Annotated in this window: 57 protein-coding genes, 1 pseudogene and 1 riboswitch (1 of these 59 cut by a window edge); of the genes and pseudogenes, 34 read left to right on the forward strand and 24 right to left on the reverse strand. The window is 73.3% G+C overall.

The features are described 5' to 3' along the window. Positions 1 to 432, reverse strand: a pseudogene (locus NHG27_RS10515) (transposase); the annotation flags it as partial. Between the two features lie 482 nt (positions 433 to 914). On the opposite strand from NHG27_RS10515, the gene NHG27_RS10520 reads away from it, so the two are divergent. Beyond that, positions 915 to 2,867, forward strand: a complete 1,953-nt coding sequence (locus tag NHG27_RS10520) for an ATP-binding protein (protein WP_497016263.1) — start codon at positions 915 to 917, stop codon at positions 2,865 to 2,867. A 238-nt stretch (positions 2,868 to 3,105) separates the two neighbouring features. On the opposite strand, the gene NHG27_RS10525 is transcribed toward NHG27_RS10520, so the two are convergent. The 3 genes from NHG27_RS10525 to NHG27_RS10535 all read right to left on the reverse strand — a co-directional run bounded on the left by NHG27_RS10525 (position 3,106) and on the right by NHG27_RS10535 (position 6,953). Next, positions 3,106 to 3,777 (reverse strand): DUF6518 family protein, encoded by a 672-nt coding sequence (locus tag NHG27_RS10525; RefSeq protein ID WP_497016264.1) that lies wholly within the window; start codon positions 3,775 to 3,777, stop codon positions 3,106 to 3,108. Between the two features lie 281 nt (positions 3,778 to 4,058). After that, the gene (locus tag NHG27_RS10530; protein WP_497016265.1) at positions 4,059 to 4,898 is read right to left on the reverse strand and encodes a class I SAM-dependent methyltransferase; all 840 of its coding nucleotides are present in this window, start codon (positions 4,896 to 4,898) and stop codon (positions 4,059 to 4,061) included. A 270-nt stretch (positions 4,899 to 5,168) separates the two neighbouring features. Further along, positions 5,169 to 6,953, reverse strand: a complete 1,785-nt coding sequence (locus NHG27_RS10535; RefSeq protein WP_227748325.1) for a carbohydrate-binding protein — start codon at positions 6,951 to 6,953, stop codon at positions 5,169 to 5,171. A 164-nt stretch (positions 6,954 to 7,117) separates the two neighbouring features. On the opposite strand from NHG27_RS10535, the gene NHG27_RS10540 reads away from it, so the two are divergent. Next, a complete protein-coding gene (locus NHG27_RS10540) occupies positions 7,118 to 7,807 on the forward strand; it encodes a DUF305 domain-containing protein (protein WP_497016266.1) in 690 nt (229 codons plus the stop codon). A gap of 56 nt (positions 7,808 to 7,863) precedes the next feature. Here the strand turns inward: NHG27_RS10540 and NHG27_RS10545 are convergent, their stop codons facing one another. Next, on the reverse strand, positions 7,864 to 8,745 hold the full coding sequence (locus tag NHG27_RS10545; protein ID WP_193719464.1) for a universal stress protein: 882 nt from the start codon (positions 8,743 to 8,745) through the stop codon (positions 7,864 to 7,866). 312 nt (positions 8,746 to 9,057) lie between these two features. On the opposite strand from NHG27_RS10545, the gene glsA reads away from it, so the two are divergent. After that, entirely contained in the window at positions 9,058 to 10,068 is a 1,011-nt protein-coding gene (gene glsA, locus NHG27_RS10550) for a glutaminase A (RefSeq protein WP_193719463.1), read from the forward strand. Next, entirely contained in the window at positions 10,065 to 11,702 is a 1,638-nt protein-coding gene (locus NHG27_RS10555) for an MFS transporter (protein WP_227748324.1), read from the forward strand. The genes glsA and NHG27_RS10555 overlap by 4 nt, the downstream gene beginning before the upstream one ends. Positions 11,703 to 11,759: 57 nt before the next feature. Here NHG27_RS10555 and NHG27_RS10560 read toward each other — a convergent pair whose 3' ends face one another. Beyond that, positions 11,760 to 11,969, reverse strand: coding sequence for a helix-turn-helix domain-containing protein (locus NHG27_RS10560; protein WP_193719462.1), 210 nt, complete (start codon positions 11,967 to 11,969; stop codon positions 11,760 to 11,762). Next, on the reverse strand, positions 11,969 to 12,445 hold the full coding sequence (locus NHG27_RS10565) for a DUF2975 domain-containing protein (protein WP_497016267.1): 477 nt from the start codon (positions 12,443 to 12,445) through the stop codon (positions 11,969 to 11,971). The genes NHG27_RS10560 and NHG27_RS10565 overlap by 1 nt, the downstream gene beginning before the upstream one ends. A gap of 132 nt (positions 12,446 to 12,577) precedes the next feature. Between NHG27_RS10565 and NHG27_RS10570 the strand changes: the two genes are divergently transcribed. Then, entirely contained in the window at positions 12,578 to 13,636 is a 1,059-nt protein-coding gene (locus NHG27_RS10570) for a hypothetical protein (protein ID WP_497016268.1), read from the forward strand. A gap of 68 nt (positions 13,637 to 13,704) precedes the next feature. After that, positions 13,705 to 14,193: a nitroreductase family deazaflavin-dependent oxidoreductase gene (locus NHG27_RS10575; RefSeq protein WP_497016269.1), complete on the forward strand. Its 489-nt coding sequence runs from the start codon at positions 13,705 to 13,707 to the stop codon at positions 14,191 to 14,193. A gap of 47 nt (positions 14,194 to 14,240) precedes the next feature. On the opposite strand, the gene NHG27_RS10580 is transcribed toward NHG27_RS10575, so the two are convergent. From NHG27_RS10580 to NHG27_RS10590, 3 genes are all read right to left on the reverse strand, one after another. Next, entirely contained in the window at positions 14,241 to 14,912 is a 672-nt protein-coding gene (locus NHG27_RS10580; protein WP_497016270.1) for a M23 family metallopeptidase, read from the reverse strand. 56 nt (positions 14,913 to 14,968) lie between these two features. Beyond that, positions 14,969 to 15,811 (reverse strand): alpha/beta fold hydrolase, encoded by an 843-nt coding sequence (locus tag NHG27_RS10585; RefSeq protein ID WP_497016271.1) that lies wholly within the window; start codon positions 15,809 to 15,811, stop codon positions 14,969 to 14,971. 108 nt (positions 15,812 to 15,919) lie between these two features. Then, the gene (locus NHG27_RS10590) at positions 15,920 to 16,366 is read right to left on the reverse strand and encodes a DoxX family protein (protein ID WP_193719456.1); all 447 of its coding nucleotides are present in this window, start codon (positions 16,364 to 16,366) and stop codon (positions 15,920 to 15,922) included. 186 nt (positions 16,367 to 16,552) lie between these two features. Here NHG27_RS10590 and NHG27_RS10595 point away from each other — a divergent pair, with 186 nt between their 5' ends. Further along, positions 16,553 to 17,587: an alpha/beta hydrolase gene (locus tag NHG27_RS10595; RefSeq protein ID WP_497016272.1), complete on the forward strand. Its 1,035-nt coding sequence runs from the start codon at positions 16,553 to 16,555 to the stop codon at positions 17,585 to 17,587. A 28-nt stretch (positions 17,588 to 17,615) separates the two neighbouring features. On the opposite strand, the gene NHG27_RS10600 is transcribed toward NHG27_RS10595, so the two are convergent. Further along, entirely contained in the window at positions 17,616 to 18,023 is a 408-nt protein-coding gene (locus tag NHG27_RS10600) for a type II toxin-antitoxin system VapC family toxin (RefSeq protein WP_497016273.1), read from the reverse strand. Positions 18,024 to 18,182: 159 nt separating this feature from the next. Between NHG27_RS10600 and NHG27_RS10605 the strand changes: the two genes are divergently transcribed. After that, the gene (locus NHG27_RS10605) at positions 18,183 to 18,476 is read left to right on the forward strand and encodes a DUF1905 domain-containing protein (RefSeq protein WP_497016274.1); all 294 of its coding nucleotides are present in this window, start codon (positions 18,183 to 18,185) and stop codon (positions 18,474 to 18,476) included. Here NHG27_RS10605 and NHG27_RS10610 read toward each other — a convergent pair. The 3 genes from NHG27_RS10610 to NHG27_RS10620 all read right to left on the reverse strand — a co-directional run bounded on the left by NHG27_RS10610 (position 18,466) and on the right by NHG27_RS10620 (position 21,260). After that, complete coding sequence (locus NHG27_RS10610) at positions 18,466 to 20,205, reverse strand: SulP family inorganic anion transporter (RefSeq protein WP_497016275.1); 1,740 nt, start codon at positions 20,203 to 20,205, stop codon at positions 18,466 to 18,468. The two genes, NHG27_RS10605 and NHG27_RS10610, sit on opposite strands and share 11 nt — an antisense overlap. Beyond that, positions 20,202 to 20,588, reverse strand: a complete 387-nt coding sequence (locus NHG27_RS10615) for an ArsR/SmtB family transcription factor (protein WP_497016276.1) — start codon at positions 20,586 to 20,588, stop codon at positions 20,202 to 20,204. The genes NHG27_RS10610 and NHG27_RS10615 overlap by 4 nt, the downstream gene beginning before the upstream one ends. Positions 20,589 to 20,666: 78 nt before the next feature. Next, on the reverse strand, positions 20,667 to 21,260 hold the full coding sequence (locus tag NHG27_RS10620) for a hypothetical protein (protein ID WP_497016277.1): 594 nt from the start codon (positions 21,258 to 21,260) through the stop codon (positions 20,667 to 20,669). Positions 21,261 to 21,347: 87 nt separating this feature from the next. On the opposite strand from NHG27_RS10620, the gene NHG27_RS10625 reads away from it, so the two are divergent. Together NHG27_RS10625 and NHG27_RS10630 are read left to right on the forward strand one after the other, a co-directional pair. Then, positions 21,348 to 21,917 carry a GNAT family N-acetyltransferase gene (locus tag NHG27_RS10625; RefSeq protein ID WP_497016278.1) on the forward strand — a complete coding sequence of 190 codons (570 nt, stop codon included), beginning with the start codon at positions 21,348 to 21,350 and terminating at the stop codon, positions 21,915 to 21,917. A gap of 173 nt (positions 21,918 to 22,090) precedes the next feature. Then, complete coding sequence (locus NHG27_RS10630; RefSeq protein WP_497016279.1) at positions 22,091 to 22,621, forward strand: DoxX family membrane protein; 531 nt, start codon at positions 22,091 to 22,093, stop codon at positions 22,619 to 22,621. Positions 22,622 to 22,676: 55 nt separating this feature from the next. Here NHG27_RS10630 and NHG27_RS10635 read toward each other — a convergent pair whose 3' ends face one another. Next, a complete protein-coding gene (locus NHG27_RS10635; RefSeq protein WP_497016280.1) occupies positions 22,677 to 24,035 on the reverse strand; it encodes a ferredoxin reductase domain-containing protein in 1,359 nt (452 codons plus the stop codon). Between the two features lie 279 nt (positions 24,036 to 24,314). On the opposite strand from NHG27_RS10635, the gene NHG27_RS10640 reads away from it, so the two are divergent. The 5 genes from NHG27_RS10640 to NHG27_RS10660 all read left to right on the forward strand — a co-directional run bounded on the left by NHG27_RS10640 (position 24,315) and on the right by NHG27_RS10660 (position 27,991). After that, positions 24,315 to 24,929, forward strand: coding sequence for a DUF305 domain-containing protein (locus NHG27_RS10640; protein ID WP_497016281.1), 615 nt, complete (start codon positions 24,315 to 24,317; stop codon positions 24,927 to 24,929). Positions 24,930 to 25,057: 128 nt separating this feature from the next. Further along, complete coding sequence (locus NHG27_RS10645) at positions 25,058 to 25,348, forward strand: DUF4287 domain-containing protein (RefSeq protein ID WP_497016282.1); 291 nt, start codon at positions 25,058 to 25,060, stop codon at positions 25,346 to 25,348. A gap of 219 nt (positions 25,349 to 25,567) precedes the next feature. Further along, positions 25,568 to 25,734, forward strand: a riboswitch (cyclic di-AMP (ydaO/yuaA leader). 55 nt (positions 25,735 to 25,789) lie between these two features. Next, entirely contained in the window at positions 25,790 to 26,548 is a 759-nt protein-coding gene (locus tag NHG27_RS10650) for a C40 family peptidase (RefSeq protein ID WP_227748322.1), read from the forward strand. A gap of 104 nt (positions 26,549 to 26,652) precedes the next feature. Continuing rightward, positions 26,653 to 27,288: a nucleoside/nucleotide kinase family protein gene (locus tag NHG27_RS10655; RefSeq protein ID WP_497016283.1), complete on the forward strand. Its 636-nt coding sequence runs from the start codon at positions 26,653 to 26,655 to the stop codon at positions 27,286 to 27,288. A 187-nt stretch (positions 27,289 to 27,475) separates the two neighbouring features. Beyond that, a complete protein-coding gene (locus tag NHG27_RS10660) occupies positions 27,476 to 27,991 on the forward strand; it encodes a hemerythrin domain-containing protein (protein WP_497016284.1) in 516 nt (171 codons plus the stop codon). A gap of 34 nt (positions 27,992 to 28,025) precedes the next feature. Here NHG27_RS10660 and NHG27_RS10665 read toward each other — a convergent pair whose 3' ends face one another. Continuing rightward, a complete protein-coding gene (locus NHG27_RS10665; RefSeq protein WP_193719438.1) occupies positions 28,026 to 28,439 on the reverse strand; it encodes a winged helix-turn-helix transcriptional regulator in 414 nt (137 codons plus the stop codon). Positions 28,440 to 28,524: 85 nt separating this feature from the next. Here NHG27_RS10665 and NHG27_RS10670 point away from each other — a divergent pair, with 85 nt between their 5' ends. Further along, complete coding sequence (locus NHG27_RS10670; RefSeq protein WP_193719437.1) at positions 28,525 to 29,394, forward strand: NAD(P)H-binding protein; 870 nt, start codon at positions 28,525 to 28,527, stop codon at positions 29,392 to 29,394. 19 nt (positions 29,395 to 29,413) lie between these two features. Here the strand turns inward: NHG27_RS10670 and NHG27_RS10675 are convergent, their stop codons facing one another. Further along, positions 29,414 to 30,142 carry a DUF4097 family beta strand repeat-containing protein gene (locus NHG27_RS10675; RefSeq protein ID WP_497016285.1) on the reverse strand — a complete coding sequence of 243 codons (729 nt, stop codon included), beginning with the start codon at positions 30,140 to 30,142 and terminating at the stop codon, positions 29,414 to 29,416. Between the two features lie 368 nt (positions 30,143 to 30,510). On the opposite strand from NHG27_RS10675, the gene NHG27_RS10680 reads away from it, so the two are divergent. The 9 genes from NHG27_RS10680 to NHG27_RS10720 all read left to right on the forward strand — a co-directional run bounded on the left by NHG27_RS10680 (position 30,511) and on the right by NHG27_RS10720 (position 38,610). After that, positions 30,511 to 31,749, forward strand: coding sequence for an ROK family transcriptional regulator (locus NHG27_RS10680; RefSeq protein ID WP_497016286.1), 1,239 nt, complete (start codon positions 30,511 to 30,513; stop codon positions 31,747 to 31,749). Beyond that, positions 31,733 to 32,734, forward strand: coding sequence for a polysaccharide deacetylase family protein (locus tag NHG27_RS10685; RefSeq protein ID WP_497016287.1), 1,002 nt, complete (start codon positions 31,733 to 31,735; stop codon positions 32,732 to 32,734). The genes NHG27_RS10680 and NHG27_RS10685 overlap by 17 nt, the downstream gene beginning before the upstream one ends. Then, positions 32,731 to 34,134 carry an MFS transporter gene (locus NHG27_RS10690; protein ID WP_497016288.1) on the forward strand — a complete coding sequence of 468 codons (1,404 nt, stop codon included), beginning with the start codon at positions 32,731 to 32,733 and terminating at the stop codon, positions 34,132 to 34,134. The genes NHG27_RS10685 and NHG27_RS10690 overlap by 4 nt, the downstream gene beginning before the upstream one ends. A 138-nt stretch (positions 34,135 to 34,272) precedes the next feature. Then, positions 34,273 to 35,088 carry an MBL fold metallo-hydrolase gene (locus tag NHG27_RS10695; protein WP_497016289.1) on the forward strand — a complete coding sequence of 272 codons (816 nt, stop codon included), beginning with the start codon at positions 34,273 to 34,275 and terminating at the stop codon, positions 35,086 to 35,088. 53 nt (positions 35,089 to 35,141) lie between these two features. Then, a complete protein-coding gene (locus tag NHG27_RS10700; RefSeq protein ID WP_193719432.1) occupies positions 35,142 to 35,942 on the forward strand; it encodes a class I SAM-dependent methyltransferase in 801 nt (266 codons plus the stop codon). Between the two features lie 136 nt (positions 35,943 to 36,078). Further along, complete coding sequence (locus tag NHG27_RS10705; protein ID WP_497016290.1) at positions 36,079 to 36,717, forward strand: SRPBCC family protein; 639 nt, start codon at positions 36,079 to 36,081, stop codon at positions 36,715 to 36,717. A 110-nt stretch (positions 36,718 to 36,827) separates the two neighbouring features. Continuing rightward, positions 36,828 to 37,265: an alternative ribosome rescue aminoacyl-tRNA hydrolase ArfB gene (arfB, locus tag NHG27_RS10710; protein WP_497016291.1), complete on the forward strand. Its 438-nt coding sequence runs from the start codon at positions 36,828 to 36,830 to the stop codon at positions 37,263 to 37,265. 111 nt (positions 37,266 to 37,376) lie between these two features. Then, positions 37,377 to 38,327, forward strand: coding sequence for a quinone oxidoreductase family protein (locus NHG27_RS10715; RefSeq protein WP_193719429.1), 951 nt, complete (start codon positions 37,377 to 37,379; stop codon positions 38,325 to 38,327). 103 nt (positions 38,328 to 38,430) lie between these two features. After that, complete coding sequence (locus tag NHG27_RS10720; protein WP_193719428.1) at positions 38,431 to 38,610, forward strand: hypothetical protein; 180 nt, start codon at positions 38,431 to 38,433, stop codon at positions 38,608 to 38,610. Between the two features lie 105 nt (positions 38,611 to 38,715). Here the strand turns inward: NHG27_RS10720 and NHG27_RS10725 are convergent, their stop codons facing one another. Beyond that, positions 38,716 to 39,696, reverse strand: coding sequence for a pentapeptide repeat-containing protein (locus NHG27_RS10725; RefSeq protein WP_497016292.1), 981 nt, complete (start codon positions 39,694 to 39,696; stop codon positions 38,716 to 38,718). A gap of 401 nt (positions 39,697 to 40,097) precedes the next feature. Here NHG27_RS10725 and NHG27_RS10730 point away from each other — a divergent pair, with 401 nt between their 5' ends. Both NHG27_RS10730 and NHG27_RS10735 read left to right on the forward strand, forming a co-directional pair. Continuing rightward, a complete protein-coding gene (locus NHG27_RS10730) occupies positions 40,098 to 40,544 on the forward strand; it encodes a hypothetical protein (protein WP_193719426.1) in 447 nt (148 codons plus the stop codon). Between the two features lie 121 nt (positions 40,545 to 40,665). Then, entirely contained in the window at positions 40,666 to 41,463 is a 798-nt protein-coding gene (locus tag NHG27_RS10735) for an Lsr2 family DNA-binding protein (protein ID WP_497016293.1), read from the forward strand. A 64-nt stretch (positions 41,464 to 41,527) separates the two neighbouring features. On the opposite strand, the gene NHG27_RS10740 is transcribed toward NHG27_RS10735, so the two are convergent. The 3 genes from NHG27_RS10740 to NHG27_RS10750 all read right to left on the reverse strand — a co-directional run bounded on the left by NHG27_RS10740 (position 41,528) and on the right by NHG27_RS10750 (position 45,316). Next, entirely contained in the window at positions 41,528 to 43,135 is a 1,608-nt protein-coding gene (locus NHG27_RS10740) for a PP2C family protein-serine/threonine phosphatase (RefSeq protein ID WP_497016294.1), read from the reverse strand. Between the two features lie 73 nt (positions 43,136 to 43,208). Further along, positions 43,209 to 43,862 (reverse strand): response regulator transcription factor, encoded by a 654-nt coding sequence (locus tag NHG27_RS10745; protein WP_193719423.1) that lies wholly within the window; start codon positions 43,860 to 43,862, stop codon positions 43,209 to 43,211. Beyond that, on the reverse strand, positions 43,859 to 45,316 hold the full coding sequence (locus NHG27_RS10750; protein WP_497016295.1) for a sensor histidine kinase: 1,458 nt from the start codon (positions 45,314 to 45,316) through the stop codon (positions 43,859 to 43,861). The genes NHG27_RS10745 and NHG27_RS10750 overlap by 4 nt, the downstream gene beginning before the upstream one ends. Positions 45,317 to 45,461: 145 nt before the next feature. On the opposite strand from NHG27_RS10750, the gene NHG27_RS10755 reads away from it, so the two are divergent. Further along, the gene (locus NHG27_RS10755; RefSeq protein ID WP_497016296.1) at positions 45,462 to 46,505 is read left to right on the forward strand and encodes a CPBP family intramembrane glutamic endopeptidase; all 1,044 of its coding nucleotides are present in this window, start codon (positions 45,462 to 45,464) and stop codon (positions 46,503 to 46,505) included. Between the two features lie 141 nt (positions 46,506 to 46,646). Here the strand turns inward: NHG27_RS10755 and NHG27_RS10760 are convergent, their stop codons facing one another. Together NHG27_RS10760 and NHG27_RS10765 are read right to left on the reverse strand one after the other, a co-directional pair. Beyond that, positions 46,647 to 47,651, reverse strand: a complete 1,005-nt coding sequence (locus tag NHG27_RS10760) for an NADP-dependent oxidoreductase (RefSeq protein WP_193719420.1) — start codon at positions 47,649 to 47,651, stop codon at positions 46,647 to 46,649. A gap of 127 nt (positions 47,652 to 47,778) precedes the next feature. Continuing rightward, positions 47,779 to 48,165: a DUF1304 domain-containing protein gene (locus NHG27_RS10765; RefSeq protein WP_497016297.1), complete on the reverse strand. Its 387-nt coding sequence runs from the start codon at positions 48,163 to 48,165 to the stop codon at positions 47,779 to 47,781. A 135-nt stretch (positions 48,166 to 48,300) separates the two neighbouring features. Between NHG27_RS10765 and NHG27_RS10770 the strand changes: the two genes are divergently transcribed. Together NHG27_RS10770 and NHG27_RS10775 are read left to right on the forward strand one after the other, a co-directional pair. Next, entirely contained in the window at positions 48,301 to 48,912 is a 612-nt protein-coding gene (locus tag NHG27_RS10770; RefSeq protein ID WP_497016298.1) for a TetR/AcrR family transcriptional regulator, read from the forward strand. Between the two features lie 62 nt (positions 48,913 to 48,974). Further along, positions 48,975 to 50,822 carry a cation:proton antiporter gene (locus NHG27_RS10775; RefSeq protein WP_497016299.1) on the forward strand — a complete coding sequence of 616 codons (1,848 nt, stop codon included), beginning with the start codon at positions 48,975 to 48,977 and terminating at the stop codon, positions 50,820 to 50,822. A gap of 21 nt (positions 50,823 to 50,843) precedes the next feature. Here NHG27_RS10775 and NHG27_RS10780 read toward each other — a convergent pair whose 3' ends face one another. After that, positions 50,844 to 51,266, reverse strand: coding sequence for a hypothetical protein (locus tag NHG27_RS10780; RefSeq protein ID WP_497016300.1), 423 nt, complete (start codon positions 51,264 to 51,266; stop codon positions 50,844 to 50,846). Between the two features lie 143 nt (positions 51,267 to 51,409). Here NHG27_RS10780 and NHG27_RS10785 point away from each other — a divergent pair, with 143 nt between their 5' ends. From NHG27_RS10785 to NHG27_RS10800, 4 genes are all read left to right on the forward strand, one after another. After that, positions 51,410 to 52,060: a GntR family transcriptional regulator gene (locus tag NHG27_RS10785; protein WP_193719415.1), complete on the forward strand. Its 651-nt coding sequence runs from the start codon at positions 51,410 to 51,412 to the stop codon at positions 52,058 to 52,060. Positions 52,061 to 52,186: 126 nt separating this feature from the next. After that, entirely contained in the window at positions 52,187 to 53,383 is a 1,197-nt protein-coding gene (locus tag NHG27_RS10790; protein ID WP_497016301.1) for an MFS transporter, read from the forward strand. Positions 53,384 to 53,527: 144 nt separating this feature from the next. Continuing rightward, the gene (locus NHG27_RS10795) at positions 53,528 to 53,779 is read left to right on the forward strand and encodes a response regulator transcription factor (protein ID WP_193719413.1); all 252 of its coding nucleotides are present in this window, start codon (positions 53,528 to 53,530) and stop codon (positions 53,777 to 53,779) included. 95 nt (positions 53,780 to 53,874) lie between these two features. Further along, positions 53,875 to 53,884, forward strand: the start of a protein-coding gene (locus tag NHG27_RS10800; RefSeq protein WP_193719412.1) for a cupin domain-containing protein. It continues 359 nt past the right edge of the window; only the first 10 of its 369 coding nucleotides appear in the window; it begins with the start codon at positions 53,875 to 53,877; the stop codon falls past the right edge of the window.

Genomic DNA, 53,884 nt, shown 5'->3' on the forward strand with positions numbered 1-53,884 from the left:
TGGCCAGATACGCCTCCTCGAGATCGTGCCTGGTCACGGGTGCGGCGAGCCAGCGGTAGTAGGGCTGTCGGGCGAGCTTGAGGACCCGGCACGTCGCCGCGACGGGGACCCCGTCGGCGGCGAGCTCACGCACGAGCGGGTAGATCATTTTCCCGGCAGATGCGCCTGAGCGAAGTACGCCGCCGCGCGGCGCAGGATCTCGTTCTCCTGCTCGAGCACGCGGACACGCTTCTTGACCTCGCGCAGCTCGGCCGACTCCGAGGCCGTCACCCCGGGCCGGTTGCCTTCCTCGACCTCGGCAGCATGCATCCAGTTGCGCAGGCATGAGTCGCTGATGCCGAAGTCCTTGGCGATCTGAGACACCGGGGCATCACCACGGCGGGCGATCGCCACGACATCGTCGCGGAACTCTTTGGGATGGGGTCTTGGCACAGTGCACATCCTTCCAGCAGTGCCCTCCGGCACCACAAGTCAGGTGTCACCTATCCGTGCAGCAGACCCCCGACTTGCGGATACTTCTCTGAATACAAAGCCCACAGCGGTCGCCGCTTTGGCCAGAGACGCTGACTCTCGAATTGCCGTGTTGACTGGTGAATGCGCTAAGTTCACAAACGTCGCCGAGTTGCTCCCCGATCCTTCGGTCGGCAGTGGGTTGAACTCGCCTTCCGCGATCATTGAGCTTCTAGAGTTACTGGAGGCGGCGACCAGGACAGTCGCAGGTCCGAGCGAGAGTGCGGGTGCTGGCGATGTCTGAGGTTGGTGTCATCGGGCGGATCACGTCCGTGCAGAGCACGAGTCTACGCGTGTCGCTGGATATCGGGACCAAGGGATTCACCAAGGTGGGGCCCGATGGCCTGCACACTGTTGGGGTTGTCAACTCATACATTACGGTCCCAGCGGGTGCCCATAGAATCGTGGCCATCGTGACGGGGGTATATATCGGCCAGCGTGTAGACAAGGGCGATCGGCGTGCCCTGCTTAGCGAAGATGATCAAAGCGCTTATGAACTTGAAGCGGCGGTCGTTGGTAGGTTTGAAGGTGAGGCCTTCAAGTCTGGGCTCACCGGGTACCCGCCGCTTCACGCACCGGTTCGAGCCGCCACTCCGCGCGAAGTCAAGAGCATCTTCCTACCTCGGAACGCCGTCGCGCTGGAACTGGGAACCTCTGCCGTCGCGGCAGAGCAGGGGGTCTTCCTGGATGCGAACCTGCTACTCGGTCACCACTGTGCTGTGGTGGGATCGACGGGCTCTGGCAAGTCCTGCACCGTTATGGCCATTATCGACAGCCTCTTGGACCATCCAGTTTCCAACGGTCACATCGTCATCTTCGATATTAACGGTGAGTACGCGAAGTCGTTCGAAAAGGGCACTAGCCGTGGGAGAGCCACGCGAACTGTCGTGCTGGGGCCAAGATTGGGGGCGCGCGAAGGACTGTTCCTTCCCCACTGGTTCATGAACAACGAGGAAAATCTGGCGCTGCTGCGTGCCAGCGATGGCGTGCAGGCCCCCGTCCTGCAACGCGCCATCGCCGATGCGAGAGCGGCAGCCTCGTCGACCCAAGGGGACGTTTCCAGACTTCAGGTTGTCCAGTCCACCATAACCATCATTGAACAGCTCTACTCAGATCCGAAGAACTCGCAGCAGCCTGCACTACATCAACTTGGCTCGCTGCGAAGCGTGGTCGAAGAACAGTCGGGACGCGGAGGGCCCTGTTCGCAACAATGGGCCCTTATGCTCACGCTCATCGACGATGCGCAGGGAGTAGCGCGGATCAGTTCTGAAAAATGGTTGGTGCTTTCGCCGGTGCAGAAGGTTGCTCTCAACGATCTGTTCCAGGCGCTCCGAACACAGATCGCGGCCGCTTTCGGAGCCTTGGGAATGGGGAGCGTCGAGGCTGCGCCAGACTTCGACGCTCCCGTCTACTATTCGCTGCAACAGCTCTGCGACTTCTTCCTACCGAGCCGTGTGAAGATCGAAGCAAGCGGGGACAACAAGGTTGCGGGCTATATTGGCACGTTGCAGATGCGCCTGAGTCGCCTGCTCGCCGATGGACGTTATGACTTCATGACTCGGGTCGAGAATCACGCCGATCCCTTGGGTAGCTATCTGCGCCTTCTTATGGGTGCTGACCCAACGCGGGGCTCCTCGGACTCGAACTGGCCCGCTGAGGACTTGTACACGGAACAGAGGAGCGAGCACGATGTCGGGCCCTCGGTCACGATCTTCGACCTGAGCCTGGTTGCGAGCGATGTCCTGGAGAACGTCACCGCATTGCTTGGACGTGTCCTCTTCGACTTTGCCGTCCGTAGCGATCCGCGCGCCGAGCATCCCGTCCTTCTAGTACTTGAGGAGGCTCACCGTTTCATCCCCGCACGGCGCGACCCTAGTGGGTCGGGAAGTAAGTCGACCGCGGTATTCGAACGGATCGCCAAGGAGGGTAGGAAGTTCGGGCTCTCGCTGCTGTTGGCAAGTCAGCGCCCGAGCGAGCTAAGCGAGACGGTTGTGGCTCAATGCGGCACCGTTATCGCCCACCGTCTTACCCACGAGGCCGACCAGACCCTACTGAGGCACGCGACGGCACTGAGTTCACGCGCACTGCTGGATCAACTCCCCGGGCTGGCCCAGCAGCACGCGCTCGTTACCGGTGTAAGCACGGGTGTGCCCGCCGCGGTGCGAATCCGCGACGTTGTGGACGCACCGAAGAGCAACGATCCGAACTTCATGTCCACCTGGGCGGATTCTGACAAGCTCGCCGACCTGCCCGTTCACATCGATAGGGTTGTGGCTGGCTGGCAGGGGGCTGGGTCGCCGCCGAACGGCTTCGTTGGCGGAGATGACATGCCAGTACCAACTTCGGTACAAGACTGAGTCAGGTTCTCAGCTCTGCGCATGGAGCCCTACTGGCTTCGCCTGGGTGCGAGAAGCGGACTCCGGCGGACGTAGTCAGATGCCTTAGGTACGTCATGGGGCTGTGTGGCGCCTCCGGACTTGCCTATGCCGGCTCAAGGTCGCGCGACCTACTTTGCACGAAGGGCTCGACACGCCCGGGATCGTGCAAGGTAGGGCGGCGCGTCTGTGCAATCTGCGCCGCACGTCGACAGACGGCTCAGCCGAGCGCCCGGTAGGCGAGAAGGAACACCAGGGAGACGACGGCGGTGCCTGCCGCGGCGATGGTGATCTCCAGGGCTCCGCGGACGCGACGCGCCAGCGTGGTGGTGAGCAGGACGAGGGACACGAGCCCGATCGCGACCCAGTAGCTGGCGCCTGTCGTCCCGACGACGGTCGTGAGTCCGTACACCGACTCGCCGAGCCCGATCCCCGCGAGCAGCGCCGTGCCCAGGGCCGCACGCACGCCCGCCTCGCGCAGCCAGGCCGCTGCGACCCCGACGAACGGCCCGACGATCACGCCGACGACGCCGAACAGCGTGGGGTCGTAGAAGAGGCCGCGGAGGTCGGCGGCGACGGTGTAGCCGAGGACGAGCAGCACGAAGCTCGCGACGCCGAGCAGTGCGGCATGACGTGTCCGGGCCCGAGGGTCGCCTGCCGCCCAGACGACGAGGAGGGCCGTGAGCAGGGTCCAGCCGCTCGCGGAGTTCGCGAAGGGTGCTGCGGCGTCGGGCAGGAAGCCTTGGGCGAAGGACGTGAGTCCGCCGAGCAGGAGGCTCGCGGTGAGCACGACGGCGGCGCGCGACCAGGGCTGTCCGCCGGGCGCCGTGGTCAGGGCACGGCGGCGCGGTGCGGAGGACGAGCGGTCGTGGAGGGAGGTCGCGTCGGTCATGCCTCGACGCTAGGCGCGTGCTCGTCTCCGGGCGTCACCCCGTCGTGGGACGCGAGTGCAAGAGGGTCCTACCGTGGCAGGAGGAACGCCCGCCCCGCCGGTGTCCCCGTCCATCCGTCGAGGAGACGGCCACTGATCCGCACCCGGCCGCGGGTTCCGACGACGACGAGCCCACCCGGGCGGGCTCCCGTGCGGGTGCCGCGCTGCCGACGTGCCGCCGTCACGGGGGACCCTGCTCCTGGGAGGGCAGGGTCCCCGGCGCGACGCCTCCGGGGCGTGGCTCAGCGAGTGGCGTGGACGAGCCGGACGAGCCGCATCGGCGAGAGGTGCTGCTGGCGGTCGAAGAACCCCTCCGGTGTCGCCGCTGTCTCGTCGACGTCGGCCTCGACCTGCCACCCGTGCTCGGTGAGCCAGGTCCGGACGGTGCCGGGGGCGGGCGAGCACTGCCACGGCTCGCCCACGTGCCCGGCCATGGCGGCGACCGCCTGCGTGTACTCCTTCCCGGCGTCGTTACGCAGGTCCGCCGGGAGGTGGTGGTCGAAGACGAGCGACGACCCGTCGGCGAGCCCGGCGAGGGTGGCGATGAACCGGCGACACTCCTGCGGGGTGAGGTACATGCTCACGCCCAGCCAGACCACCGTCACCGGGCGTCGCAGGTCGACGCCGGTCGCCGCGAGGTCGGCGAGGTCGAACCCTTGCGCCAGGTCGGCCGCGACGCCGTGGGCGGCGTCGACGAGGCCTGCTTCCGCGAAGAGCCGAGCGCGCCATGCGAGGACACCGGGTCGGTCGACGAGCCACACCGACGCCCGGGCACCCGGTGGCAGGCGGTTGGCGAGGGTGTCCAGCCCTGCGCCGATCACGACGACCTGTTCCGTCCCGGCCTCGGAGACGACGGCTTCTGCGTAGCGGGACCTGGTGCAGGCGGACAGGCGGGCGGCAGCGAGGACGGCGGCCTGCGGCTGGGCCAGCTGGTAGTCGAGGGGGGACGGGCTCGTTGTTCGGCACAGCCGCTGGGCGACCTCGTCGGCCAGGAGATGGGGCTCGTCGTCGACGAGCGGGTGCGCCGCGCGCGCGGCGGCGGAGAACAGGGCGGTCTGACTGGGCGTCTCGTGTGCTTTCACCTCAACCAACTACCAGGTTCGGCGGCACAGGTCCAGGAAGCGCGCCGATCGCCCGTCGACCCGGCGACATGGGAACGTGCCCACGGAGCAGCGCGCGCCGGACGCGGACGAGCCGGGCAGCGTCGATCCGGTTCCCGCTCGTGCGCTGCGGGTCCGGACACGCTCTGCGTCGCCCGGCCACGAGCAGGCCCGACGGCGCCGCTCACCTCGCAGGTGAGCGACGCCGTCGGGCGGTGGCTCACCCGGGACGCAGCCCGGGTGCGACGCAGGTCAGCCCTGCGGCGCCCACGGTCCCCAGCGGTCGCCGGGGGCCTGGTTCCTCGTCCACCACTTGGCGGTGTACGTGGTGCCGTCGTGGATCACGGTGTCGCCCGAGGAGTAGACCCGGGTGGGCTTCCACGCCCCGACCCCCTTCGAGTCGACACCTGCGATCTCCTCCCACGGACCCCACGGGTCGCCGGGCGTCTGGCCCTTGGTCCACCACTGGGCCCGCCACACGGCGCCGCCGTACGTGACGGTCGTGCCACCTGCGTAGGCCGTCTTCTTGGACCACGCCGCGGGCTCGACGTACGTCGGCTGGGCCTGCGGGTTGAACTCGTCCGTCACGACCTGCTTCGCGGCGTTGGTCACCGGGTCGTCGAGCAGGAGGACGTCGAGGCCCTTCTGGATGTCGTTCGAGATGATCGCGCCGTTGTACCAGTAGGCCGACCACGAACCGCCGAGGATCAACCGGTCGGGCGACAGCGCCCCGCGGTCGAACCAGGCGATCTCGACCGGGTTGGCCGAGTCCGTGAAGTCCCACACCGAGATCCCGCCCTGGTACCAGGCCTGGACCATGATGTCGCGGCCCGGGACGGGGATGAGGGAGCCGTTGTGCGCGACGCAGTTCTCCGTCGCGGCCTGCTCGCGCGGGATCTTGTAGTAGCTCTTGAACACGAGCTGGCCGTCGACGATGTCGTAGATCGCGTCGGCGCCCTTCTCCGGTCCGACCGTCGCGTTGCAGGTCGGTGCGCCGCCGCCGCCGAGCTCGTCGGTGAAGACGACCTTGGTGCCCGCGTTGTTGAAGGTGGCCGAGTGCCAGAACGCGAAGTTCGTCGTGTCCCGGACGACCTCGGTGACCACGGGGTGGGCGCGGTCGGAGATGTCCATGAGGATGCCGTCGCCCATGCACGCGCCCGCCGCGAGGTCCTTCGACGGGTAGGTCGTGATGTCGTGGCAGCCCGACGTCGTGCTCGAGCCGTTGCCGCCGGGGTTGCCGCCGTCCGGGAAGAGGACGGGCGTCGAGACGACCGCGGCCGACGCCGGGTCGTCGAGGGGGACCTGGACGACGCTGATCAGGTCGTGCGGCGGCTGGCAGTCGGGGAACGCCGCGTTCGGCGAGTACGACGAGACGTAGACGAACAGGTCCTCGCCGTCCTTCGACGGTGCGAGCGAGTGCGTGTGCGAGCCGCACTGCGTCTCGACGGCCGACACGTACTGCGGCGACGTCGGGTCGGAGATGTCGAAGACCTTGACGCCCTCCCACGAGTCCTTGACGACCGCGCTCTGGCCGACGTTGTCGCACGAGGCGTTGCTGCGCGACGAGTCGGTGCTGAGGACCAGGAGGTCGCCGTAGACGGAGATGTCGTTCTGGGAGCCGGGGCACACGACCTGGGCGACCTGCTGCGGGTTGGTCGGGTCGGCGACGTCGTACACGGTGAACCCGCCGTAGTTGCCGGCGAACGCGTACCTGCCCTGGAACGCGAGGTCGCTGTTGTACTGGCCTTCAGGGGTGAAGGCGCCGTTCTTGGGGATGTTCGCGACGAGGGTCAGGTTGGGGCTGCCTGCGATCTGCCCGGGAGCCAGGACGTCGGTGGCCTGGGCGAGGGGAGCGAGGCGCTGGGCGGGGAGCGACGACGGGGCCTGCTCGACGAGCTCGGCCACCGCCTCGGGCGACCCGTCGGACGGTTCGGCGGACGCCGCCGACGCGACAGCGAGCGAGGAGACGGCCAGAGTGGCCGCCAGGGACGAGGCGAGCAGGATCCGGCTTCGTGGCCTGTGCGTTCTTCGATGCACGGGGGAAACACCTCCTTGGTAGGGTTCTGCGCATTCTGACCGGGAAATGTGATCTGCACCACTGCAACCGAGCGGTTCTGGCGAAGGTTTACACGGAGGGAACAGAGCGGGTGCAAAGTTTTCAGAGCGGAAACGCGGCGCGGTCAGCGGGTGCCCGTCAGGTCGTGCGGGTCGTGACCTGCGGGTTCGCCGTGGCCGGCCTCGTGCTGGGGGTCGCGGCGTGCACGGGCGACCCCGGTCCGACCGTCACGCCGTCGAGCGTCGTCGTCCAGCCCGGGCTGCCCGGGGAGGAGGCCGCGACCATCGCGCCCGACGATTACGGCGCGGCACCCGCGGAAGGCACCTGGAACCAGGCCGACGTCGGGTTCGTCACCGGGATGATCGAGCACCACCTGCAGGCGCTCGAGATCGCCGCGCTCGCCCCGGACCGGGCAGGGTCCGACGGCGTGCGCTCCTTCGCCGAGCGGGTCACCGCCGCTCAGGGGCCCGAGATCCACGCGCTCGCGTCCTGGCTGCAGGCGCGCGACGTCGTCGTGCCCGAGGGAGCCCAGGACGCCGGCGGCACCGGGCCGCGCGCGCCCGCAGGGACGGGGGCCGGGCACGGCGACCACGGCGACGGGGTCGTCGGGATGCTGACCGACGAGCAGATGGCGGCGCTCGCGGCCGCGAGCGGCCCGGAGTTCGACCGGCTCTTCCTCGAAGGCATGATCACGCACCACCAGGGCGCGCTCGACATGGTCGACGTCGTGCTCGTCGAGGGGCAGGACCTGTACGCGAACGAGATCGCGGCCGACACCGCGTCGGGTCAGGGGGGCGAGATCGACCGCATGCGAGACCTGCTCGACGGGCTCTGAGGTCGCGCCCGGCGCCGCCGGGTCGGCCCGGCGCCGCGGCTCGACCCGTGGTGCGACTAGTGCTCGTGCGTGACCAGGACGGGCCAGCGGGCGTGGCGCAGCAGGTGCTGGCTGACCGACCCGAGCATCGGACCGGTCAGCTCCCCGTGCCCCCGGGAGCCGACGACGACCAGGGACGCAGGGTCGGCGACGCGTGCGATCTCCTCGGCCGGCGGGCCCTCGACGACGTGGGTCCGCACCAGGAGGTCGTCGTCCTCGGCGCTCGCCGCCCGCGCGGCCTCGTCGGCGTTCTCCTGGGCCTGGGCGCGGAAGGCCTCGCGGAGCTCCTCCCGACCTGTCGTGAGGGGCGTGACGAGCAGGTCTGCGGGCACCGTGTAGGAGGCCACGACGTCCAGGGGGACCTGCCGTCGCACGGCCTCGCGCGCCGCCTCGACCACCGCGGTCCGGGAGTGCGGGGACCCGTCGACGCCGACGACCACCGGCCCGACCGTCGAGAACGGCGTCTCCGCGGGCACCACGACCACGGGAACGGGGGAGCGGGCCGCCAGGTGGATGCTGACCGAGCCCAGGAAGAGGGATCCGAAGGCCCCCAGGCCGCGGGACCCCACGACCACGAGCTCCGCCCGCTCGCCGGCCGCCTCGAGGAGGGAGGCCGCGGGCGGTCCCGTGCGCGCGGAGACCTCGACCTCGAGCTGCGCGTCGACCTCACGGGCCAGCTCGACGGCCACGCGCAGGATCTCGGCCATCTCGTCCTCCTCGTCGGCGATCGGGGGGAGGTAGAAGCCGCCCGCGAACACGACGTCGTAGGACGGGCGGAAGCGGGAGTGCACCACGAGCAGCCCGAGGCCGCGCAGCCGGGCCTCGTGCGCGGCCCAGACCAGCGCCGACCGGCTGCTGGTCGAGCCGTCGATCCCGACGACGACACGGTTCCGAGTCATGGGTGTACCCCCTGGTCAGCGATCACCACGGCCCCGCACGGTTCGACGCCGACGGCGGGCACCGGGGTGCGCGCCGCGTGGTCGTGAAGGGCTCCGACAGCCCTCAGTCTTTGCCCGCCGTGCCGCCTCGGCAACCGGGCAGCCGCCGCCCGGGGGCCACCGAGCCCGTCCGTGGCACGGAGATCGGCGCCGACGTCGAGCTGGTCCTCGCGGCGCCGAGGCCCCGGGACCGGTGACGGCTCGAGCTCTCGGCATGCACGCACCCGAGCCCGGTGGGAGCATCACGTCAGGCTCGAGCGACGGGGTGTGCACATGGATGTCCAGGACGTCGAACAGGTGGCGTCCACCGGGACGCTGCCCCGGTGGGACCGCGTCGAGCACCTCGTCGTCGACGCCCACGCGCGCTACCGCGACCTCGCGGCGGGCGCGGTCGCGGACTACATCCCGGTCCTGGCAGCAGCGGACCCCGCACTGTTCGGCGTGAGCGTCGCCGTGGTCGACGGCGAGATGCACGAGGCCGGCGACACCCAGGTCGAGTTCTCCGTCCAGTCGATCTCCAAGGCGTTCGTCTACGCGCTCGTGTGCGAGGCCTACGGGCACGACGCGGTGCGCGAACGGGTCGGGGTGAACAACACCGGGCTCCCGTTCAACTCCGTCATGGCCGTCGAGCTCAACGACGGGCACCCCATGAACCCCATGGTCAACGCCGGCGCGCTCGCGACGACCGCGATGATGCCCGGTGCGACGCCCGCCGAGCAGTGGGAGAACGTCCGTACCGGCCTCTCGCGCTTCGCCGGGCGGGCGCTCGAGCTCGACGGCGTCGTCTACCGGTCCGAGTCCGAGACGAACATCCGCAACCGGGCCATCGCCCGCCTGCTGCAGAGCTACGGACGGATCGAGACCGACCCGCTCGAGGTGGTCGACGTGTACACGCGCCAGTGCGCGCTGCGCGTGACGGCCCGCGACCTGGCGGTCATGGGCGCGACCCTCGCCGACGGCGGCGTCAACCCCGTGACCGGTGAACGCGTCGTCTCGGCGCAGGTGTGCCGCGACACCCTGGCCGTGCTCGCCTCGACCGGCCTGTACGAGCGCTCGGGCGAGTGGCTCTTCGAGATCGGGCTCCCGGCGAAGTCCGGCGTCGCGGGCGGCATCGTCGCGGTGGCCCCGGGCAAGGGCGGGATCGGCACGTTCTCCCCACCCCTGGACCCTGCCGGGAACAGCGTGCGCGGCCAGCGCGCGACGGCCTACCTGTCGCGGGCGCTCGGCCTCAACCTCTTCGCGTCGTCCGTGCACGTCCCCGAGAAGACGGAGCCCCACGCATGAGCCGAGCAACGCCCGACGAGGTCGTCGTCGCCGAGGAGCGGCGGTCCTGGGTCCCGATGGTGGGCCTGTTCCTGGCCCAGGTCCTCATGTCGTTCAACGTCGCGGCCCTGCCCGTGTCCCTGGGCGGGATGGTCGAGGAGTTCGGCGTGCCGCCGACCGTGGTCAGCTCGACCATCGTCGTGTACGGCCTCGCGGTCGCTGCGCTCGTGATGACGGGGGCCAAGCTCGGTCAGCGGATCGGGTGGGTCGTCGTCTTCCGCGTCGTGGTCGCGACGTTCGCCGCGTCGGCGCTCCTGATGATCCTCTCGCCCACCGTCGGCTGGGCCATCGCCGGGCAGGCCCTCGCGGGGGCCTCCGCCGCGATCATCGTGCCGGCGCTCGTCGCGCTCATCGCCGAGAACTACCACGGTGCTCAGCAGGCGACCGCGATCGGGTCGCTCGGCTCGGCCCGCGCCATCTCCGGCGTGAGCGCGTTCTTCATCGGGGGAGCGCTCGGGACCCTCGTCGGGTGGCGGCCCGTGTTCGGGATCGTGCTGCTCCTCGCCGTCGTCGTGTTCGTGTTCAGCTTCCGCCTGCGCTCGGACCGCGGCGACCCCGGCATCCGGATCGACCTCGTGGCCGCGGTGCTCATCGGTGCGGCGATCGTGCTCCTGACCCTGGGGTTCAACAACCTCAACGCCTGGGGCCTGCTCTACGCGACGCCCGACGCGCCCTTCTCGGTCGTCGGGGTGTCGCCCGCCCCGCTGTTCGTCGTCGCGGGCGTCGTGCTCGGGCAGACGTTCTTCTGGTGGACCCGACGCCGGGCCGCCACGGGAAAGGTCCCCCTGGTCGACCTGACGGTCCTGGGGTCGTCGAGCGAGCGGGCCGCGGTCTACGCGATGTTCATCGTCGTCGCGCTCGAGGCCGCCCTGAACTTCACCGTCCCGCTGTACATCCAGATCGTGCAGGGGCGGACACCGTTCGACACCGCGCTCGCGATGATGCCGTTCAACCTCACGGTGTTCGTCACCGCGACGCTCGTCGTGCGCTTCTACGGGCGGTTCAGCCCACGGGTGATCGGCGTGACCGGGTTCGTCCTGACGACGGGCGCCCTCGCGTGGCTCTCGCTCGTCGTGACCAACAACTGGGAGACGCTGCCCACGATCCTCGGGCTCTTCGTCTTCGGCGTCGGGCAGGGGGCCCTGGTGACGCTCGTCTTCAACGTGCTGGTCACGGCCGTCCCCAAGGCGCTCGCCGGGGACGTCGGGTCGATCCGCGGGACGACGCAGAACCTCGCGTCGGCGGTCGGGACCGCCGTGGTCGGGGCGCTGCTCGTGACGATCCTGGGCATCAGCGTGGCGCGCTCCGTCGTCGAGCACCCCGAGCTGCCGCCCTCGCTCGTCGCCCAGGTGGACCTCGACAACGTGAACTTCGTGAGCAACGACGAGCTGCGCGCCGTCCTGGAGGGAACCGACGCCACCGAGGCGCAGGTCGACGCCGCCGTCGCGCTCAACGAGCAGAGCCGCCTGGACACGCTGCGCATCGGGCTGCTGATCCTCGCCGCGGTCAGCGCGACCGCGATCCTGCCCGCGAGCCGGCTCCCGCGGTACCGGCCGGGCGAGATTCCCGACCCCGCGCCCGAGCCCGTCTCCTGAGGCGCCCCGGTGCGGAGGCCGCGAGAGCGGGAGGTCCCGGCGCCGTCGGGCCTGGTCCTAGTCCTCCGGCTCCCAGCGCAGGACGTCCCCCGGCTGGCAGTCGAGGACGCGGCAGATCGCGTCGAGGGTCGTGAAGCGGACGGCCTTGGCGCGGTTGTTCTTCAGGACCGCGACGTTCGCGGGCGAGATGCCGACCGCGTCCGCGAAGTCGCCCACGGACATCTTGCGCCGGGCGAGCATGACGTCGAGGTCGACGACGATGGGCATCAGATCACCTCCGCGAGCTCGCGGCGGTCGGCGATCGCGGCGTCGAGGAGCCCGCGCATCACGACCATCAGGAGGGCGAGCGCAGCGCCCCCCACGACGCACGCGCCCAGGGCGAGGAACATGCCCGGCCCGCCGGTCTCCTCGACCAGGATCAGGTGGACCCAGACGACCGCCGACAGGCCCGTCGCGGCCGCGGCGCACACCGTGATCGTGTCGACCCACCGGAGCGAGCCGTCGGCGAAGATCCGGTCGGCACCGACCATCGACAGCAGCCGCCACACCGCGACCAGCGCCGCCTGGACGCACACGAACCCGAGGATCGCGGCGACCGAGTAGGGGAGCACGAGATGCTCGACCTCGGGGTACAGGGTCGCCTGCTCGGTCGCGACCACGGGGACCAGGAGCTGGGCGAGCAGCGCCCCCAGGAACATGGTGATCAGGGTCAGGCGGAGCAGCATCGTCACCGTCGTGGTCATCTATCGATGATCGATGGGTTTAGATCGGAAGTCAAGAGATGCGGTCAATTGTGGAACAGGTGTTCCATAAAGGTGCCGGCTTCGGGATAGCATCCGCTGTCCGATCGTGCAGAAGACAGGTGGCCTTTCCAGATGGTGCGTCGACGGTGGTTCAGGACTCGCTGGAGAGCGCTCACCGCGATCGGGGCGTTCATCGCGACCGGCCTCGTCCTCAACGCCGTCTGGCCCCACGACATGACGGCCGTCGTCCAGGACGTCGACGAGGACGGCGTGATCGCCGTCGAGCTCGAGGGACGGACCGAGCACCTGCGCCTCGCCTTCGTCGATCTGGCGGGATCCGAGGAGCAGTGCCTGGGGGAGGAGGGCGTCGACGCGCTCGGCCGGCTCCTTCCGGCCGGGACGACCGTCACCCTCGTCCACGGGACCGCGCACGAGACCGACGGGTCCTACGTCACCGGCCTCCTGGTCGACGACGTGCTGGTCGACGCGCAGCTCGCCGGGACCGGGCTCGCCGCGCTCGCCGACGCGCCCGGCCGCCCGGAGCTGACGAAGGAGGTGTGGGCGGCGCACTCCCAGGCGTCGGTCTCCGAGCTCGGGTACTTCGACCCCACCGTCCCGTGCACCCCGGCTGCACTCGTCGCCTCCTACGAGGCGCAGGTCGAGGAGTTCGTCGACGAGTCGGCCGCGGCGGCCCTGAGCCAGGACGTCGACGTCCTGGACGAGGCGCTGGCCGCGCACGCCGCCGTGGCCGCCGCGCACGCGCACCTCGAACAGGTCCTCTGGCACGAGGCGGACGACTTTCCTGCGACCGTCCTGAGCGCGGTCGCGCGCGACGCTCTCCGTGGCCGGACCAACACCGGGGTCGCGGTCGCCAACACCGCACTGGCCGAGGCGGAGACCGCCCTGCGCGCGGCCGAGGCGGCGGCGGAGGCCGCTCGCCTGGCAGAGGTGGCCCGTCAGGCCGAGGTGGCCCGTCAGGCGGAGGTGGCCCGTCAGGCGGAGGTGGCCCGCCAGGCCGAGGTGGCGCGTCAGGCGGAGGCCGACCGTCTCGCCGCGGAGCAGCGGCGACGCAGCGCGAGCGCCCCGAAGAGCTCGTCGGGCGGGTCCTCGTCGGGCGGGTCGAGCGGCTACACGGGCTGTCGTGCCTATGCGCCCGGCGGGAAGACGTGGAAGCCGATCCCGTGCCCCTGAGCAGACGACGGTAGGCCCCGCCTCGTCTGCCGCGCGCACGCCACCGCCTCCCGGTCCATCCTGGGGGCATGCCCTCGCTGCTGCAGGTCGTCCGGTCGGTGGTCGCCCCGCTCACGCGTACGCGGGTGTTCCGCACGGTCGGCCCGGTGGTGCTGCCGCCGGTCGAGCGGTTCCTCGCGCGCGTGTCGGGCGGGCGGTGGCAGGTCAGCGCGATCCTCGTCCCGTCGCTCGTCCTGCACACGACGGGTGCGCGGTCGGGGGAGCCGCGCAGCACCTACCTCATGTACACGCCCGACGGTCACGGTCGGGCGATCGTCGCGGGCACGTCGTTCGCGCGCGACCGGCACCCCGCGTGGACGTACAACCTGCTCGCGCACCCGGACGCGTCGATCACGGTCCGCGGCCACGACATGCGCGTCCGGGCGACGCCCGTCGAGCCCGGTGACGAGCGCGAGGCCGCGTGGGACCTGATCCAGGCGCAGTGGCCGGGCTACCGCGCCTACGAGCGCGAGTCGGGGCGGGTCGTCCGGCTCTTCCGGCTCCAGCCGGTCGCGTGAGCGGAGCTTGAGGGGGAGTGCCTCGTCAGGACCTGTGCGGCCGGTCGTCACGCCAGCGGCCCGACGACGGAGCGCTCGTCCGGCAGCCCCGTGACCCGGTCGACGGGCTCCCCCCGCCCGCGGGGCCACTCGCGGAAGTCACGGAACGCGACCGGCACGCCACGGGCGAGCGAGAAGTCGGCGGAGTCCGTGACCTGCACGTGCACGTGCGGCTGGGTCGAGTTCCCGGAGTTGCCGCACTCCGCGACCGGCTGCCCGACGCTCACCGGGTCGCCCTCCCGGACCCGCAGCGACCCGCGCCGCAGGTGCACGAGGGACACGAAGGCTCCCGCGCCCGGCAGCGCGATGGTGACGTGGTTCCCGGCGACGGCGTGCACCCCCTCGCGCAGCCGGGCCGCTGCCCCCAGCGCGTAGGGCACGAGGGCCAGCTGGGAGCGGCGGGCCGCGTGGTCCTCCTCGCCGTCGTGCACCTGGACCACGACGCCGTCCGCAGGCGCGAGGATCGGGCGACCGAACGCGACGAAGCGCTCGGGAGGCTCGGCCGCGAGGACCGTGCGCCAGTCGCGGACCGCCGACGTACGGCCCCGCCGGTCGACCCCCACGAAGTCGATCGCGTACCGCTCTCCCAGGACGTCGACGCCGTGGCTCGGCACCCGACGGGCCGGGCTGTTCTGCACGAGCCACCGACCGCGGAACGGCAGCGCCAGGGTCACGGTCATGCGGCCTCCGTCCTCGTCGTCCCACCCCGGACGTGCTGCCCGACGACCCGACGACCCTATGACCCGAGGAACCCGAGCAGCGCCCGGTTCACGTCCTCCGCGTGCGTCCACAGCAGGCCGTGGGGAGCGCCGTCGACCTCGACGTACCGCGCCTCGGGGAACGCCTCGTGGAACGGGCGGCCGGTCGAGTCGATCGGCAGGATCCGGTCGGCCGTGCCGTGCAGGACCAGGGCGGGCTTGCCGCTCGCGCGCACGGCCCGGACGTCCTCGCGGAAGTCCTCGATCCAGGTCGGCACCACGGCGTAGGCCGCGACGGGCGCGGACCCGGCCGCGGTGTTCCAGCTCGCCGTGACGGCCTCCTGCGAGATGCGCGTCCCGAGGTTCTCGTCGAGGTTGTAGAAGTCGGCGAAGAACTGCGTGAACCACGCGAACCGGTCACCACGGGCCGTCTCCACGATGCCGTCGAAGACGTCCTGCGGGACGCCCGTCGGGTTGTCGTCGCGCTGCACGAGGAACGGTTCGAGCGACGCGAGGAACGCGAGCTTCGCGACGCGCTCGTGGCCGTGGTTCGCGACGTAGCGGGCGAGCTCGCCCGTGCCCATCGAGAACCCCACGAGGACGACGTCGCGCAGGTCGAGGGCCTCCAGGACGGCGTGCAGGTCGGCCGCGAACGTGTCGTAGTCGTACCCCGTCCCGACCTTGCTCGACCGGCCGAAGCCGCGGCGGTCGTAGGTGATGACGCGGTAGCCCGCGTCGAGCAGGACGCGCGTCTGGCGTTCCCACGAGTGCCCGTCGAGCGGGTAGCCGTGGATGAGCACGACGGGCTGCCCGGCGCCGTGGTCCTCGTAGTACAGCTCGACGGGCGTGGTGTTCTCGCTGCCGGAGGTGATGTGGCCCATGAGAGGTCCTCTCGTCCAAAGGGTGGCGGTCGACGGTTCACCGGCCATGCTCGTCCGGGTCGCGGCGGTCGGCATCCGGGGGCGCCGCCCGGGGGGGAGGGGGGCGCGTCAGCGACGCGCCGACCGCGCCCGCCGTAGCGCGCTGAAGGCGCCCGTCGACCACAGGGCCCATGCGACGAGCACGGGTTGGAAGAACAGCCGACCGAACCGTTTGGCGTCGGTGTCGAGCCCGAACCCGTCCTTGTGCTCGAGCCACTGGCCGATGTTGCCCGGGAAGATGACCACGAAGAAGGCGGCGGCGATCAGCCCCACCGCGACGCGGCGTCGGGACAGCACCACGAGCGACGAGCCGAGCGCGATCTCGACCGCCCCCGACGCGAGGACCGTGACGTCCTCGTCCACGGGGAACCAGTCGGGGACCTGGGCCTGGAACTCCTCGCGCGAGAAGGTCAGGTGGCTGATCCCGGCGAAGACGAGGCCCAGTCCGAGCGCGACGCGCCCGATCCGGCGGGTCACGGTGTCGGGCGGCGGGTCGGCGGTCAGGGGGTTCGTCATGCGGCCATGGTCCTCGCGGTCGAGGGGTCTGGCATCCGGGAGCGCAAGGAGTCGTGCCCGACGGCGCCGCTCGCCTCGGGCGGGACCGCCCGCCCGTGCCGAGGATCCGGCCGAGGATCCAGGAGCCCTTGCTAGCGTGGCGATCGCCCTGGCCGCCAGGGCGTCGTCGAGAAGCACGGAGCAGCGATGAGCACGTCGAACGTCCCGACCACCCCCGAGCCCCGACGGGCGGGCACCCCGGGCCGCACCTCGCCGGCGGGCCTGGTCGGACGCCTGCTGCTCGTCCTGCTGGGTGTGGCGCTGATCGCCGCACCAGGATGGGTCGTCGCGACGACGGGCGACACCGTGCGCCACCAGCACTGGGCGCTCACCGCGCTGCTGGTGGTGAGCGCGACCGCCGGGGTGCTCGTTCTCCTGGCGACCGCGCTGAACGCCCGACGACGCGCGCAGCACCCGGCGCCCGAGCGCTCGCGACCTCGCCGCGTGCTGCGCGGGACCGCACTGGGGGTCGGCGTGGCAGCGCTCGTGGTCCTCGCCGCGGGGGTCGTGTGGCTCCGACCCTTCCCCGCGACCGCGCCGGCGCTCGCGGCGCTCGAGAGCGACGGCTCGGTCGAGGTCCGCGACGAGGCGGGCTGGATCGCGTTCGTGCCCCGGGACGCGGAGGCGACGACCGGCCTGGTCTACTCGCCCGGCGCCCGGGTGGACGTGCGGGCGACCGCCGCCGTGCTGCGCCCGCTCGCCGAGGCCGGGTACCTGGTCGTGGCGCTCAAGGAACCGCTGGGCATCGCCTTCACGTCGCCGGACCAGTCGGCGTCGGCGATGGCAGCGTTCGACGAGGTCGACACCTGGGCCGTGGGCGGGCACTCGCTGGGCGGCGTCGTCGCGGCGTCGTTCGCCGCGGCGCACGACGATGAGGTCGACGGCCTGCTCCTGCACGCCTCGTACCCGTCGGATGCCATGAGCGCGGCCGACGTCGAGGTGACCTCGGTGTGGGGATCGCGCGACGGCCCGACGACGCCCGACAAGATCGAGGCGTCCCGGGCCGACCTGCCCTCCACCGCCGACTTCGTCGAGATCCCAGGGGGCGTTCACGCCTTCTTCGCGGACTACGGCGAGCAGCCGGGGGACGGCCAGCCGACCACGAGCCGCGCCGACGCGCAGGCGCAGATCGTCGAGGCGAGCACGGATGCGCTCGACCGCCTGGCGGCGCAGGGCTCCTGAGGCTCGTCCACCGACCGACGGCCGCCGCTCATGCCTCCCGGTCGAGCAGCGCGCCGTAGGGCGCCGTCTCGACCACGCCGACGACGGCACGGGCCAGGTCGGCGTCCGCGGTCACGAGCGCGATGCCCCGGAGCCGGGCGAGGGCCACGTACTCGGCGTCGTACGTCGAGGCGATGCCCAGCTCGTCGGCGACCTTCCACGACGTGCGGCGCAGCACGGCGTCCCCGAACAACCTGACCGGGAGGCGGCCGACGCGCGCCAGGTGCTCGCGCCCGACCTCGGCGGTCAGGTCGCCGCGGTGCACGGCCTCGTGCAGCGCCGACAGGGTCTGCGACCGCAGGAGCGTCGGGGCGAGCAGCCCGTGGGCGTCTGGGACCTGGGCGTCCTCCGCGACCAGTCGCAGGGCGGTGCCGGCGTCGACGACGAACCTGGTCATGGTGCACCTCGCGGGTCAGGGGCGGGACGTGTCGCCTCATCGTCACGCTCGCCGGTGACACACGCACCTGCGTGCGTGGCGCCGTCGGGCAGGGTGTCCCACCCTGCGGTGTGGGCTCGACGCACGGCGGCCGGGCCCTTCCCGGGCCATGCTGGACGGATGGACGTCGAGGCCGTGGGCGAGGTGTGGCACTGGCGCGGACCCGCGCCGTTCCACTTCGTGTCAGTGCCCGACGCCGAGAGCACGCGCATCCGCGAGGTCGCGTCGCTCGTGACCTACGGCTGGGGCATGATCCCGGTCTCGGCGCGCATCGGGGAGACGACGTGGGCCACGTCCCTGTTCGCCAAGGACGGGCTGTACGTCGTCCCGCTCAAGGACCGGGTCCGCGCGGCGGAGGACGTCGAGCTGGGCGACACGGTCACGGTGCTGCTGACGCTCGACGTCAACCGCTGAGCGCTGCTCGGGACTCCCCGTCGGGGGCCGCCTCCTGAGCCCGTGCGACGTGCGAACGTGCGTGCTCGATCGCGGGCGGGAGGTCCTCGAAAAGGTGCCTCTCGTGGCGCAGCTCGTCGAGGACGCCGACGCGCGTGAGCACGGGCAGGTGGGCGGGCTGGATGCCCTTGACCAGGACCGTGACGCCCGAGCGTTCGAGGTCCGCGACGAGCTCCCCGAGCGCGTGCGCGCCCGTCGCGTCGACCAGGCGCAGGTGCGAGAGCCGCAGGACCACGACCAGGGCGTCCTGGTCGTCCCGGATCTGCGCGTGGATGCGGTCGGCGGCACCGAAGAACATCGCGCCGTCGAGCCGGTAGAGCGCGATGTGCTCGTCGCCCGGACGGGCCGGGCCGGGGAGGGGCTCGCGGTGCACGGCGGCGGCCTTCGCGACCGAGCGCAGCGCGAAGAAGGCCGCGACGAGCAGCCCGATCTGCACGGCCTCGATGAGGTCGACCGCGACGGTCACGACCGCTGTCACGACGAGCACCACGGCGTCCGCGCGCGTCGAGGTCAGCACGGCCCGGAGGGTCGAGACGGAGACCATGCGCACCGCGGTGACCATGAGGACCCCGGACAGCGCGGCGAGCGGGATGGCGGAGACGGGGCCGGTCGCGAGGTAGATGACGCCCAGGATCACGACCGAGTGCACGACGGCCGCGAGCCGCGTGCGGGCCCCGGCGCGCACGTTGACCGCGGTGCGGGCGATGGCCCCGGTCGCGGGCATGCCGCCGAACGCTCCGCTCGCGATCGACGCGAGGCCCTGGCCCACGAGCTCGCGGTCGGGGTCGTAGCGGTGGGAGGCGTCGTCGGGCACGGTCGCGCTCCCGGTCGCCCCGCGCCGCCCGGCCGGCGCGGGGGACGGCATGGCCGCGGCGACGCGGGCCGAGAGGAGGGACTCGATCGCGGCGAGCGCCGCGACCGCGACGGCGGGGCCGATCAGCGACCGCAGCATCCCGGCGTCGAGGTGCGGCAGGGACGGCAGCGGCAGGGAGTCGGGGAGCGCGCCGATGCGTGCGACGGGTGCGTCGACGAGCTGAGCGACGACGGTCGCGAGCACGACCGCGACGAGCGAGGCGGGCAGCGCGGGAGCGACACGGGGGAGGACGAGCATCACGACGGCGACGAGCGCCACCGTCCCGAGCGTCCACCAGGCCGTGGGTCCGTGCGCGAGCGCCGCGACCACCGAGTCGTAGGCCACGCGCAGCGGGTTGCCGCCCACCGCGCCCGTGACCCCGAGGGCGGCGGGAACCTGCTGGAGGAAGATGATCGCGGCGATCCCGGCCGTGAACCCTTCGACCACGGGCCACGGGATGAAGGTCACGACCCGGCCGAGCCGCGTCACCCCGGCCAGGAGCACGACGACGCCCGCGAGGATCGCGACGAGCGGCACGGCCGCGGGGCCGTGCTGGGCGACGATGGGGGCCAGGACGACGGCCATCGCGCCCGTCGGCCCGCTGACCTGGACGCGCGAGCCGCCGAACACTGCGGCCACGATGCCCGCGACCACGGCCGTCACGAGTCCGGGGCCGGGGCCGACCCCCGCGCTCACGCCGAAGGCCAGCGCGAGGGGCAGGGCGACCACGCCGACCGTGATCCCGGCGAGCAGGTCGGAGCGCAGCGTCCTCGGCCGGAGGTCGACGTCGGATCGCGACGGCAGCAGGTCGCGTACCGAGCGACCCGCCCGGCTCACTGCCCGGTCCGCTCGCCCGCCCCCGGGAGGGGTGGCAGCTCGTCCGCGGCGGCGAGCTGGCGGCCGGACGCGTCGAGGGTCTCGCGCAGGAACGCGCGGGCCACGACGAGCAGCTCGGCGACGAGGGGCCGGCTCAGCCGGTAGACGACGGTGTTCCCCGTGCGCGACGACGTCACGACGCCTGCGCGCTTGAGGACCGCGAGGTGCTGGGACAGGACCGAGGCCTCGACGCCGGTCGCTGCGAGCAGGTCGGGGACGGGGGCCTCGTGGTGGGGCGCGGCGCTGAGCACCTCGAGGGCCTGGATGCGGGTGGGGTGCGCGAGCGAGCGGAAGAGCTCGGCCTTGATCGCGTAGAGCGGCGCCGTGGTGGCGGTGGTGGGCACGGGACCTCCTGGGGACTTGGCGAGTTTAGCAACTCCTCAAGTCATGGTCCGCCCGGGGCGCAGCGGGCCGCGGCGCGGTCAGCTCCCGGTCGACGGTGCCGGGGGCGGCGTCGGGTCGAGTGCCACCAGGACGGCGGGTACCTCGCACCCCGGCGGCGCGGCCACGTCCATGCGCGCCACGACGGTGAAGCCGTCCGCGGTGACCGGGGTGTCGAGCTCTGCCGGCGCCCCGTCCGTGAGCGCCGCCGAGTAGTCGGTGATCCGCGCCCCGAGGGTCTCCCAGTCGCTCACCCAGAGCCGGGTCGGGTCGTCGGCCTCGACCTGGTCGGCCGGAAGTCCGGAGACCGAGGCGGTGAGACCGTCGATCGCGGTGACCACGCTCGTGAGCCGTGCCGCACGCTCGGGCGGCGGAGCGGCTGCGTCGACCGCGGCGGCGGACGTCCGGACCGCCGCGCAGGGCGCCTCCAGCGCATCGATCACCGGCGGGCTGTCGACGAGCTCGGGCCGGTCGTGCGACCCGTACGTCCCGAGGGCCGCGACCACGCCCCAGACGCAGGCTCCGAGCAGGGCGAGGCCCGACGCTCCGAGCGCCCAGGCCCGCCCGCGGCCGCGTCGTCGGTGCGCGGTCTCCGAGGGCGAGGGTGACGGCATGGGTCCCGGATGCGTCGTCATGCGGCGATCCTGGCAGGCGGCGCCTCGCCCCAGGCCGCCCGGTGCCGGATCGTGACCGGTCCGCAACCCTCGTGGCATCATCACGGCGTGCCGATCCTCACCGAGCCCACCGTCCACCCCGGTCGCCTGAGCGGACAGCCCCCACCCGTCCTCGTGGGGGACGGGCTGACGGTGCGTCCGTGGACCCGCGCCGACGCGCCGACGGTCTTCGCCGCCTACCAGGACGGCGCGATCCAGCGCTGGCACGCCCGCACCATGGCCGACGTCGCCGAGGCCGAGGCCTGGATCGACTCTCGGCACGAGGGCTGGGCGCTGGAGACCGCGGGCGACTGGGCCGTCGAGTCCGACGGCGTCGTGGTCGGCCGCATCGCCCTGCACCACCTCGACCTGCACGACGGCGGGGGAGAGGTCGGCTACTGGGTGCTGCCCGCCGCCCGGGGGCGCCGGGTCGCGCCGCGCGCGGTCGGGCTGCTCGCCGCCTGGGCGTTCGGCGACCTGGGGCTGCACCGTCTGCGGCTCATGCACTCGACGCGCAACGAGGCGTCGTGCAAGGTCGCGCTCGCGGCCGGCTTCGCCCACGAGGGGACGCTCCGGGAGAGCGGCAAGCACGTCGACGGCTGGCACGACACGCACGTGCACGGGCTCGTCGCCGGCTGAGTCGGCGGGTCCACGGTGTCCCGTCCCACGGCGTCCCGCCGCCCCGAAAACCGACCAGGTGGACCTCATCTGTCCCTCATGTGCCGTGGCTACGCTCGGCCACCGTTCACGGACACGGACCTCCCGGCACCGTCGCAGGGTCCTTGTCCGCACGTTCTCGACGAGGAGACCAGATGACCGCCGCCCGACCCGACACGTCGTTGCCGACAGTCACCCGTGCACGCCCTGCCACGTGGTTCACGGATCGTTCCGACGCCGCCCTCGTCGCCCTGACCGCCGTCCTCGTCCGGTGGTCGGTCCCCGCGCTCCGGGTCATGCTCGGCCTGGTGTTCCTGGGATTCGGGGTGCTCAAGTTCTTCCCCGGGGCGAGCCCGGCGGAGCAGATCGTCACGCAGACGGTCGAGGCGCTGACCCTGGGTGTCGTCGAGGGGGCCGGGGCGGTGCTCCTGACGGCGGTCGTCGAGACCTTCATCGGGCTGACGCTCCTGAGCGGGCGGTGGTTGCGGGCGGGCCTCGTGGTGCTCGCGGTCGCCCTGGTCGGCATGATGTCGCCCGTGGTGCTGTTCGCCGACGAGCTCTTCGGTGACGGCATGACGCTCATGGGCCAGTACGTCCTCAAGGACGTCGTGTTCGTCGCGGGGGCGGGCGTGGTCGCGGCGGTCACGCTCGGGGCACGGCTCACGTGCGGCGCCCGCGACGCGTGAACCCCGCCGCCCGACGACGTCGCGCGCGTGCCGCCGTCGGGCTGCGGGAGGCGCGTCAGGAGTCCCAGATGGCGCCGTAGGCGGGGATGCCGCGCGACTCGAGGGCCTCGACGACCTCGAAGGTCGTGGGCCGGTTCGAGATGCAGATGACGGCCTCGGCCCCCGTGGTGGCGACGGCGTCGAGCGCGAGCGCGACGAGGTCCGGCTTGCCCTGGGCGCGCGTGTCCCACACGAGCGCGTCGGGCAGGGACTCGGTGATCTCGGCGACGAGCTCGGGGCCGAACGTGGCCTCCGGGGTCCGCGTCGCCCAGACCAGGTGCGCGGGTGCGCCCGCGAGCAGGCTCGGCAGGCACGGGCCGATCCCGCTGCCGGTCGTGACCCACACGACCTTGCGGAAGAGCTTGCCGACGTTGCCCGCCCCGGCCGTGGGCACGCCCCTGACCCAGACGTGCTCGGGCGGCGAGTCGATGAACGACCCCGTCCAGTCGCCCGCCCGGGAGATCGCGAGGCGCAGCTCGGGCCGGCTCGGCGTGACGAGGTTCGCGAACGGGTGCCACTGCCCGAGCGGGTGCCGGGCGATCGTGGTCGACGACCCGACGAACGTCCGCGGGTGGTGGTGGAGGCGGACGAGCGCGACGTGCGACGAGGGCGTGTGCACGTCCACGGCGACCTTGCGCAGGTGCAGCCAGGGCAGTGCCACGCTCACGACGACGACCAGCAGGACCCACGTCGCGGGTTCCGTGAGGATCACGTCCCACGCGCTGCCGGGCGCGACGTCGTGCGCGTACCGGACGGTCAGGACCACGAACAGGGCGAGCGTGAGCCAGCCGCCGAACCGGTGGCTCATCTCGAACGCCTCGTGATGTCGGCGGCGCAGCGGCGCGGTCGCGAGGGCGGCGATCAGGACCAGCAGCAGCGCGAGCGCGACGACCACGCCGAGCGTCGTCGGGGACAGCCCGTCGCGCCCCGCGGGGCTCAGGGCCGTCACGGCGAGCACCCCGAACCACGCGGTCGCGGCGAGCGCGGCGCCGACGTGGATCCCGCCCAGGTGGTACACCTTCGCGAGCGCGGCCCGGACGCGCAGCGGCCATGACACGGGCGCGCTCGTCGCGACACGGAAGAGCAGGTTGACGACGTGCTGCTGCCGGATGAGCGCCGCCGCCCCCAGGTTGAGCGCCGTCGCGGTCAGGGCGACGTCGAGCCGGGTGGCGGTCGTCGTCCCCGGCAGGACGACGATCGCGGTCCCGACGTTGACCGCCAGGACCAGGACCAGGAGCCGCACGTACGGCATCAGGGCGGGCCGGGTCCACAGGCGTCGCCACCCCGTGAGCAGGGGCGGGAGGTCGGCTCCCTCCGGGGCGGTCGTCGTGCTGTGCGGGGCCAAGGACTGGGCGGTGGAGCGGGACGGGCTCATGCGGTGGCCTCCTCGTCGAGTGCGGTGACCATACTGTGGCAGGGAGCGCCGGTTCGTGGGGCCTGGAAGCGTGACGAGTCTGCGACCCGTCCGTGGAGGGCCTCGCCCGCCCGCGCCCGACGGCGTCGCGTGCGTCGCGGCGTCGGGCACCGCGTGTCGGTGGCCCGGTGGGGCAGGGACTGCTCAGCCCGTTCCCAGACTTCGCGTCTACGCTGGTGAGACGCTCGCCGGAACCGGCGCCCGCGTGCCCCGGCGATCCCGAGACACACCGGAGTCCTCATGAAGAAGCTGCCCGCCGTCCTCACCGCGCTCGTCCTGGCCGCGACCCTCGCGGGGTGCTCGACGGGCGGTGGGACACCCTCCGCGGGGGACGCGAGCGCGTCGCCCGCCGGGACCGGGGCGGCCCCGGCAGAGGTCAACGACGTCGACACGCACTTCATCGCGATGATGACCCCGCACCACGAGCAGGCCGTCGAGATGAGCGAGATCATCCTGGCCGTCGACGGTGTCACCGCGCCGACCCGGGACCTCGCGCAGCGGATCCTCGACGGTCAGGCCGAGGAGATCGAGACCATGCTCGGCTGGGCCGACGCCTGGGCCATGGGCGACCTCATGGAGATGCACTCGGTGCACGTCGCGAACGGCATGCTGACGAGCGACCAGATGGGCTCGCTCGAGCGGCTCGCGGACACGAGCACGGGTGACGCGACCGCGGTCGCGGAGGCGGAGACGACGTTCCTCGAGCTCATGCACGCGCACCACGAGGGCGCGATAACCATGACCGAGGGCGAGATCGAGGGCGGTGGGCACGCCGGGCTCCGCGACCTCGCGCAGGTCATGGTCGACGTCCAGACCGCGGAGATGGCGGAGATCGACGCGCTGCTCGGGCGGTAGGCGGTGCCCGCCGGGCGCGGCGCGGGCGGGCCGGGGGGGGCACCGATGAGTTCCGGTCGCGCGGGCGGTCTCTCCCCTCGACCGTGCGTCCCGCACCGTCCTGAGCCCCGCTGAGATCGAGGAGCACCATGTCTTTCCAGGCCTACCTGGACGCCGTCGAGGACAAGACCGGTCTCACGCCGCGCCAGCTCGTGACGATCGCGCAGGACAAGGGGTTCGACGACCCGTCGGTCAAGGCGGGGGTGATCGTGGAGTGGCTCAAGGAGGACTACGACCTGGGGCGCGGGCACGCGATGGCGCTCGTCCACGTGATCAGGAAGGGGCCCACGATCGACAGCAAGCACGTCGGGTCGACGGGCACGCACCGGGACGCGTCGGACACCCTGTGGCTCGACGGGAAGGCGACGAAGCCCGCCTGAGCAGACGTCCGACCGGGCATCCGCGGCGCGGGACGACGGACGGTGGCGCGCGCCGTGCTCGCGCAGAAGTGAGCCGCGTCACTGAGTTGGACAGGTGTCCGACTCGCGAGGTTCGTTACCGCATTGTGACAATCGCTGCGTCGCCATGTACGGTCGAACGTGCTCCGCTGAGAACCCTCTCGCTGGAGTGCTCCGGTGGACGCCGAACCCTGTCACCTCCGGAGCCACGTACTACACCCATGGCAGGGGTGGGGGACCCATTCTTGTGGGCACCGGAGACGGTGCCCTTGGGGTGAAGCCGGACGGACCTCGGTCCGAACGGCCGGGTAGAGCTTTCTCCGACCCGAACCCGACAGCTGACCTCTCAGGCGTCCAGGAGAAACACACGTGACCTCTCGCTCACGTGCGCGCCACCGTGCCGCGCACCGCCCCATCACGCCCTTGACCTCTCTCAGCCGCTCCGCCGCGTCCGGCGTCAGCACCGTCGCCCGTCGCAGCGCGGTCGTCGCCGCGTCGTCCGGTCTGCTGTTCTCGGTCTTCGCCGCCCCCGCGAACGCGGCTCCCGCGAGCGACCAGTCGAAGTCGGTCGGCAGCGTCGACCTCGACGCCCTGACCGCGCAGGCTCGCGAGGCCCTCGCGACCAGCCCTGCCGTCACCGTCGCGGCCGACGCGGTCCTCCCGATCGAGCAGGCCACCGTCGCGGTCACCCCCGCGCCGGAGCCCGAGCCCGAGCCGGAGCCCGCCCCCGCACCGGCGCCCGCCGCCGCTGCTGCTCCCGAGCGGACCACCGCCGCGGCCTCGCGCAGCGTCGAGCGTGCCCAGCCCGCCGCGCAGGCCGCCCCGGCCGCCGCCCCGGCTGCCGCGGCCTCCGGGTCCGCGGTCGTCGACATCGCCATGAAGTACGTCGGCGTGCCCTACGTCTACGGCGGCTCGTCGCCGAGCGGGTTCGACTGCTCGGGCCTCGTCAAGTACGTCTACGCGCAGCTCGGCGTCTCGCTGCCCCACCAGTCGGGTGCGCAGCGCGATGCGGGCACGCCCGTCTCGGCGTCCGAGGCTCGTCCCGGCGACCTGATCTGGACCCCGGGCCACATCGCGATCTACGCCGGCAACGGCATGCAGATCGAGGCCACGACCCCGGGCAGCACGGTCAAGCACAGCAAGATCTGGCAGGACAACCCGACGTTCATCCGCGTCGGCTGACCCACCGCCACGAGGCCCCGTCCACAGACCTGTGGACGGGGCCTCGTGCGTCCGGGGGCATCCACCCGCGCCGTCGCGAGGACGCCCCGTGCGATCCTGGCCCGGTGCGAGTCGAGCCGGTCAGCCCCGAGGTCCTGGTCGCACGCGTCGCGGCGCTCGTCGTCGAGCGGGCGCGCGCCGACGCTGCGGGGACGAGGGTCCTCGTCGACGGCCACCCCTCGACCCGCCCCGAGAGCCTCGCCGACGCCCTCGTCGAGCCCCTGCGCGTCGCCGGTCGCCCGACGGCGCGCATCAGCGCGCGGGACTTCCTGCGGCCCGCGTCGCTGCGCCTCGAGCACGGCCACGAGGACCCGGACTCCTTGCTCGACGGGTGGATCGACGTGGGCGCGCTGAACCGGGAGGTGCTGACCGCCGTCGGGCCGGACGGGGACGGGCGCTACCTGCCGAGCCTGCGTGACCCCGTGACCTCGCGCTCGACGCGCGCCGGCTACGTCGAGGCGGCCCCCGGGCTGGTCGTGCTGCTCGACGCCTCCCTGGCGCTCGGGCACGGCCTCGACGTCGACCTGACCGTCCACCTGTCGCTCCAGGACGCGACGATCGCGCGACGCACACCGGCCACCGACGCCTGGACGGTGCCCGCGTACGCCCGGTACCGGGCGGAGGTCGACCCGGAGCGCACGGCCGACGTGGTCGTGCGCGTCGACGACGCGCGCCGTCCCGCCTGGGTCGACACCGGGTGAGCCGCCGCTCGTGAGGCGAGAGGCGGCGTCGGGCAGGGCGCCCCGTGCCCGACGGCGCCGCGCACCACGGCCCGCGGGACCGGTAGGGTCTGCGCAGCGTCGCGTGCCGGTGGCAGACCGTGCCAGGCATGGAGGCGCCGGACACGAAGGAGCACGACGATGACCACGTCGCCCCCTTCGCCCTCGCGTGACTGAGGGCGACACGACCGGGCCCGCCACGCGGCCCGGACCCCCCGCGACCAGCGACACGTCCCGGCTCGTCGCATGGAGCCGCGAGCTGCGTGCGGTGCACGAGCGGCTGCGCGACGCCTTGCGCGTGACCCGGGCAGCGCTCGACGACGGCGAGCCCGCCGAACCCGCGACCCGCGACCTCCTGCTGTTCTGCCACGGCTTCTGCACCGCTCTCACACGGCACCACGAGGGCGAGGACCGCGAGCTGTTCCCCGCGATCGCCGCCGCCCACCCCGAGCTGGTCGGGACCCTGCGCAACCTGACGCAGGACCACTCGATGATCACGCACCTGCTGAGCGGGCTCCAGGCGGCCGTCGACCGGTCGGCGTCACCGGACGAGCTCGACCGTCACCTCGAGGGGGTCGCCGCGATCATGGAGTCCCACTTCCGCTACGAGGAGCGCGCGCTGCTCACGGTGCTCGACACGCTCGCGCTCGACGCCGACGTCCGCGACGTGCTGGGACCGCTCTAGACGGCCGGGAGGTCGCCACCGCGGCGGGCGGGCGTCAGCGCACCTCCGACCCCGGGTTGAGCGCGTCCCACCGCTCGCGCGCCGCGGCGATGCCGTCGCGGTGCTCGGCCGACCAGTCGGCCAGGACCCTGACCAGGTGCGTCAGGCTGTGACCCGACGCGGTCAGCTCGTACTCGACCTGCGGCGGCACGGTCGCGAACACCGTGCGCGTGACCAGGCCGTCGCGCTCGAGCCGGCGCACGGTGAGCGTGAGCATGCGTTGCGAGATCCCCGGGACCGCCCGCTGGAGCTCACGGAACCGCCGGACGCCCTGCGCGAGCTCGACGACGACCAGCACCGACCACTTGTCGCCGATCCGGTCGAGGACGTCGCGGATGCCGCAGTCCTCGTGCGGCTCGCCGCACGAGACGACGGGCGACGTGGTCACCGTGGTGTGCCCTGCTGACATCGAAGTGCCTCCTGACGGTCGGGCCTGCTCGGCGGCGACGATGGTCCCGCCCGTGAAGACAACCACACGATCGGACGGTCCACCCATGCTGCTCGTCACCGGAACGTCCGGCGCCCTCGGAGGGGCGGTCGCCGCACGCCTCGCGGACCACGCCGGCCTGCTGAGGGGGACCCGGGCGCCGTCGGGGCCCGACGACCGGCTGGTCGACTTCGACCGGCCCGAGACCCTGCCGGGCGCGCTCGCCGGGGTCGACGTGCTGCTCGTGGTCTCGGCGGGCTACGCCGAGGACGACGTCGTGCGCGCCAGGCACGGTGCGGTCGTCGACGCGGCGGTCGGGGCCGGGGTGCGGCACGTGCTCTACACGAGCCTCGCGGGAGCCGCGGACCGGCTGACGATCGCGCTGGCCCACCGGTGGACCGAGGCCCGCCTCGCGGACGCCCCGCTCGACGTCACGATCCTGCGCAACGGGTTGTACGCCGAGGTCCCGGTGGCGCTCGCGGTCGGGTTCACGGCCCAGCCCGACGGCGTCTTCGCGGCGCCGTGGGGGGACGGCGCGGTGTCGGTGGTGCATCGCGACGACCTGGCCGAGGTGGCCGCCCGCGTCGCGGCCGAGGTGCACGACGACGTCCGAGCGGGGCGGGCGTCCCGTCATGCGGGGCGCGTCTACGAGCTGACCGGGCGCGCACGGCTGACGGGCCGCGACGTGGCCGCGCTCGGGGGCGACCGGTACGAGGCCGCGCCGCTCGGCGGGACCTGGGACGCCCTCGCCGCCGGGGTCCCGCCCTACCAGGTGGCGCACGCGGCGTCGATCTTCGCGACGCTCGGCGCGGGCTTCCTCGCGGGCGGGGCCGGCGACGTGGACCACCTGGAGGAGCTGCTCGGGCGGCCCGCGCGCCCCGTCACGGACGTGGTGCGAGGAGTCCTCGGGTCCCGCGGGGTGCCGGGGCGGGCGTGAGCGCCGCCCCGGCGGTGGCTCAGTCCCGGGTCACCGAGACCCGCCCGTTGGACGACTCGGCGACGATCTCGAACTCGCCGTCGGGGTCGTCCGGCACGGTGACCTCGGTGCCGCCCAGGTCGGTCTCGGCGCGGACCCGGTAGCTGCCGTCGGGCACCGTGACGCGGACCGCGCCGTTGTCGGTGACCGCGCGGACGTCCTGCGGGGTCGCGAGCGAGATCTCGACCGACCCGTTCGAGGTCTCGGCGTCCACCCCGTCGCCGCCCAGGCGGGTCCCGGCGATCCTGCCGTTGGAGGTCCGCGCGACGACCTCGGCGTCGACGTCCGTGACGGCGACGGACCCGTTGGAGGTCGTGACGTCGACCTCGCCGGTCGCGGTCAGGTCGATGCTGCCGTGCTCGGTCTCGCCCGTGACGGGCAGCCCCGCGGGCAGGTCGATCGAGTAGTTCGCGGAGCAGCGCCGACCGCACCCGGACAGCACCAGGACGCCGTCCTCGACGCGGTGCGTCGCGCCCTCGTCGTGCGAGCCCACGTACTCGAGCCTGCGCTCGATGCTCACCCCGGCCGCGTCGGAGCCGCGCAGCGCGACCGACCCGGCGTCGAGGTCGAAGCGCACCGACGTGATCTCGTCCGTGACGGTGAAGGTCTCGGTCGCCGTCGTCCGCGGCCCGAACGCGCACGCGCCGAGCGTGGCCGCCGTGACGGCGACCAGGGCCGCCGTGACGAGCCGTCGGTGGGTGGTCCGCATGTGTGTTCCTCTGTCTCTCGGTGCATGCCCGACGGGCGCGCCGGGTCCTGCTCGTGACGGTCTCGGCGACCCCGCCCCCCGGCAGGGCCGCCACCACCGAGGCTAGGGCTCCCGGGGGGTGGCGGACCATGGGGTGTTCCCCCCATCTGTGCCTCGGGGTCGACCCTGAGAAGGCGCCCCGGCCGGGGCGGGTCGGGCGCCTCGCCCGGGCGGCGCCCGCCCGGGCTGCACCCGCCCGGGCGACGCCGCGAGGTGTGACCCGCGCGCCCGCGCGCAGCGAAACGTCGCCGGGGTACCCTCGCCCGGGTAGGAAGGTTCCCGACCTACCCATGTGCCAGGAGAACGACCGTCGACGGAGACCGGTAGACATGCTTCTTGCAGGAGATCAGCGACTGCTCCGGGAGATCAACGCCCGCGCCGTCCTCGAGGCGCTCGACGCCCACGACACCCTCGGCAGACCGGAGATCGTCGCGGCGACGGGCCTGTCCCGAGCCACCGTGGCCCAGTCCCTGCGCACGTTCGTCGAGCAGGGGGTCGTGGAGGAGGCGGGGCTCGACCACGAGCGCCGCGGGCCCGCTGCCACGCTGTACCGCGTCGACCCGGCGCACGGGTACGCGCTCGCGGTCGACATCGGCCACGTGCGGGTGCGGGTGGCGCTCATCGACCTCGTGGGTCGGGTCCGCGCCCGCGCCGAGCAGCAGCTGCCCGTGAAGGACCCCGAGGCCCGCGCGAGGGTCGTCGGAGAGCTCGCCGCGCACTGCGTCGCGGCCGTGAGCCAGGACCCGGGGGCCGGCGTCGTCTCGATCCGGTGCGCGGTCGTCGGGCTCCCGGCGATCGTGGCCGTCGACCACGCCACGGTGCGGCACGTGCCCGGGCACGAGAAGGGCGGGACGGCGCTGCACGACGCCCTGGAGGACAGCCTGGGCTGCCCGGTCCTGCTGGAGAACGACGTCAACCTCGCGGCGATCGCCGAGCAGCGCTCGGGCGTGGGGCAGGGGCTGGACTCGTTCGTCCTGCTGCGCCTGGGCATCGGGCTCGGTGCGGGCATCATGACGGGTGGCAGGTTGTACCGCGGCGCGTCGGGCGGGGCGGGCGAGGTCGGGTTCCTCCCGCAGCCCGGTCGTGCGCTCGGGGCGGAGAGCATCGGTGCGGCCTCGCTCGCGTCGTCGGCGGCGGACGCCGGTCTGCCCGCGGACCTGGAGCCGCACGAGATCCTGGACCGGGCCGAGGAGGGTGACGAGCGCGCGCTCGCCGTCGTGGACGAGCTCGCCGGGCGGCTCTCGGTGCTGATCGCCTCGATCGTCCTCCTGCTCGAACCGCAGAAGGTCGTCCTGGCGGGGGTCGCCTCCGAGGAGCCCGTCCTGCGGCGCGTGAGGACCTACCTCGCCGAGCGCGTCGGGATCCTCCCGATCGTGGTCGAGCCGAGCGGCGTCGCGGCCGACGCCGTGCTGTTCGGCGCGGTGGCCCTGGCCAGGGACAGGCTGCGCGACGAGGCGTTCGCGGCCGCGGTCCGGCATGCGGCCGAGTCGCCGGACCCGCCCGACGACGGCACGTCCGCGGGCCAGGACGTCACCTCGCTGGAGGCCGACGATGCGCGCACCCTCTGACCTCGTCACCCGGCTCGGCCTCCCGCCCGGAGCCAGGGCGCTCATCCTCAACGCGGACGACCTCGGCATGTGCCGGGCCGCGAACAGGGCGATCACCGAGCTCCTCGACGCGGGCCACCTCGACTCGGCGACCCTCATGGTGCCGTGCCCGTGGGCGCCCGAGGCCCTCGCGTTCGCGGCCGCCCGGACCGACCTCGACCTGGGGGTCCACCTGGTCCTCACGAGCGAGTGGAACGGGTACCGGTGGCGCCCGCTCACGGGCGTCGCGACGACGCTGGTCGACGCGTCGGGGTACTTCCCGGCGGACTGCCGCAGCGTCGAGCTCCAGGCCGACGACGGGGACGTGGCGGCAGAGCTCGCGGCGCAGCTCGACGCGGCCCTGCGCGCGGGCATGGACGTCACGCACCTCGACAACCACATGGGGTCGGTCTACGGCCTCGAGACCGGCCGCACGTTCCTGCCGCAGGTCTTCGAGCTCGCCGCCCGGCACGGGCTGCCGTTCCGGCTGCCGCGCACGGTCGCCGGGACGGGGCTCCCGGACACCTTCCGGTCGGTGCTGGACCAGGCCACGGCAGCGGCGGACGCCGCCGGGGTCGTGATCCTCGACCACCTCGTGACCCACCCGTTCGAGCTGCTGGGCGAGGGCACCGCCGAGGAGGAGGACTACGACTCGGTCAAGAAGGGGTTCCTCGACCTGCTGCGCGCGACCGGGCCCGGGGTCACCGAGGTCTTCCTGCACCCCATGCTCGACGACGCCGAGCTCGCGGACGTCGCGCACTTCGCGACCCGCAAGCGGGGCATCGAGCATCGGCTGCTGGCCGACCCGGACGTCGCCGCGACCCTCGCGGAGGAGGGGATCGTGCGCATCGGCTGGCGCGACCTGCGCGACGTGCAGCGTGGTCTCCCCGCCCGGGGCACGGGCTCGACCCCCGTTCCCGGCGACCCGGCCACCCGGTCGGGCGACGCCGTCGGGCACGGGCGGTGAGCGCCCTCGCGGGCCTGCGGGACCGCCGCCTGACGGGCGTGCCCTCGCGCGCCCGGACCCTTGCGTACGGCGCCTCGGCGTTCCCCGCGAACCTCATGGCCCAGACGTTCTCGGCGTTCGTCGTGTTCTTCTACGTCGACCACCTGCGGGTCCCCGCGGGCTGGGTCGCGGGCGCCATGGTCGCGCACGGCATCCTCAACGCGGTCCTGAACCCGCTCGTGGGCGCCGCCTCCGACCGTCACAGGACCCGGTGGGGCAGGCGGGTCCCGTGGATCGGGCTGGGGTTCGTGCCGCTCGTCGCCGCGTTCTCGCTCGTGTGGATGCCGCCCGACGTGAGCCCCACGGGGCTGCTCGTCTGGTTCCTCGTCGTGGTCGCGGTCTACGACGTCGCGTACGTCGCGGTCGTGCTCAACACCTCGGCCCTGTTCCCGGAGATCTTCCGCACGACGGCGGAGCGCGCGCGGGGCAACACGCCGCGCCAGATCTTCGGCCTGGTCGGGATGATCCTGGGGACCGCGGCCGCGCCGCTGCTCTACGGGTCGCCGCTCGGGTGGGTCGGCATGGGCCTCGTGCTGGGCGTGCTGTGCCTCGCGTTCTACCTGTGGTCGCTCGCCGGGATGGTCGAGCGTCCGGTCGACGAGGTGGCGGTCGCCGCCCGTGAGGCCGCGCTGCCGCTGCGCGAGCAGCTCCGGTACACGTTCGCGAACAGGGCGTTCGTGACGTACGTCCTGGGGTCCCTGCTGCTGCAGTCGACGACCGCGCTCCTGCTCGCGTCCGTGCCGTTCTACGTGCGCTACGTGCTGGGCGGCGCCGAGGCCGACGCGACGCTCGTGCTCGCACCCATCTTCGTCGTCGCGATCCCCGCGATCGTCGGGTGGTCGTGGGTCGTGCGCCGGGTGGGCCCGCGCCGGGCGCTGCTGTGGTCGGTCGCGGCGTACGGCGTGGCCGTGGGCCTGTTCCTGGTGCCCGGGACCGTCGAGGGGGCGATGGTCGTCGCGGGCCTCGTGGGCATCGGGGTCGCGGGCATGATGCAGCTCCTCGAGGTCGCGCTCGGTCAGGTGATCGACGACGACGAGCGGCGCACCGGGCTGCGCCGCGAGGGCATGTACTTCGGGGTCAACGGCTTCGTGGTGCGCGGGTCGGTGATCGTGCAGGCGGTCGTGATCGCGGTGGTCCTCGGGGCGACCGGGTACGACCCGGACCTGTCCGTCGCCGCCCAGCCGGAGGCCGTGGCGACCGGGATCCGGGTCCTCATGGGCGGTGTCCCGCTCGTGGTGGCCGGGCTCGCGTGGCTCTGCTTCTGGGGGTACCCGCTGCGCGGTCTGGACGTGCCGTCGGCCGGTGCGGGGGGCGAGGCCGGGGACGACGAGCCGCAGGACGTCGAGCTGCTCAGCCGCTGACCCGGTCGTCGGGGGCCGGCGTGGTCGCCGCGCCGGGCCTGACCGCTCGGTGCGGCGCCGGGCGTGCCAGAGTGGGCGTGACCCATGGACCACGCCGACCTGAGACGGCGCGGCCCGACGACGGAGAGGACGACCCCGATGACGTGGTGGATCTGCCGGACGTGCGCCGTGGAGCACGCCGAACGGCCCGAGGTGTGCGCGATCTGCGCCGACGAGCGCCAGTGGGTGCCTGCAGACGGCCAGGCCTGGACGACGCTCGACGAGCTCTCGGCCGAGGGGCACGAGGTCTCGGTGACCGAGCTCGAACCTGACCTCTTCGCGCTGGCCGGCCACCCGGGGGTGGGGATCGGGCAGGAGTCCAAGGTGGTGCGGACCCCGGCCGGGATGCTGCTGTGGGACCCGGTGGGCTACCTCGACGACGAGGCCGTGCGACGGGTCCGCGCGCTGGGCGAGGTCGTGGCGGTCGTCGCGAGCCACCCGCACATGTTCGGCGTCCAGGTCGAGTGGAGCAGGGCCCTGGGCGGCGTGCCGGTCCTCGTCGCGGAGGCCGACGCCGGGTGGGTGGCCCGCCCGGACCCCGTGATCGAGACCTGGTCGGGGGACCGTGAGATCCTGCCGGGCGTGACGCTGACCCAGCCGGGCGGTCACTTCCCGGGCAGCGCCGTCGTCCACTGGGCCGCGGGAGCCGAGGGGCGCGGGGTCCTGCTGAGCGGGGACACGATCTTCGCGAACCCGGACCGCACCTCGGTGAGCTTCCTGCGCAGCTATCCCAACCGGATCCCGTTGTCGGGGGCGGTCGTGGACCGGGTCGCGACCCACGTCGAGCGCTTCGCGTTCGACCGGCTGTACAACAACTTCGAGGGCGTGATCCCCGTGGACGCGCGGGCGGTCGTGCGGCGCTCGGCCGACCGGCACGCGGCCTGGGTGCGGGGGGACTTCGACCACCTGACGTGAGGGGTCGGCCGCGCGCCGTGGACACCCCGTCCCGACCCCGACAGGATGACCGTGTGAGCATCGAACCCGCGCTGGACCCCGAGATCCTGGACTTCTACACCGACCACTATCGCGAGGACGCACGCCTGCACGGGTCCGCGCAGGGGCGCCTCGAGCTGCTGCGCACGCGCGAGCTGCTGGGCCGGTTCCTCCCGTCGCCACCGGGCCGGGTCGTGGACGTCGGCGGTGCGACCGGGGTGCACGCGGCGTGGCTCGTCGGGGCGGGGTTCGACGTCGACCTGCTCGACCCGGTGCCGTCGCACGTCGCGCAGGCCGCGGAGGTCCCCGGCGTGCGGGCGCGTGTCGGGGATGCCCGTGACCTGCCGTTCGAGGACGCGGTGGCCGACGTCGTGCTGCTGCTCGGCCCGCTCTACCACCTCACGGTCGGTGCGGACCGGCTGCTCGCCCTGCGAGAGGCCGCCCGCGTGGTGCGCCCGGGCGGTGTCGTGGTCGTGGCGGGGATCAGCAGGTACGCGGGTCTCCTGGAGCGCGCGGCGATCGGTGGGATCACCGACGAGGTGGAGTCGTCGATCCGGCGGGCGATCGAGACCGGGGTGCACGACCCGCGCGCGGGCTTCACGACGGCGTACTTCCACCGTCCCGACGAGCTCGCGCAGGAGATGTCGGAGGCCGGGCTCGTGGAGGTCGCGGTCTTCGGGGTCGAGGGGCCGAGCACGCCGGCGCTCGACAACCTGCCGCTCGACCAGGCCGAGCCGCTGCTCGGCTCGGCGGTCCGTGCGGCACGCCTGGTCGAGTCGGACCCGGCGTTGATCGCGGCGAGTCCGCACTTCCTCGGGTTCGGCCGGGTCGGCTGAGCGCGCCTGGCGCCGAGCGGCCCGGTCAGCGAGCGACACCGCGACACGCTTGTGCAATCTCTCACAAGCGCGAGGTTTCGTGCGCGGAGATGAGACGATCGACACAGCCCCAGGTCCCACGTCGGAGGAGACTGCCATGAGACCGCTCGTCACGAGGACCGCCGTCGCAGCGGCCACGGTCGGGGCCCTGCTCCTGACCCGGCGCATGACCATGACCTGGGGGACACGGGACGACGAGCCCTCCGACGCCCTCGCGGGCGACGAGATCGTCCCGCACGCCGACGCCGTCGCGACCCGCGCCGTGACGATCGCCGCCCCGCCGCGCGAGGTGTGGCGCTGGGTCGTGCAGCTCGGCCAGGGCCGCGGCGGCTTCTACAGCTACGAGTGGCTCGAGAACCTCGTGGGCTGCGACATCGAGAACGCCGACCGCATCGAGCCGGCGTGGCAGCGGCTCGCCGTCGGCGACGACGTCCGCCTCCACCCCGACATGGCGCTGCGCGTCGCCGCGATCGTCCCCGAACGGCACGTCGTGCTGCGCGGCGCGGTCCCCGTCGGGGCGTCCGCGCCGCCGTACGACTTCTCGTGGTCGTTCGTGCTGCGCCCCGCCCCGGACGGCGCCACGCGCCTGCTCGTGCGCGAGCGCTACGGGTACACGCGCTGGTGGGCCGGCGCCGTCGTCGAGCCCGTCCAGCCCGTGAGCTTCCTGATGAGCGCCAGGATGCTGCGAGGGATCCGCGACCGCGCCGAGGGACGCGTGGGCGCGGCGGCCGCCTGAGGTGAGCGGCGCCGTCGGGCAGGACGACCCGGCCCGACGACGCCCCGCACGTCCCACGTCCTCGCTCGACGCGGGCGCGGCGCAGCCCGACGACCCGCGATGATGGTCAGGTGTCCACCGTCCCGCACAGCGGCCTCGCCGTGAGCCCCGCCCTGTCGATCCCCGAGGCCGAGCTCGCCTGGCGGTTCTCGCGCGCCTCGGGCCCGGGGGGCCAGGGCGTCAACACCACCGACTCGCGCGTCGAGCTCTCGTGGGACGTCGCCGCGTCGGCGGTCCTGAGCGACTCCCAGCGCGCACGCCTGCTCGAACGCCTCGACAAGCGCCTCGTCGGGGGCGTGCTGACCGTGACCGCGAGCGAGCACCGCGAGCAGCTCCGCAACCGGGCGGCCGCGCGGACGCGGCTCGCAGCCCTGGTCGCCGAGGGGCTCGCCCCGCCCGCACGGAAGCGGCGCGCGACCCGCCCCACGCGCGGCTCCCAGGAGCGTCGTCTCGCCGCGAAGAAGCAGCGGACCACGACCAAGCAGATGCGTCGCCGCCCCACGGACTGACCCGTGCCGCCCGGGTGCCGACCCTGCGGAGGGGTGCGAGCATCGAGGGGGCGCCCACGTCGGGACCGGGGGACCGGGGGCGGGACGCCCGCCCGACAAGGAGGAACCGCCGTGCACGCCGCCCTCGTCACGTCGTTCGACCGCCCGCCCCGCTGGACCGAGGTGCCCGACCCCGAGCCGGGGCCCGGCGAGGTGCTCGTGCACGTGCTGGCCGCGGGCCTGCACCCACGCGTCCGCTCGGGGGCCGCGGGCACGCACTACACGAGCGACGGCGTGCTGCCGCTCGTGCCCGGGTTCGACGGCGTGGGTCGCACCGAGGACGGGCGGCGCGTGTTCTTCGCGGGGCTCGAGGCGCCCCGCGGCAGCATGGCCGACCTCGTCGCGGTGCCCGCAGACGACCTCGTGGACCTGCCCGAGGGGCTCGACGACGTGACCGTCGCGGCCGTCATGAACCCCGCGATGTCGGCCTGGCTCGCGCTGCGCCACCGGGCCGGCCTGCGCCCGGGCGAGGCCGTCCTGGTCCTGGGCGCGACGGGCAACGCGGGCCGCCTCGCCGTCCAGCTCGCGCGCCACCTGGGGGCGGGCCGCGTCGTGGGGGCCGGGCGCGACCCCGCCTCGCTCGCGGTGGTCCGTCGCCTCGGGGCCGACGCCGTCGTCCCGCTCACGGCCGACGACGCCGCCGAACGGCTCGCACGTGAGGCCGCGGACGTCGACGTCGTCGTCGACTACGTGTGGGGAGCGCCGACCGAGGGGGCGCTCGCGGCCGTGACGGGCGCCCGCAGCGACCCCGCGCACCTGCTGCGCTGGGTGCACGTCGGGGCCACGGCCGGTCCCACGATCACCCTGCCCGCGGCGACGCTCCGCAAGACGAACGTGCAGGTCAGCGGGAGCGGCCAGGGCTCCGTCTCGCCCGTGGCGATGGTGTCTGCGCTGCGTGAGCTCGCGGCCGCGCTGCCGCAGGTCCGGCCGCAGGTCGACGTCGTCACGACCCCCCTGCGCGAGGTCGAGGCGGCGTGGGGCGCGACGACCGCGTCGGGCACCCGGATCGTGCTGGTTCCGTGAGCGCTTCACCCGCTCGCGGGTGAGCAGCGAGGCCCCCGGCCGGGGCAGGATGGGGCGCAGCCCCGTGACGACCGGTCCCGGGAACCGACGGAAGGACGAGGACATGAGCGAGCAGAAGGGTGGCCTGGGTGGCCTGGGCGGGTTCGTCGAGAAGGCCAAGGAGGCCCTGACGGACGAGCGCATCGACCAGGTCGCGGACCTGGTCAAGGGCCGCACGTCGGACTCGGTCGACAAGCACGTCGACACCGTGGCCGAGCAGGCCAAGAAGCTCAACGACAGGTGAGCAGCGCAGGGGTGGCCCCGTCGGGGCCGCCCCTGCGTCGTCGGGCCGGGGGCGCCGTCCGCCGGCGCGTGCCGGTGCGTGCCGGCCCGGGCCCGACGACGTCGCTCACCGCCGGGGACGTCTCTCCCCGCGCGGTGGCACGGCTCGGGGCGCACGGCCACGGGGCCCGGGGGGTGCGTCGCCCCAGTGCCCGGGGTGCTCGAGCCCTGCGGGCAGGAGCGTCGCGGAGTCGCCCCGGGCCGCGTCGATCTGGGTCTGCGTGAGGAACAGCGCGTCGGTGAGGTCGGCGCCGCGCAGGTCGGTGCCGCGGAGGTCGGCTCCCACGAGGTCGGCTCCGCGCAGGTCGGCCCCGTGGAGGTCGGCGCCGACGAGCAGCGCTCCGCGCAGGCTCGCTCCCCGCAGGTCCGCGCCGGCCAGGCGTCGGCCCACGAGGTCAGCCCCCCGGTGCTCGGCGCGCCGTCCCCGCGGCTGGTGCGCCGACCGTGCGCGGGCGCCCTCGCTGGCGCGGAGCAGCAGCGGGTTGACGCTGCCCCGGAGCGCGTCGAGGTCCAGTGCGAGCAGGTCGTCCGGTGCGCCGAGGGAGAGGCGCTCGACGCGGTCGACCGCGTCCCGCAGGTCCGAGGTCAGCGCCGGGTCGTGGCTGCCGAGCTCGTCGGTGCGGTCGGTGCGGTCGGTGCGGTCGTGGGCGCCGTGGCGCTCGGTCAGGGCCACGGCCTCGGTCAGGTACCAGAGCAGCTCGTGCACGTGACGCAGCACGGGCAGCAGCGCGAACATCGACGCCCGCACCTCGGGGTGCTCTCGCCAGTCCTGCCCCGCGAACGCGGACCGGGAGATCTTCTGCCCGGCGCCGAAGCAGTCGTAGACCGTGCAGCCCACGAACCCGCGGTCCCGCAGGTCCGGGTGGATGCCGCACCGGTGGTCGGGCCGCAGGTTGCGGCAGGGCTCGCCCGCGTCCTTGTCGATGGGGAAGTCGGCCGAGCGCGTGAACGCCAACGCCACGCAGCACAGCCCGAAGCAGCTCGCGCACTCGGCGTGCAGGCCCAGGCGGGCACGCTCCGCGGCGGGGCTGGAGGACGACGGGGGCATGGGACTCCTGGCGGACGGTGGGGCGGCTGGTCTCCAGTACACCGCGCCCCCGGTACGGAGTCGAGCGAGTTCCACGACCCGGCGGCGGCCGCCGACGCGGGGGGCTGGGGCGGGGGCCGGGGCGGCAGGGTCTCGACGTCCCCGGCCGATGTCCGGTTGCCGACCTGCGGGGGACGCGGGTACCCCGTGCTGCCGACCCTGCGGAGGAGGACCTCGTCCGTCCGGTCGATGTGCGGTCGTGGTCGCGTGCCTACGGTGGGAGCGACGCACAGCGGCCCGCCCTGCCTTCCCGGGGCGCCGCGGTGCGTCCACGGCGTCGCACCCGGCGCCCGTCCCGTCGGCCTCGCGCACCCCGCTTCGGCCGCAGTCCCCCGGAGCGTGAAGTGCAGAGCAAGGGTGAAGTGCCGAGCAAGGTCGGTCCCGTCCTCGTCGTCATCGGCTCGATCCTGGGCATCGCACTGCTCGTGGCGAGCCTCCTGGTGCTGCGCACCGCCATGATGCAGCGCCCGGTCGACTCGTACTTCCTCGGGTACGAGGCCACCTCGGCGGCCGGCATCGAGTCGGTCTCGTGGACACAGGCGCCCGCAGGGGACCGCACCGGGACGTCGGTCGAGGAGAGCGCGTCGGGCGCCGTCGGGTCTCCCTACACGACCGAGGCGGTCGTCGCCGCGGGGCAGCCGGCGCGCATCGAGGTCGAGCCCGTCGGGGACGGCGTCGCGTCGTGCCGGATCGTCAAGGACCGCGGGCGGACGAACGAGGCGGTCCTCGCGGAGGCGACCTCGGCGGGGCCGGGGGAGACCGCGACGTGCGCCGTCACGATGCCCACCGGTGCGACGTTCGAGAGGTGACCTGACCGGCGTCCGCCCGCCGGTGGCGGCACGGGCGCTCGACGGGTCGATGTCCGATCTGTGAAAGAGTTGCCCGTGCGCGCATCGGCCGGTGCGGCGCAACGTTCGCGGAGAGGTCGTCATGGGTTTGCTGAGCTGGTTCAAGGGTCGTCGGAAGAAGGCGGAGGTCGCGCCGGTGGTGAGCGTCACGTCACTGTTCGACGGCGCCCAGAAGGCCACCCCCGACACCGCGCCGGCCGAGGCTGCCGCGTCGTCCGCCCCCGCTGCGGCCGCCGTGGCCGAGCCGGCGTCGACGCCTGTCGCGATCGCCGTCCTGGAGCCGGAGACGGCTCCGGAGGCCGAGCCCGTCGTCGAGCCGGAGGCTGCGGCTGAGCCCGTGGTCGAGACGCCCGAGGCCGTCGTCGAGCCCGTCGTCGAGCCCGTCGTCGAGCCGGAGGCTGCGGCTGAGCCCGTCGAGCCCGAGCCCGAGCCCGTGGTCGAGGTCGTCGAGGTCGTCGAGACGGCGACCGTGGTCGAGACGCCCGAGGCCGTCGTGGTCGAGGAGACCGTCGAGGTCGCGGAGGTCGTCGCCGAGGCCGCCGAGCCGTCCGTGGTCACCGAGCCGTCCGTGGTCGCCGAGCAGGACGCCGCGGAGGTGGAGGTCGTCGAGACCGGCGCCGTCACGGTCGAGGTCGTCGAGGCCGTCGTGATCGAGGAGGCACCGGTGGCCGAGGCCGAGCCCGTCGTCGCCGAGGCCGACGCCGTGCCCGCCACCGATGCGGTGCCCGCCGCCGAGGCACCCAAGGCCACCGGCTACCTCCTGCCGGGCGAGACCACGGCCGCCATCCGCACCTGGGCGCTGGAGAACGGCCACACGGTCAGCCTCAAGGGCCGCCTGCCCAAGGCTGTCCTGGAGGCCTACCGCGCCGCGAACGCCTGACCGGCGCGATCTGCGTGCACGACGCCGGGCTGCCCTGAGCAGCCCGGCGCGTGGCGGGGTGCGGTCAGGGCACCTCGTACATCAGGAGGGCGACGTCGTCGCGCGCGCCGCCCGCGAGGAGCTCGGCGAGCAGGGCGTCGGGGAGGTCGGCGGCCGGGCGCTCCTCGCGGATCGCGAGGGCCGCGTCGGCGAGTCGCCGCAGCCCCTCGGACAGGTGCTCCTCGCGCCGCTCGACGAGGCCGTCCGTGTACAGGATGACCGCGTCGCCGCTCGCGAGGGACGCCGTGGCCTCCTCGCGGGGGCGGTTGCTGAGCGCGAGGGGCGTGCCCCGGCCGTCGTTCAGCCAGCACGTGTCGGCCTTGTTGACGACGAGGGGCGGCAGGTGCCCGGCCGCCGAGTAGGTCAGGGTGCGGGCGTTCTCGTCGACGATCGCGCACAGCACGGTCGCGAGCTCGGCTCCGGGCAGCGTCCGGGCGAAGCGGTCGAGGCCCTCGAGCGTGGCCGCGGGACCCAGGTTCTCCAGGAGCAGGGCACGGCTCGCGCTGCGGAGCTGGCCCATGACTGCCGCGGCCCGCAGCCCCTTGCCCACGCAGTCGCCCACGACCAGGCCGAACCGTCCGCCGGACAGGTCCACCACGTCGTACCAGTCGCCGCCGATGAGGAGGTTGTCGTCGGCCGGGCGGTACCGCGTGTGCCAGCCGGGCGCCGTCGGGTCGTCGGGCAGCATCGCGTCCTGGAGCGCGTTCGCGACGTACCGCAGCTCGTTGACCTGCCGGAGCTGCGCCAGGGTGCTGCTCAGCGCGGTGCCCACCGAGGACGCCACGAGCTGGAGGAACGAGCGCTGGGCGTCGTCGTCGGGGCGGTGGGGGTTGCCCTCGAGGACGATCACGCCTGCGGCGGCGCGGTCGCGGCTGGCTGCGAGCGGGGCGACGAGCGCGGGGCCGACCTGCTCGAGCCGCCGCTCGTCGGCGACCTCGCGCAGGATCTGCGACGGCACGGACTCGTCGTGGCGTTCGTGGGTCGAGGCGAAGGCCACGAGGCCGTCCGCGGTCTCGAGGTAGAGGTCTGCGCGCGTGACGTCGACGCTGCGGCCCAGCACGCCCACGGTCGCGGCCGCGAGCTCGTCGACGTCGCCCTGCAGGCGCTGGAGGGTCGCCGTGAGGGTGCCCAGGATCTGGAGGCGGCGGGAGTCCACCACGTGGTCGGTCGTCTCGGTCGCGACGTCCATGACGCCCCGGATCACGCCGTCGTCGTCGCGCAGCGGGCTGTAGGAGAACGTGAAGGCGGTCTCCTCGTCGAAGCCGGACCGGTTCATGATCAGGGGCTGGTCCTCCGACCAGGTCGCTTCGCCGGTCTCGAGGACCCAGGCGAACAGCGGCTCGATCTGGTCCCAGATCTCGGCCCACACGACGCTCGCGGGGGCCCCCATCGCGCCGACGTGCTTCTCCTGGCCGAGCATGGGCCGGTAGCCGTCGTTGTAGATCATGAGGAGCTCGGGGCCCCAGGCGATGAAGATGGGGAAACGCGTGCTGAAGCACAGGCGCACGGCGGCGCGCAGCGTCTTGGGCCAGGTCTCGGGGGAGCCGATCGAGGTGGCCGACCAGTCGATCGACCGGGCCAGCTCACCGCTCTCGGTGCCCTGGGTGGCCAGGTCGAACCAGTCGGAACTCACGACTCATGATAGGAGGTTTCCACAGGGGCTCGTGCATCCTGTGCACTGCACACCCGGCCTCGGGCTCTCGGGGTCACGCCCGTTCCGACAGGCCGACCAGGCCCGACTCGTACGCCGCGATCACGAGCTGCACCCGGTCCCGGCACGCGAGCTTGCGCAGCACCTCGGACACGTGCGACTTCACGGTCTGCTCGGTGATGAACAGCTCGGCCCCGATCTCGGCGTTCGACAACCCTCGGGCGACGGTGAGCAGCACCTCGCGCTCGCGGACGGTGAGGTTCTCGACCCCTGGTGCGACCTGGGGGCTGCGGCGCGCGAAGTCGCCCACGAGTCGGCGGGTCACGGTGGGCCCCAGGAGCATCGAGCCCTCCGCCACGAGCCGCACGCCCTCGACCAGGCGTGGTGCCGGGGTGTCCTTGAGGAGGAAGCCCGAGGCCCCGGCCTGGAGGGCGTCGAACACGTACTCGTCGAGGTCGAACGTCGTGAGGATGAGGACGTTCGTGCCGGGGTGGCGGGCGCTGATCTCGGCGGTCGCGGCGATCCCGTCCATGACGGGCATGCGGACGTCGACCACGGCGACGTCGGGCCGGTGGGCCGCGACGACGTCGAGCAGCTCGGCCCCGTTCCCCGCCGAGCCGACGACCTCGATGTCCTCGGCCGCGTCGAGGATCGCGGCGAAGCCGTAGCGCACCACGGGCTGGTCGTCGGCGACCACGACGCGGGTCATGCGTCGGTCCCGTCCGGGACGTCGAGGAGGTGGACGTCCAGGGGGTCGCCCGCGGAGTAGTGCAGGTGGGTCCCCGCGCGCTCGGGTGCTGGTGAAGGTACCGGCTCGGGCTCGCCGACGGGGAGCGTCAGCTCGACGACGAACGACCCGTCCTCCTCGCCCGCCGTGAGGGAGCCGCCGATCGACTCGACGCGCTCGCGCATCCCGAGCAGCCCGCGGCCGGGAGCCCCGGGCGAGGTGCGGGGGACCAGGGGGTTGGTCAGGCGCGCGGTGACGACCGGTCCCCGGACGTCCGCAGCGCCCCCGTCGGGCCCGTCCGGGTCGGACGGCTCGCCCGTGCCCGACGGCGCCGCGCCCGTCCCGAGCGTCAGCGTCACCGGCTGCCCGGGGGCGTGGCGACGCGCGTTGGTCAGCGACTCCTGGACCGCGCGGTAGAGCACGAGCCCCTGGGCTGCCGGCAGCACCGGCAGCTCCCCGACGACCGTCACGGACTGCCCGGCCGAGCGGGCCGCGTCCACGAGCGCCCCGATGTCGCCGGACCCAGGTTGCGGGGCCCGGTCGGCGCCCTCGGTGCGTTGCAGCACCGCGAGCACCTGGCGCAGCTCGCCCAGCGCGTGGCGCGCGTCGTCGGCGATGTCGGCCAGCACGGCCCTGGAGTCGTCGTCCATCGACGGGTGCACGTACGGCGCCGACTCCGCGCGGACGGCGACGAGCGAGATGTGGTGCGCGACGACGTCGTGCAGGTCGTGCGCGATCCTGGCCCGCTCGACCGCGACGGTCTCGACGCCGAGGGCGTGCTCGGAGGCGCGGTCGGCGGCGGCGGCGCGGACCCGCGCGCGGGCCCCCGCCCCGATCGCAGCACTGATCGACACCGCCGCGAGCGACATGACGGCGTAGATCACGAACGAGACGTCGCTCTCCCGGCCGGACGTCACCGGGCCGATCGGCAGCAGGGCGGGGATCTCGGAGGTGCAGTAGATCGCGATGACGCCGGTGCTCAGGGCGAGCGGAAGCAGGGTGCGGTACCACCGGTCGTGCGCCGCGACGACGGCGACGGCCAGGAGCGCGAGCCACCAGGCCCAGACGAACGTCCCGATCAGCGGGAGGAGGAGGAATGGCCAGGCGGCGAGGACGCAGGCCAGCCGGACGGACCGGCGCGCGACGAGGACCCCTGCGACGGCGCTGACGTTGCCGAGCGTGATGACGGGCAGCACGAGGCTCGGGTCGGCGATCATGTTGGTCCAGAGACCGACGTCGGAGGGGAGCTGGATCGGGGTCACGAGCATGAACAGCCCCACGAGCAGCGCGAGCACGCCGGGGAAGACCCAGGGCCGCCAGTCCGCACGCTCGCTCCCGGGACTGGCTCCGGTCTCCCGTGAGCGTCCGGGCTCGCCGTCGGTGGCGGAGGGTGGCGGCGGGGTGGTGGACCCGGGGGCCCGGGCGGCGGTGACCATGCCGACGATTCTTGCGGCTCCGACGTCCGGGGCGGCACCGGCGCGCGACGGACCGCCCCTCCTCCTTGCGGGGGAGGAGAGCACGCGACGCACCTGAGGCGGCGGGCCCTGGCGTGGCGCTCCGGCCCGACGGCAGGATGGGCCGATGCTCCCCGACGACGCGGATCCCACCACGCCCAGCGCGAGGACCCCTCGACCGACCGGCGCCGCGGCACCGGTGGCCGCACGTCCCACGCCGCGTGCGCCGGATCGACGAGAACCACCCACGCCCGCGCGTCGGGCCTCACCCGTCTCCACCGAGCCGCCGCTCCCGTACGCGCTCGCCCGCGCGGCGCTCGGCGCCGCTGTCATGGGGGTCGGGCTCGGTGCCTCGGTCGCGGTCGGCATCGCGGCGGCGGAGCTCTGGGGACTCGACGGGTTCGTCGCCCGCCTCGTCCCCGCGCTGCTCGTGACGGCGCTGGTCGTCCCGACGATCCTGTTCCTCCGCCGCCGGGTCGACGGCCGACCGCTGCACGGCATCGGGTTGGTCGGCCCGCTCACCGCGGTCCGGACGGCGGTGCTGGGGTGCGGCGTCGTCCTGGCTGCGGCCCTGGTCGTCCTGGGCGGAGCGACCGCAGCGGGCTGGGTGACCTGGCGTGCGGTCGAGGCCGGAGACCTGCTGCTCTTCCTCGGGACCAACGCGCTGATCGCGCTGCTCTACGAGGCCGTGCCGGAGGAGATCTCGCTCCGCGGGTACGTGCTCACGACGCTCCGGTCCCGGTATGCGCGGTGGGTCGCCATCCTGGTCACGACGGCCCTGTTCGTGGCGGCGGCCTCGGCGTCGGTCGTCGTCGGCGCCGGGCTCACGCGCCTGCTGGGCGTCGAGCCGTTCCCGTGGGGCGTCGTCCCGCCGGGGGAGGACCCGGTCTCGTACGCCATGCTGCTCGTGGTGTTCGGTCTCATGCTCGCCTACGCGCGCGAGGCGAGCCGGACCGGGAGCGTGTGGACGTGCGTCGGTGCGCACCTGGCCTTCCTCACGGTCAACCGGGTCGTGCTGTCGGCAGGCGGTACGGGGGTCGAGGTCGATCTGGCGAGCCCTGACGTCCTGCTGCTCGTCCCGCTCTACGTGGGGGTTGCGATCGTGGCTTTCGCGTTCCTGGGCGAGCGCACACCCCGTCCCAGCCCGCGAGAGGTTCCGCGATCTGCTTGACCGGCCCCTCCTCCCGGCCTGCGGTCCGGCCACGAGGAGGTCGCCGACCTCGTGCAGGAGTGCCACGAGGCCGCGCCCAGGACGCACTCGGTGGCGTTCTCGGCGCGGCCCGGGCCTGACCGGCGCGGCCGGTCGGAGACCTCAGACGCGCACGACCATCTTGCCGGTGTTCGCGCCGCGCATGAGGTCGAGGAACGCGTCGACCGAGCTCTCGATCCCGTCGACCACGGTCTCGTCGAACACGACCTCGCCCGCCTGGAGCCAGGCGCCCATGTCGCGCGAGAACGCGGGGAAGTGCTCGAGGTGGTTGCCGATCGTGAAGCCCTGGAGCATGAGGCTGCGGGTGACGATGTTGCCCATGTTCCGCGGACCCACCGCGGGCTCGGTCTCGTTGTACTGCGAGATCGCGCCGCACAGGGCCGCACGCCCGAAGTCGTTGAACGCGCCGAGCGCGGCCTCGAGGTGCTCGCCGCCGACGTTGTCGAAGTAGACGTCGATCCCGTCGGGGGCGGCGACGGCGAGCTGGTCGGCGACGGGCCCGTCCTTGTAGCTGAACGCGGCGTCGTAGCCGTAGCGCTCGGTCAGGAGCGCGACCTTCTCGGGGGTGCCTGCGGACCCGACGACGCGTCCGGCGCCCTTGAGGCGTGCGATCTGGCCGACGGCGGTGCCCACGGCGCCGGCCGCGCCGGAGACGAACACGGTGTCGCCCTCGCGCAGGCCGGCGATCTCGAGCAGCCCGACGTACGCGGTGAGCCCGGTCATGCCCAGGACGCCCAGGTAGGCGGACAGCGGGACGCCCGGGATCTCGGGGACGACGCGGAACGCGGCGGCGTCGTCCTGGGTCACGTCGCGCCACCCGAGCTGGTGGAGCACGACGTCGCCGACCGCGAAGCCCTCGGCGGTCGAGGCCTCGACGCGTCCGACGGCGCCGCCCGTCATGGTCTCGCCCAGGACGTAGGGCGGGGTGTAGGACTTCACGTCGTTCATGCGTCCGCGCATGTACGGGTCGACGGACACGAACTCGTTCCGGACGCGCACCTGGCCGGGCGCGAGGTCGGGGAGGTCGACCTGGACGGTGCGGAAGTCGTCGTGCGTGGGCCAGCCGGTGGGGCGGGCGACGAGCTGGATCTGGGTGGAGGTGGTCATGCGTGGGGTCCTTCGGTCGGTGGTTCGGGTGGGGCGTGCCCGACGGCGCAGCCGCCGGCGGGGGGCGGGTGCGGCGGGGCGCTGGGTCGGTCGGGTGGGGTGGTCGGTGGGTGCGGGCCGGCAGGTGTCAGGCCGTGAGCCCGATGACCAGGAGCACGATCGAGAGTGCGGGCGGGACGGCCTGGACGAGCGCGGCGCGGGCCTTGGCGGGCGACGAGACGATCAGGACGAGGCCTGCGAGCACCATGGATCCGGTCGCGCTCAGGACGAGCGCGGCGCCGACCCCGGTCTGGCCGCTCGCGGACAGCACGATCCCGATCGCGGTGATGATCGCGAGGAACAGGTTGTAGAAGCCCTGGTTGAACGCGAGCTCCTGGGTGGCGAGGGCCTCCTGCTCGGTGGTGCCGAACGTCGCACGGGTCCGGGGGGAGGTCCAGGACACGGACTCGAGCACGAAGATGTAGACGTGGATCAGCGCGGCGAGGCCGGCGAGGGCCAGTGCTGTGGTGGTCATGGGGTGTCCTTCGTGGTCGGGCGGTCGTGGTGCGCGCCGGGTCCCGGGACGCATTGTGTATCGTTCGGTCCACTACGACGGTACAGTTGTGTACCGGTCAGTGCAATACGAGAAGCGGAAGGTGAGGCGGTCCACATGGGCAGGGCCCCGTCGTACGACTCCACCACGGTCGTCCAGGCCGCGCGCGACGTGTTCTGGGACCAGGGGCTCGACGGCGCGTCGCTCCCGGACCTCGAGCGCGCCACCGGGCTGAACCGGTCGAGCCTCTACCACGCGTTCGGCTCCAAGCGCGGGCTGTTCGACGCCGCGGTCGAGGACTATCTCGGCACCGTGATCCGGCCCCGGCTGCGCCCCCTCGTCGAGGCCGCTCGTCGCACCCCGCCCGAGGCCGCGCAGGCCGTGGTGGCGTACTTCGAGCAGCTGGCCTCCGCCGTCGGGCAGGTGCCCGCCGACTCCCCGCGGCGCGGCTGCCTCCTCATGGGGTGCGCGACCGGCCCCGCCGGGCACGACGACGCGCTGCGTGCCGCGGTCGACGCCTACCGGGCCGAGCTCACCGACGCGCTCGTCGGCGCTCTGCGCGCCGCGGACCCGGCGCTCGCGGACGGGGTCGTCGAGCAGCGCGCGCGCCTGCTGCTCTCGCTGCAGCTCAGCGCGCTCGCGCTCGCCCGCGTCAACCAGGGCGAGTCGGTCGCGATGCTGCGCGCGGCACGCGACCAGGCGGCAGAGTGGGTTTCGCGCGACGCGTAGCGGTGCGGGGCGCAGATGCTTCGTCTGATAGGAAGTAATTCCCCGAGCGAGACGAGAAGCCCATGGAGTTCGCCCCCTACCTGATCGCCGGCGTCCTGGCGGTGGTCGGCGTGACCGCGCTCGCGCCCCGTCTGGGGGTCGCCGCCCCGCTGATCCTCGTGCTGCTGGGCGTCGCGGTGTCGTTCCTGCCCGCGGTCTCGGCCGTCGAGGTCGACCCGGAGTGGATCCTCGCGGGCGTCCTGCCCCCGCTCCTGTACTCGGCGTCGGTCAGCATGCCCGCGATGGACTTCCGTCGAGACCTCAAGGCGATCAGCGGGCTCTCCGTGGTCCTCGTGGTGATCAGCGCCGTGGTGCTCGGCGTCCTCTTCCACCTCCTGATCCCCGGGATCGGGCTCGCGACGGGCATCGCGCTCGGCGCGATCATCAGCCCCACCGACGCGGTCGCGACCTCGATCGTCAAGAAGGCCGGCGTCTCCCCGCGCATCGTGACCGTGCTCGAGGGCGAGAGCCTGCTCAACGACGCCTCGGCCCTGGTCCTGCTGCGCTCGGCCATCGCGGCGACGGCCGCGACCGTCTCCGTGGGCCAGGTCGCGGGCGACTTCGTGTACGCGGTGGCCGTCGCCGTCGTGATCGGCTTCCTCGTCGGCAAGGCCAGCCTGTGGGTGCGCTCGCGCGTGCACGAGGCCACGTCCAACACCGCGATCTCGTTCGTCGTGCCCTTCATCGCGTTCCTGCCCTCGGAGCACCTGGGCGCCTCGGGGCTCGTCGCGGTCGTGACGGCCGGCATCGTCACGGGGCTCGGCGCCCCCAAGCACCTGAGCCCGCAGGACCGGATCGCCGAGAAGGCGAACTGGCGGACGGTCGAGCTCCTCCTGGAGAGCGGCGTCTTCCTGCTCATGGGGCTCGAGGTGTTCGGGCTCGTCGAGGAGGTGCGCGAGGACCACGGCAGCCTGTGGACCGCCGCGGGGCTCGCGCTCCTGGCGGCGGTCGTGGTCATCGCGCTGCGGTCGGTGTTCGTCGCCGCGCTCCTGTGGCTCATGCAGCGCTCGAACCGCCGCAACCCCGAGGTCCGCGAGAAGCTGTCCGCCGCCACCGACAGGCTCGACCGCGGCGAGCTGCCGACGCTCGAGGACCGTGGGCGGGGCAGGAGGAACGGGGGCCCCGGCGGGGTCGCCGCTCCCGGCATGGGCGGCCCGGGCGGCCTCGCGGGGGCGCGCGGCGGTCCCGGGCGCGGACCGCGCGGGGAGGTCGCGCCGCTCGCGGTCGACGACCCGCGCGTGCGGTCGCGGACGGCGCGCATCCAGTCGTTCCTCACGCGCCGCATCGCGGACATCGACTACCTCGCGGCCGAGCCGCTCGGCCGCCGTGAGGGCGTGCTGCTCGTGTGGGCGGGCATGCGCGGCGTCGTGACGCTCGCGGCGGCCCAGTCCCTGCCGGCCGACACCCCGCACCGCGCCCTGCTGGTCCTCATCGCGTTCTTCGTCGCGGCCGGGACGCTCCTGGTGCAGGGCGGCACGCTGCCGTGGGTCGTGCGGAGGCTCGGTCTCGCGGTCGACCCGTCGACGGAGAACGACGAGCGGCTCGCGCTCCTCGGCGAGCTGTCGCGCGTGGCCACCGAGATGATCGACGCGCCGGGGCTCGCGCGCCCCGACGGGACGCCCTACGCGCCCGAGACGATCGAGCGCGTGCGTCAGGAGATCGCGCACGACGACCTCGTGGACCGCGAGGCGACCGAGGGGGACGACCGGCACCGGCAGTACCGCGAGCTGCGGCTCGCGGTGCTCGCGGCGCAGCGTGAGGAGCTGCTCCACGTGCGGGACCACGGCACGTTCAGCTCGGGGGCCATGGACCAGACGCTCAAGGTGCTCGACGCGAGCCAGATCAGCGTCGAGATGCACGCCGAGCGGTAGACGGCCCGCGCCGGGGGAGGGCTACGCCGTCTGGTCCCGTGCGATCCGCACGAGGTGCAGCAGCGCGTCCAGGTCGATGTCGGCGAGGGCCTTGAAGCCCACGCTCGAGCTGCCGATCTTGGCGCGCCCGAGCGTGTGCGCGTACTTCTGGGCGACCGGCTGGTCGTCCTCGACGGCGTTGACGTACACGCTCAGGTAGTTCTGCTGGACGGCGAGCCCGACCGCGAACCACTCGACGCTCCCGCCGCGGGGGCGGGCCTGGAGCAGGTCGCCGTACCCGATGATCCGCTGGTCGGTACCGCCCCAGGAGACGCCTTCCCACAGGACGCGGGACCGGCCGGCCATCACCTCCGAGATCGCGCCGTCGAGGCGGACCGCGTCGTCGCGGAACCGTTCGGGGAGGGTCGTGAGGTACACGTCGGGGTCGGTCCCGGTCTTCTGCACGGAATGCTCCATCCGGTCGGGGCGGCTGGTCGAACGAGGCTATGCGGGGTGTCGGGGACCGGCGACCTGGCGCGCGGGTCGTGACCTTACCGTTGCCCGGCGCACCGGACGCCCCCTTGCATCTAAGGTGCTATGGTCGCAAGGTGTCCCCCCGCAAGAAGCCCGACGACCCGGCCCCCAGCGCGGTCGAGCGAGCCTTCGCCGCGGTGTCCGCCTCGATCATCACGGGAGAGACGGCCCCCGGCGCCCTCCTGACGGAGGGCGAGGTCGCCGACGAGCTCGGCATCAGCCGGACCCCCGTCCGCGAGGCCTTCCTCCAGCTCCAGACGTGCCGCCTGCTCACGCTGTTCCCCAAGCGGGGAGCGATCGTCGCCTCGGTCACGGACAAGGAGGTCGCCGACCTCCTGGCCGTCAGGATCATGCTCGAGTCGTCCGCGATCCGCGCCCTGGACGGGCACGCCCTGCCCGACGGCGTCGCGCGCGACCTCGACGAGCTCGTCGCCCGGCAGGTGGTCGCCGAGCAGGACGGCGACCTGCTCGCCTTCTCGCGGGCCGACTTCGCGTTCCACTCCCGCATCATCCGGGCCGGGGACAACGACGTGATCGAGGACCTCTTCGCGCAGCTCGGCCCACGCCTCGAGCTCCTCACGCACCGGGCCGTGCGCCGCGACGCGACGTCGCCCACACGTCTCCTGGCGGACCACCGCGTGCTCGCCACGCTCGCCCGCGCGGGCGACGCCCAGGCCTACGAGGCGGCGCTGCGCGCGCACGTCCAGCGCGGCAACTACGGCTGACGGGCCTCGGCCCGGCTCCTGTCCGCCCGTCGTCCTGCTCGGACCCTGCCGCACCCGCTCCGGTCGTGGCCGTGCCGCGCCCGTCGACGGGTACCTTCCCACCGCTGTCGTCCTTCGAGAAAGATCATGAACCGCCACCGCCTCGTCCCCGGCTGGCTGCGAGTCGCCCCGGCGCTCGTCGTCATGGCCTGGGGTGGAAACCACTTCACGCCGCTCCTGCACATGTACCAGGACCTCGGCAGCTACTCCGTCGTCATGGTCGACCTCTTCCTCGGCATGTACGTCCTGGGGCTCGTGCCCGGGCTCCTCGTGGCGGGCCCGCTGTCCGACAGGTACGGCCGCAAGCCGCTCGCGGTCGTCGGCGTCCTGGGCGGTGTCGGGGCCAGCGTGCTGCTGGCGCTGGGCTTCGGCAACGAGGTCGTCATCTGCCTGGGGCGCCTGCTCGCGGGGCTGAGCGTGGGGGTCGCGATGTCGGTCGGCACGAGCTGGGTCAAGGAGCTCTCGAGCGCGCCGTTCGACCTGACCGCCGACCCCGCGGCCGGGGCGCGGCGTCCGTCCCTCTCGCTGACGCTGGGCTTCGGGATCGGTGCGGGGGTCTCGGGCGTGCTCGCGCAGTGGGGGCCGTGGCCCACGGTCACGCCCTACGTGGTGCACGTCGTGCTGAGCCTGCTCGCGCTCGTCCTGCTCGCGACCTCGACCGAGACCATCGGGGGCCACCGCTCGACGACCTCGCTGCTCGCGGACCTGCGGGTCCCGGTCGCGCACCACCGCCGGTTCGTGCGCGTCGTGGTGCCCGCGGCCCCGTGGGTCTTCGGGGCGGCCGGCATCGCCTACGCGGTCATGCCCCAGCTCGTCACGGAGCGGACCGGCGACCTGTCGCTGGCCTACGCGACCCTGCTCACGGTCCTCACGCTGGGCACGGGGGCGGCGGTGCAGCCGTTCGTCGCGCGGATCGACCAGGTCACGCGCGGGCGCGCGCTCGTGGTGGGGATGACGCTGATGCTGCTCGGGGTGGTGCTGGGCGCGACCAACGCGACGGTCCTGTCGCCGGTCCTGGGCGGCGTCGCCGCGGTGACCCTCGGCGCCGCGTACGGGATCTGCGTGGTCGCGGGCCTGATCGAGGTGCAGGCCATCGCGACCCCCACCGACCTCGCGGGGCTCACGGGCGTCTACTACAGCCTGTCGTACGTGGGCTTCCTGCTGCCCGTCGTCCTGGCCGGGGCCACGGCGCTCGCCGGGTACACGCTCCTGCTCGCCGTGGTCGGGGTGCTCTGCGCGGGGAGCCTGGTCGCGGTCGTGCGGGGGTTGCGCGTCACGGGGTGACCCGCCTCCCGTCCCTGTGGTGCTCGTCACAGCCTGTGCGCCGAACTCGCGTCATGGATCCGTTCCCACGCGGTCTCTTCTTGTAGGAACCAGAAGACGGATCACAAACGTGGGCGACGTGCGGCGACCACGGACGGAGGAACGATGTCCATCACCCAGCGAACGTCCGCGCAGCCCTCGACGACCGGCGACGCGACGCAGGAGGTCGTGCTCTCCCGCCGCGAGCTCGTGGTGCTCTCGCACCTCACGGAGGACATGACGCTGGAGCAGCTCGCCGCGATCCTGTTCGTCTCCCGGAACACGGTCAAGTCCCAGCTGCGCAGCATCTATCGCAAGGTCGGGGTCTCGACCCGCGACGACATCCTGCGCTGGGCCCGGGACCGCGGGATCTCGTAGGCCGGCCCCGCCCCGAGGTGCGTGCCGGGGCCACGGTGGGATGCTCGAGGGACGTGCCCGTCGTCGACGACGGGCCCCGACGTTCCGAGGCGAGCATGGGACAGG

Source organism: Oerskovia sp. 140933 (genome assembly GCF_059651515.1).

What these genes read in the sequence shown, in the direction of transcription:
- NHG27_RS10525 (WP_497016264.1), bottom strand. Translation starts at nt 3,777, where the DNA reads ATGACCGACGCGACCTCCCTCCACGACCGCTCGTCCTCCGCACCGCGC.
- NHG27_RS10775 (WP_497016299.1), top strand. Translation starts at nt 48,975, where the DNA reads ATGGAGTTCGCCCCCTACCTGATCGCCGGCGTCCTGGCGGTGGTCGGC.
- NHG27_RS10745 (WP_193719423.1), bottom strand. Translation starts at nt 43,862, where the DNA reads ATGACCCGCGTCGTGGTCGCCGACGACCAGCCCGTGGTGCGCTACGGC.
- NHG27_RS10755 (WP_497016296.1), top strand. Translation starts at nt 45,462, where the DNA reads ATGCTCCCCGACGACGCGGATCCCACCACGCCCAGCGCGAGGACCCCT.
- NHG27_RS10790 (WP_497016301.1), top strand. Translation starts at nt 52,187, where the DNA reads ATGAACCGCCACCGCCTCGTCCCCGGCTGGCTGCGAGTCGCCCCGGCG.
- NHG27_RS10665 (WP_193719438.1), bottom strand. Translation starts at nt 28,439, where the DNA reads ATGTCAGCAGGGCACACCACGGTGACCACGTCGCCCGTCGTCTCGTGC.
- NHG27_RS10580 (WP_497016270.1), bottom strand. Translation starts at nt 14,912, where the DNA reads ATGACCGTGACCCTGGCGCTGCCGTTCCGCGGTCGGTGGCTCGTGCAG.
- NHG27_RS10555 (WP_227748324.1), top strand. Translation starts at nt 10,065, where the DNA reads ATGAGCCGAGCAACGCCCGACGAGGTCGTCGTCGCCGAGGAGCGGCGG.
- NHG27_RS10720 (WP_193719428.1), top strand. Translation starts at nt 38,431, where the DNA reads ATGAGCGAGCAGAAGGGTGGCCTGGGTGGCCTGGGCGGGTTCGTCGAG.
- NHG27_RS10680 (WP_497016286.1), top strand. Translation starts at nt 30,511, where the DNA reads ATGCTTCTTGCAGGAGATCAGCGACTGCTCCGGGAGATCAACGCCCGC.
- NHG27_RS10585 (WP_497016271.1), bottom strand. Translation starts at nt 15,811, where the DNA reads ATGGGCCACATCACCTCCGGCAGCGAGAACACCACGCCCGTCGAGCTG.
- NHG27_RS10570 (WP_497016268.1), top strand. Translation starts at nt 12,578, where the DNA reads ATGGTGCGTCGACGGTGGTTCAGGACTCGCTGGAGAGCGCTCACCGCG.
- NHG27_RS10590 (WP_193719456.1), bottom strand. Translation starts at nt 16,366, where the DNA reads ATGACGAACCCCCTGACCGCCGACCCGCCGCCCGACACCGTGACCCGC.
- NHG27_RS10765 (WP_497016297.1), bottom strand. Translation starts at nt 48,165, where the DNA reads ATGACCACCACAGCACTGGCCCTCGCCGGCCTCGCCGCGCTGATCCAC.
- NHG27_RS10560 (WP_193719462.1), bottom strand. Translation starts at nt 11,969, where the DNA reads ATGCCCATCGTCGTCGACCTCGACGTCATGCTCGCCCGGCGCAAGATG.
- NHG27_RS10605 (WP_497016274.1), top strand. Translation starts at nt 18,183, where the DNA reads ATGGACGTCGAGGCCGTGGGCGAGGTGTGGCACTGGCGCGGACCCGCG.
- NHG27_RS10750 (WP_497016295.1), bottom strand. Translation starts at nt 45,316, where the DNA reads ATGGTCACCGCCGCCCGGGCCCCCGGGTCCACCACCCCGCCGCCACCC.
- glsA (WP_193719463.1), top strand. Translation starts at nt 9,058, where the DNA reads ATGGATGTCCAGGACGTCGAACAGGTGGCGTCCACCGGGACGCTGCCC.
- NHG27_RS10565 (WP_497016267.1), bottom strand. Translation starts at nt 12,445, where the DNA reads ATGACCACGACGGTGACGATGCTGCTCCGCCTGACCCTGATCACCATG.
- NHG27_RS10705 (WP_497016290.1), top strand. Translation starts at nt 36,079, where the DNA reads ATGAGACCGCTCGTCACGAGGACCGCCGTCGCAGCGGCCACGGTCGGG.
- NHG27_RS10640 (WP_497016281.1), top strand. Translation starts at nt 24,315, where the DNA reads ATGAAGAAGCTGCCCGCCGTCCTCACCGCGCTCGTCCTGGCCGCGACC.
- NHG27_RS10630 (WP_497016279.1), top strand. Translation starts at nt 22,091, where the DNA reads ATGACCGCCGCCCGACCCGACACGTCGTTGCCGACAGTCACCCGTGCA.
- NHG27_RS10695 (WP_497016289.1), top strand. Translation starts at nt 34,273, where the DNA reads ATGACGTGGTGGATCTGCCGGACGTGCGCCGTGGAGCACGCCGAACGG.
- NHG27_RS10600 (WP_497016273.1), bottom strand. Translation starts at nt 18,023, where the DNA reads ATGACCAGGTTCGTCGTCGACGCCGGCACCGCCCTGCGACTGGTCGCG.
- NHG27_RS10575 (WP_497016269.1), top strand. Translation starts at nt 13,705, where the DNA reads ATGCCCTCGCTGCTGCAGGTCGTCCGGTCGGTGGTCGCCCCGCTCACG.
- NHG27_RS10795 (WP_193719413.1), top strand. Translation starts at nt 53,528, where the DNA reads ATGTCCATCACCCAGCGAACGTCCGCGCAGCCCTCGACGACCGGCGAC.
- NHG27_RS10670 (WP_193719437.1), top strand. Translation starts at nt 28,525, where the DNA reads ATGCTGCTCGTCACCGGAACGTCCGGCGCCCTCGGAGGGGCGGTCGCC.
- NHG27_RS10635 (WP_497016280.1), bottom strand. Translation starts at nt 24,035, where the DNA reads ATGAGCCCGTCCCGCTCCACCGCCCAGTCCTTGGCCCCGCACAGCACG.
- NHG27_RS10545 (WP_193719464.1), bottom strand. Translation starts at nt 8,745, where the DNA reads ATGACTCGGAACCGTGTCGTCGTCGGGATCGACGGCTCGACCAGCAGC.
- NHG27_RS10620 (WP_497016277.1), bottom strand. Translation starts at nt 21,260, where the DNA reads ATGACGACGCATCCGGGACCCATGCCGTCACCCTCGCCCTCGGAGACC.
- NHG27_RS10595 (WP_497016272.1), top strand. Translation starts at nt 16,553, where the DNA reads ATGAGCACGTCGAACGTCCCGACCACCCCCGAGCCCCGACGGGCGGGC.
- NHG27_RS10675 (WP_497016285.1), bottom strand. Translation starts at nt 30,142, where the DNA reads ATGCGGACCACCCACCGACGGCTCGTCACGGCGGCCCTGGTCGCCGTC.
- NHG27_RS10725 (WP_497016292.1), bottom strand. Translation starts at nt 39,696, where the DNA reads ATGCCCCCGTCGTCCTCCAGCCCCGCCGCGGAGCGTGCCCGCCTGGGC.
- NHG27_RS10645 (WP_497016282.1), top strand. Translation starts at nt 25,058, where the DNA reads ATGTCTTTCCAGGCCTACCTGGACGCCGTCGAGGACAAGACCGGTCTC.
- NHG27_RS10735 (WP_497016293.1), top strand. Translation starts at nt 40,666, where the DNA reads ATGGGTTTGCTGAGCTGGTTCAAGGGTCGTCGGAAGAAGGCGGAGGTC.
- NHG27_RS10770 (WP_497016298.1), top strand. Translation starts at nt 48,301, where the DNA reads ATGGGCAGGGCCCCGTCGTACGACTCCACCACGGTCGTCCAGGCCGCG.
- NHG27_RS10685 (WP_497016287.1), top strand. Translation starts at nt 31,733, where the DNA reads ATGCGCGCACCCTCTGACCTCGTCACCCGGCTCGGCCTCCCGCCCGGA.
- NHG27_RS10760 (WP_193719420.1), bottom strand. Translation starts at nt 47,651, where the DNA reads ATGACCACCTCCACCCAGATCCAGCTCGTCGCCCGCCCCACCGGCTGG.